The 44,598-nt window shown below is 36.8% G+C and carries 33 protein-coding genes and 1 pseudogene; 14 read left to right on the top strand and 20 right to left on the bottom strand.

Annotated features, from left to right (window positions below; translation table 11 throughout):
• Positions 1 to 559 precede the first annotated feature (559 nt).
• The 7 genes from F6K15_RS00470 to F6K15_RS00440 form a co-directional block, all read right to left on the bottom strand.
• On the bottom strand, positions 560 to 1,597 hold the full coding sequence (locus F6K15_RS00470) for an NADP(H)-dependent aldo-keto reductase (protein ID WP_293055701.1): 1,038 nt from the start codon (positions 1,595 to 1,597) through the stop codon (positions 560 to 562).
• A 322-nt stretch (positions 1,598 to 1,919) separates the two neighbouring features.
• Positions 1,920 to 2,936 (bottom strand): Gfo/Idh/MocA family protein, encoded by a 1,017-nt coding sequence (locus F6K15_RS00465; RefSeq protein ID WP_293055699.1) that lies wholly within the window; start codon positions 2,934 to 2,936, stop codon positions 1,920 to 1,922.
• A 2,243-nt stretch (positions 2,937 to 5,179) separates the two neighbouring features.
• Positions 5,180 to 5,335, bottom strand: coding sequence for a hypothetical protein (locus F6K15_RS00460; RefSeq protein ID WP_293055696.1), 156 nt, complete (start codon positions 5,333 to 5,335; stop codon positions 5,180 to 5,182).
• A 69-nt stretch (positions 5,336 to 5,404) separates the two neighbouring features.
• Complete coding sequence (locus tag F6K15_RS00455; protein WP_293055694.1) at positions 5,405 to 8,152, bottom strand: tetratricopeptide repeat protein; 2,748 nt, start codon at positions 8,150 to 8,152, stop codon at positions 5,405 to 5,407.
• A gap of 998 nt (positions 8,153 to 9,150) precedes the next feature.
• Positions 9,151 to 9,966: a RusA family crossover junction endodeoxyribonuclease gene (locus tag F6K15_RS00450; protein WP_293055692.1), complete on the bottom strand. Its 816-nt coding sequence runs from the start codon at positions 9,964 to 9,966 to the stop codon at positions 9,151 to 9,153.
• Positions 9,967 to 10,337: 371 nt separating this feature from the next.
• Complete coding sequence (locus F6K15_RS00445; protein ID WP_293055689.1) at positions 10,338 to 11,216, bottom strand: hypothetical protein; 879 nt, start codon at positions 11,214 to 11,216, stop codon at positions 10,338 to 10,340.
• Positions 11,217 to 11,591: 375 nt separating this feature from the next.
• Positions 11,592 to 12,194, bottom strand: coding sequence for a DUF1517 domain-containing protein (locus F6K15_RS00440; protein ID WP_293055686.1), 603 nt, complete (start codon positions 12,192 to 12,194; stop codon positions 11,592 to 11,594).
• Positions 12,195 to 12,884: 690 nt separating this feature from the next.
• Here F6K15_RS00440 and F6K15_RS00435 point away from each other — a divergent pair.
• Positions 12,885 to 16,967 (top strand): PAS domain S-box protein, encoded by a 4,083-nt coding sequence (locus tag F6K15_RS00435; RefSeq protein WP_293055684.1) that lies wholly within the window; start codon positions 12,885 to 12,887, stop codon positions 16,965 to 16,967.
• A 358-nt stretch (positions 16,968 to 17,325) separates the two neighbouring features.
• Here the strand turns inward: F6K15_RS00435 and F6K15_RS00430 are convergent, their stop codons facing one another.
• From F6K15_RS00430 to rpmI, 3 genes are all read right to left on the bottom strand, one after another.
• On the bottom strand, positions 17,326 to 17,856 hold the full coding sequence (locus F6K15_RS00430; protein WP_293055681.1) for a tetratricopeptide repeat protein: 531 nt from the start codon (positions 17,854 to 17,856) through the stop codon (positions 17,326 to 17,328).
• Positions 17,857 to 18,139: 283 nt separating this feature from the next.
• Complete coding sequence (gene rplT / locus F6K15_RS00425) at positions 18,140 to 18,496, bottom strand: 50S ribosomal protein L20 (protein WP_293055679.1); 357 nt, start codon at positions 18,494 to 18,496, stop codon at positions 18,140 to 18,142.
• 18 nt (positions 18,497 to 18,514) lie between these two features.
• Positions 18,515 to 18,712: a 50S ribosomal protein L35 gene (gene rpmI / locus F6K15_RS00420; RefSeq protein WP_293055676.1), complete on the bottom strand. Its 198-nt coding sequence runs from the start codon at positions 18,710 to 18,712 to the stop codon at positions 18,515 to 18,517.
• A gap of 334 nt (positions 18,713 to 19,046) precedes the next feature.
• Here rpmI and scpB point away from each other — a divergent pair, with 334 nt between their 5' ends.
• The 4 genes from scpB to queC all read left to right on the top strand — a co-directional run bounded on the left by scpB (position 19,047) and on the right by queC (position 22,017).
• A complete protein-coding gene (gene scpB / locus F6K15_RS00415) occupies positions 19,047 to 19,559 on the top strand; it encodes an SMC-Scp complex subunit ScpB (RefSeq protein ID WP_293055673.1) in 513 nt (170 codons plus the stop codon).
• A gap of 266 nt (positions 19,560 to 19,825) precedes the next feature.
• Entirely contained in the window at positions 19,826 to 20,404 is a 579-nt protein-coding gene (locus F6K15_RS00410; protein WP_293055671.1) for a 5-formyltetrahydrofolate cyclo-ligase, read from the top strand.
• Positions 20,405 to 20,752: 348 nt separating this feature from the next.
• Positions 20,753 to 21,310, top strand: a complete 558-nt coding sequence (locus F6K15_RS00405) for a DUF2808 domain-containing protein (RefSeq protein ID WP_293055668.1) — start codon at positions 20,753 to 20,755, stop codon at positions 21,308 to 21,310.
• A gap of 35 nt (positions 21,311 to 21,345) precedes the next feature.
• Complete coding sequence (queC, locus tag F6K15_RS00400; protein ID WP_293055665.1) at positions 21,346 to 22,017, top strand: 7-cyano-7-deazaguanine synthase QueC; 672 nt, start codon at positions 21,346 to 21,348, stop codon at positions 22,015 to 22,017.
• A 252-nt stretch (positions 22,018 to 22,269) separates the two neighbouring features.
• Here the strand turns inward: queC and F6K15_RS00395 are convergent, their stop codons facing one another.
• The gene (locus F6K15_RS00395; protein ID WP_293055662.1) at positions 22,270 to 22,698 is read right to left on the bottom strand and encodes a helix-turn-helix domain-containing protein; all 429 of its coding nucleotides are present in this window, start codon (positions 22,696 to 22,698) and stop codon (positions 22,270 to 22,272) included.
• Between the two features lie 328 nt (positions 22,699 to 23,026).
• Here F6K15_RS00395 and F6K15_RS00390 point away from each other — a divergent pair, with 328 nt between their 5' ends.
• Positions 23,027 to 23,797 (top strand): DUF1350 family protein, encoded by a 771-nt coding sequence (locus F6K15_RS00390; RefSeq protein WP_293055659.1) that lies wholly within the window; start codon positions 23,027 to 23,029, stop codon positions 23,795 to 23,797.
• Positions 23,798 to 23,929: 132 nt separating this feature from the next.
• Here the strand turns inward: F6K15_RS00390 and F6K15_RS00385 are convergent, their stop codons facing one another.
• Positions 23,930 to 24,424, bottom strand: coding sequence for an ATP-binding protein (locus F6K15_RS00385; protein ID WP_293055656.1), 495 nt, complete (start codon positions 24,422 to 24,424; stop codon positions 23,930 to 23,932).
• A gap of 360 nt (positions 24,425 to 24,784) precedes the next feature.
• On the opposite strand from F6K15_RS00385, the gene F6K15_RS00380 reads away from it, so the two are divergent.
• Positions 24,785 to 25,918: a PP2C family protein-serine/threonine phosphatase gene (locus F6K15_RS00380; protein ID WP_293056131.1), complete on the top strand. Its 1,134-nt coding sequence runs from the start codon at positions 24,785 to 24,787 to the stop codon at positions 25,916 to 25,918.
• 806 nt (positions 25,919 to 26,724) lie between these two features.
• Here the strand turns inward: F6K15_RS00380 and F6K15_RS00375 are convergent.
• Positions 26,725 to 26,853 carry a hypothetical protein gene (locus F6K15_RS00375; protein ID WP_293055653.1) on the bottom strand — a complete coding sequence of 43 codons (129 nt, stop codon included), beginning with the start codon at positions 26,851 to 26,853 and terminating at the stop codon, positions 26,725 to 26,727.
• Between the two features lie 70 nt (positions 26,854 to 26,923).
• On the opposite strand from F6K15_RS00375, the gene F6K15_RS00370 reads away from it, so the two are divergent.
• Positions 26,924 to 27,406 (top strand): hypothetical protein, encoded by a 483-nt coding sequence (locus tag F6K15_RS00370; protein ID WP_293055650.1) that lies wholly within the window; start codon positions 26,924 to 26,926, stop codon positions 27,404 to 27,406.
• A 147-nt stretch (positions 27,407 to 27,553) separates the two neighbouring features.
• Positions 27,554 to 27,994: a hypothetical protein gene (locus F6K15_RS00365; RefSeq protein ID WP_293055647.1), complete on the top strand. Its 441-nt coding sequence runs from the start codon at positions 27,554 to 27,556 to the stop codon at positions 27,992 to 27,994.
• 231 nt (positions 27,995 to 28,225) lie between these two features.
• Here F6K15_RS00365 and F6K15_RS38965 read toward each other — a convergent pair.
• The 5 genes and pseudogenes from F6K15_RS38965 to F6K15_RS00345 all read right to left on the bottom strand — a co-directional run.
• Positions 28,226 to 28,394, bottom strand: a pseudogene (locus F6K15_RS38965) (IS1 family transposase); the annotation flags it as partial.
• A 1,680-nt stretch (positions 28,395 to 30,074) separates the two neighbouring features.
• A complete protein-coding gene (locus tag F6K15_RS00360) occupies positions 30,075 to 34,208 on the bottom strand; it encodes an SdrD B-like domain-containing protein (protein ID WP_293055644.1) in 4,134 nt (1,377 codons plus the stop codon).
• Positions 34,209 to 34,327: 119 nt separating this feature from the next.
• Positions 34,328 to 34,480: a hypothetical protein gene (locus F6K15_RS00355; RefSeq protein ID WP_293055641.1), complete on the bottom strand. Its 153-nt coding sequence runs from the start codon at positions 34,478 to 34,480 to the stop codon at positions 34,328 to 34,330.
• Positions 34,481 to 34,816: 336 nt separating this feature from the next.
• Positions 34,817 to 35,032 (bottom strand): hypothetical protein, encoded by a 216-nt coding sequence (locus tag F6K15_RS00350; protein ID WP_293055638.1) that lies wholly within the window; start codon positions 35,030 to 35,032, stop codon positions 34,817 to 34,819.
• A gap of 1,038 nt (positions 35,033 to 36,070) precedes the next feature.
• The gene (locus F6K15_RS00345; protein WP_293055635.1) at positions 36,071 to 37,267 is read right to left on the bottom strand and encodes a phosphoglycerate kinase; all 1,197 of its coding nucleotides are present in this window, start codon (positions 37,265 to 37,267) and stop codon (positions 36,071 to 36,073) included.
• Between the two features lie 131 nt (positions 37,268 to 37,398).
• Here F6K15_RS00345 and F6K15_RS00340 point away from each other — a divergent pair, with 131 nt between their 5' ends.
• Positions 37,399 to 37,809: a universal stress protein gene (locus tag F6K15_RS00340; RefSeq protein ID WP_293055632.1), complete on the top strand. Its 411-nt coding sequence runs from the start codon at positions 37,399 to 37,401 to the stop codon at positions 37,807 to 37,809.
• A 536-nt stretch (positions 37,810 to 38,345) separates the two neighbouring features.
• Here F6K15_RS00340 and F6K15_RS00335 read toward each other — a convergent pair.
• The gene (locus tag F6K15_RS00335) at positions 38,346 to 40,052 is read right to left on the bottom strand and encodes a SulP family inorganic anion transporter (RefSeq protein ID WP_293055630.1); all 1,707 of its coding nucleotides are present in this window, start codon (positions 40,050 to 40,052) and stop codon (positions 38,346 to 38,348) included.
• A 463-nt stretch (positions 40,053 to 40,515) separates the two neighbouring features.
• Between F6K15_RS00335 and ylqF the strand changes: the two genes are divergently transcribed.
• Complete coding sequence (gene ylqF / locus F6K15_RS00330; RefSeq protein WP_293055628.1) at positions 40,516 to 41,370, top strand: ribosome biogenesis GTPase YlqF; 855 nt, start codon at positions 40,516 to 40,518, stop codon at positions 41,368 to 41,370.
• An 866-nt stretch (positions 41,371 to 42,236) separates the two neighbouring features.
• Here ylqF and F6K15_RS00325 read toward each other — a convergent pair.
• Positions 42,237 to 43,049 carry a SnoaL-like polyketide cyclase gene (locus F6K15_RS00325; protein WP_293055625.1) on the bottom strand — a complete coding sequence of 271 codons (813 nt, stop codon included), beginning with the start codon at positions 43,047 to 43,049 and terminating at the stop codon, positions 42,237 to 42,239.
• A gap of 627 nt (positions 43,050 to 43,676) precedes the next feature.
• Between F6K15_RS00325 and F6K15_RS00320 the strand changes: the two genes are divergently transcribed.
• From F6K15_RS00320 to F6K15_RS00310, 3 genes are all read left to right on the top strand, one after another.
• On the top strand, positions 43,677 to 43,805 hold the full coding sequence (locus F6K15_RS00320) for a hypothetical protein (protein WP_293055622.1): 129 nt from the start codon (positions 43,677 to 43,679) through the stop codon (positions 43,803 to 43,805).
• A gap of 291 nt (positions 43,806 to 44,096) precedes the next feature.
• A complete protein-coding gene (locus F6K15_RS00315) occupies positions 44,097 to 44,240 on the top strand; it encodes a hypothetical protein (protein ID WP_293055620.1) in 144 nt (47 codons plus the stop codon).
• 143 nt (positions 44,241 to 44,383) lie between these two features.
• Positions 44,384 to 44,521, top strand: a complete 138-nt coding sequence (locus F6K15_RS00310) for a hypothetical protein (protein WP_293055617.1) — start codon at positions 44,384 to 44,386, stop codon at positions 44,519 to 44,521.
• Positions 44,522 to 44,598 lie beyond the last annotated feature (77 nt).

Here is a 44,598-nt window from a genome sequence, read left to right as displayed (position 1 = left end):
TCCGGTTCTGCTTCTCGGTACGCTTTGGCTATTTCAGAGTCAACTGGAATGGTAATATTTTCCATAATAAATTAAAGTTAGTTAGTCTATTTGAGAAGTTGATAGAAGATAACAAAAGTCAACTGATGAAGATATTAGTACAGGACTTACGCCAAGACACTATATATAGTTTTTGGTGCGTTACGCTAGCGCTAACACACCCTACTGGACTACTGGACTGTTTCACCTAAAATAGTGCATTAGATTAAATTCAAAAGTCAAAAGTCAAAAGTCAAAAGTAAGAATTTTTAAGTTAAAAGCTAATGCACATTTTTAGATGAAACGATACACTACCATTAGCTATTTCATAAGGAATTATTTTCTCAAAATTTATCAAAACAACATGGGTCTAAAATCTCGCCTTTTAAGGCGCAATATTTTTGGAGAGTTGCTCAAAATCTCTGTTACAAAAATAACTTCTGACTTCTGACTTCTGACTTCTGACTTCGTTAACTCTCCCTATATCTACTAGCTAAAACTTAAACTGAATAATTTTCACTTTACTCTTTACTCTTTTATTCTAAGGTGTAGGATTAGGATATTTAGCATGAACCTCATCAATTTCAGCAATAATTTCCTCAGTCAAATTTATCTCCACACTACTAATATTTTCCTTCAATTGTTCCATAGTTGTTGCCCCAATAATTGTACTAGCTACAAACCATCGGGAACTGACATAAGCTAATGCTAACTGTGCGGGAGTCATATTATTTTTATGAGCAATTTCTACATAACTTTTTATTGCTTCAGTCAAATTTGTTTTACGATAACGTTGCTCAAATCCAGGAAATAAAGATAGACGAGAATTTTCTGGAATTCCATGTAAATATTTACCAGTTAAAATACCAAAAGCTAGAGGACTATAAGCCATTAATCCCACATTATTAAATCGACAAGCTTCGGCTAAGTTTATATTAAAAACACGGTTAACTAAACTAAAAGCATTTTGAATCGAAACTATTTTTGGTAAACCTAATTTTTCTGCTAAATGACAAAATTCACAGACTCCCCAACTTGTCTCATTACTTACTCCTAAATAACGAATTTTTCCAGCCTTAACTAACTCAGAAAATACTTCTAATTGTTCGGCAATAGGTGTTGTATCTCGTTCGTTATTTGGGTCATAATCTGGTGCCCCAAATAGAGGTACATAACGGTCAGGCCAATGTATTTGATAGAGGTCAATATAGTCAGTTTGAAGACGACGCAAACTGTCTTCTATTGCTTGCTGAATATTGGGGCGGTTAACTTGATTATTTCTCCCACGAATCCAAGTAATTTTAGGATTAGGTCCAGCAATTTTGGTAGCAATAATTAATTTATCTCGCTGTTGTTTAACTAACCATTCACCAATATATTCTTCTGTTTTTCCTTGAGTTTCAGCCTTAGTTGGCACTGGATACATTTCTGCTGCATCAATAAAATTAATACCTTCAGCAACAGCATAATTAAGTTGTTGATGAGCTTCTTCAATGGTATTTTGTTGCCCATAAGTCATAGTCCCTAAACAAATTTCTGATACATTTAGGTTACTATCACCAAGTTTGTTATATTTCATCGGTTTGTCTTTTAGAGGTTTTGTCTTTTAGAGGTTGTCTGAGAAGTCCCATTTGCTAAATCAAAGCCCCCGCGCATCCCCCAATTTTGGGGGACTTTTAGAAGCAAATTGACTCTTGTTCCCCCCCAAAGTTGGCTTGCTCGGGGGGCAAAATTCAGTATCAAAAAACTTTTCAGATATCCTCTTAGTAAATTGTCTAATTTCATCCTAGCATTAACAGGAAAAGAACTTACGCATAACCACCATATCTTCTAGGGGCGAATGGCATTCACCCTCTACAATTGGTGTATAGTTTCACATCTTGCGTAAGTCCTGTTAATAACTAAATACAACCATAAATTGCATCTAATAAAGTTTGAGTTTTTTCACTCACTTGACAATAATTTATTGTAGAATTAGTCACACCATTGAACACCACGTCAGCAAAATTTTCAATCATTTTCACCTGAGAACTTTGCTCACTTTTTACCTCAATAAATTTGACATCCCCACGGGTATCCATACCATTTTTGAGATAAAAACCCGCCTTGAGATTAGGATTTTCAAAGGCAAAACTATTCACCCAATCTAACACAAAATCATCTAGGGTAATAATGCCTTTTGTACCAATTAAAGCCAAATCCATTGTTATCGCACCTGAAGTATATCCTGCATCCCAAGTCGAGGTACTGTCATCATCAAAAGCGAGCATACCACAACAACGAACGATCGCCCCAGTTTCGGTGTCTCGTTTAACTTTGACTGAAGTTTGGCTTAAATTAATGTTAGGAGCTAAAAATTCAACTGTTGCCCGCATATTATACCAACCTAAGTCCCCTAAAGCTCCTGTTGGTTCCAATTCGGGATTGAAACGAATATTACTGCGATCGCTAACGGGAAAATAGAAGGCACTTCGTATCGCTTGAACCTTACCAATGTTTTCCTCCATAGTTTGCTTAATGGTTGCAATTCTGGGATGATGGACAAAATGGGTTGCATCCATAAACAAGACTTGATTTTCTCTACAGGCTACGGTAATCTTTTGCAAAGACTCTAACGTTGCAAAGGGTTTATCCACTAAAACGTGCTTTTTCTGTTGCGCAGCTACCACAGCAATTTCTTCTTTTAAGGCAGTAGGAGTCCCAATATAAATTGCATCCACCCCAGACCAAGCAATTAAATCTTGCCAACTGTCAAACCCTTTAACATCTCCGAATTGCTGGCCAAACTCCTGTGCCCGAGAAATGGAACGACTAGCCACTCCCACTAAAGCACAATTTTTGGCATCGACTAATCCTTGGGCAATCACCTTGGCAATTAATCCCGTTCCCACAATACCAAATCGTAATGTATCTGTCATGCAACAGTCTCCTTAGTTAGATGCTAAATTCAGCCACAGTTAATGTAACTTGGGCAATATTGATAAAGTTATACCAATGTGATAAATTTTTGCTACAAATAGTTAGCGGGACTTACACAAAACAGCAGCAAAAAATAGGCTCAAAGATAGATAGCAAGAGGTTTTTATGTCAAAAAGTTATAATTCCTTTATCTCAACGTTGGTTGAAGACCCGCGCTCTCCCGTTTTGCTGGCGCATAACGCACGTTAACGGCTGTCGCCGACATGGAAAGCGGAGCATTCCGTCAGGAAAAGGCGGAGCAAGTGCGGCAGCTATTAGGGGAGCGTCGCATGGGAAAACCAATCAATTTTGCGGTTTTTTCAATAGTGTGTTATACTTAAAATATGGCTGCTGGGCTAGCAGTGTCAGTCTGTGGAGCGACTGTAAGACCGAAAAGAGGCTCGACCTTGGAGGCTGGTGCATTGTTAGCGCAGCTCCTCTGCAAGAGGCAGCAGAAAGGCCTAAGAGCGCGATGGTTAGGAATCCCGCGCTGTCTCGTAGAGCAGCGTCGGGAGGATGTCAATACTGAATAATACCAATTTGATAACTGTTTGCTACAAATAGTTAGGCTATTTCTTAGGAGTCAACCCACCCCTCGCCCCTCCCCCTCCCAGAAGGGGCACTCAGGAGTCAGGATTCGTATGGAAATGACTTCAATACCAGTTTTTAGGTCGGAAATTCTCTTTTTCTCTTGGTGCGCGTTCCCTCTCTTGGTCAGCATTCCCTCTCTTGGTGCGCGTTCCGCAAGCGAGCTGTCGTCGTCGCGGGGTCGCACCGCTTTGTCAAAAGGACATCTTCTCTAAAGTCTTTATATTGCAATTATTATTCGTAACATTCTTTTTCCAAAATGGTTTAATTAAGGTTTAAAGCCTCTCCTTTAAAGGAGAAACAAGCGGTCGTTTTGCTGGCGCACAACTCCGTTAACGCTACGCGACATGTTTGCGGAGCATTCCGTCAGGAAAAAGCGTAGCTTCCCGTAGGGTGGGATGGCGAGGTCTCCTTGCCATATCCAATCGACCAAGAGAGAAAAAATTTTCATGATTAGTCAATCCTATCCGTTTTCAAGGAGAGGTAATTATTAGAGTTGTCGCTAAATAGAAGGAAAAAATCGCTCCAACCTAGACAGAGCAATAATTCCAAGGCTTTTTAGCCACCAAGAGCTACAATCCTTATAGAACAAGGTTTTTGGGGATTTTTGAAGTTATAAAGCGGCAAGTCTATTAATTATTAATGGCTTTGTTGCATGAAAGTATATAGCTGCCGCACTTGCTCCGCATATGTACAACAATAACGTGCGGAAACTGCTGTAACTATTGTCCAATAGATAAATAGTAATCATTGCCAAACAAAGCGTACGCCGATCGCCAGAGTAATCACTATTGTCCAATAGTTAAATAGTAATCATTGCCAAACAAAGCGTACGCCGATCACCAGAGTAATAACTATTGTCCAATAGTTAAATAGTAATCATTGCCAAACAAAGCGTACGCCGATCACCAGAGTAATAACTATTGTCCAATAGTTAAATAGTAATTATTGCCAAACAAAGCGTGCGCTGATCGCCAGAGTAATAACTATTGTCCAATAGTTAAATAGTAATCATTGCCAAACAAAGCTTACGCCGATCGCCAGAGTAATCACTATTGTCCAATAGTTAAATAGTAGACTTGTCGCTTTATAACTTCAAAAATCCCCAAAAACTTTGTTCTATAACGATTGTAGCTATTGGCAGCTAAAAAGCCTTGGAATTATTGCTCTATCTAGGTTGGAGCGATTTTTTCCCTCTATTTAGCGACAAGTCTAATAATAATTGCCAAACAAAGCGTACGCCGATCGCCAGAGTAATAACTATTGTCCAATAAACATCTCCAAAAATACTCAAACGCCTATCCTAACTATCTTTAGTGGAGCGATCGCTACTCATTAAAATAGTTAACTTGTACGGTTTTATGGGTATCAGAAATACTTTGTGTTACTATTCTAAATATCTATTGCACTTTTATTTCTTATTTTTATCTCTACTTTTTATGATTTATACTAATATAAATGAACCAATTCTTAATCGGACTATACCACATATTGTTAAGATTACTTTTTCATAATTATTATCTTTTTATCTTAACCTTTCTCTAGCAACTCCAAATATTTTAATTAATCTTATTACATGGTCTACAAATATTCTCTTTTTAGCTTTTTATTGATTTTATTCTTTGATTTCTGGCAGCATTTCTTTTTTTCTTGGCTTCTTTTTTGGTGTATTTGTTCTCTCTACTCCTTCATCAGCTTTATCTCCTTGAAATTTTTGTTTTTTCTCAAAATTATCCTGTTGTTTTCTTAATATATTTACATCAAAAGCCATTATTAATTATTAATTGTTGAACAAGGGTTATAGCCATTTTTCTGACTTTGATGTAATTCCCTTGCCTATTCAAAATCCATTACCAATCAAAATAAATGGTGCCCAATAATAAGGATGACTAAACTCACTATTAATCATACTAATTTGTGCTTTTTGCACTGCTTCACTTTTAGTTGCACCATTCTTCAAAGCTGCATAAAAATAATTCATAAATTCATGAGTACCCTGGTCATCAACTTGCCATAAAGTTGCCAAAGTTGCTAATGCACCAGCTTCTTGTATTTGATAACCAAAACCGAGAATTTCTACCCCATTTCCTAACTGTTTTCCCACGCCAGTTTGACAAGCGCTCAAAACTACTAATTCTACATTACTTAAATTCCAATCTTTCACATCTCGTAGGCTAGCTCGACTGCCATCTCCAAATAGTATAAAAGATTCTTCTGGATGACCATTTACAAAAGCAGAATGAGTGGCAAAATGTACAATGTTATAGTTATCCATTTGTGATTCCATAGCTTTTTTAGTAAAAGCATTACCTAATAATTTATTGGTTTGAGGAAACATCGTTGCTAATTTTTCTACCTCTACTCCAGCAAAAGGTAATCCTTCAAAATCAAAGTTTTTTTTGCCTACTTGGAAATTATAAATTCCCTCTGTTAAAGCACCTGCTAAAATTAGAGGATTAATCTCTGTTTTTGGAGTTAAATCCATTAAACTAGCAGTGGTAATATTATTGATTTTAAACTTCTCTAATAACCATTTTTCTCCATCATATAGTGCTGCTAAAGGAAGATAACGTAGTTGACCATCGGGTGCATAAACAATAGTTTTAGCATTAATGATTTTGAGGTGAGGTTCTATAGGTTTTATCAACAAATCGTAAAGTTTTGCTCCAGCTTCCATAACTTTTCGATCGGATTGATTATTATTTCCTCTAGATAATGATTGGGCTTTATTTCTATTAATTAATCTGACTCTTAATTCAAGGATAGCTTGGCTAAATTCTTCCTTGGTTACTGAAACGGTGCGATGAATTGGATCGGAATTAGCACTGACTAATATTAATTCTAAGCGGTCTTCTAGAAGTAATGGATATAAGATTACTGTATCTTGCTGTTTATGTTCTTGAAGTTCATACTTTAAGGAAAGCAACAGATCCGAAGTAAGTTTTTGACCATGAGCATTTTCATCTAATTCTGAGACAATTTTTGCCACTTCTTCACTATCAATAAAATTATGAATACTCAGCAATTTTTCTGACGAAACATTCCGTTCCTCAACCTGGTTAGTGCCGACTTCATTCATTAGTTGAGTATACCTTTTCCAGAATTTTTTTTCCAGTTCTAGCAGTGGAATTTCAGTATATTCATCCTCATCAGTTTTTAAGCTTCCTATATATTCAAATATCTCTTGTGCTTTCAATAAATCTAGAATTTGATGTGCTTCTATGGCGCGTTTTTCTTGGAGCAATAAGTCAGCTAAAGTACGATATATTTCTGCAACACTTTCTATATAATACTTCTGCTGTTCTACTGGTAATACTTTTAAATCTTTGCGAATAGTTTCAGTAATATTAACTGATTGTTTATAAAAGATTATTGCTAATTGAGGGTGATTTTTTCTTTCTAATAATTTACCGATATTTGCCAGGGTAATTCTTTCTCCATCCTGATTACCAAGTTGTCTATCAATAATTAAAGTATGAGTCAGAAATTGTAAAGCATCTGGATGTCTATCTGACTCACGATGTACTATACCAATATGATGAAGTGTAGCTGCTTGACCTTCCTTGTCGCCTAATTCTTCTCGAATAATTAATGCTTCCTGATGAGATTCTAATGCCTGAGAATTTTTGCCCTGTTCTCGATAAATTACACCTATATTATCAAGAGTTGTAGCAATACCAACACGGTCTTGATTTTTCCGATGAATTGCCAAAGCTTGTTGATAAAATTCTAAGGCTTTTGGAAACTCTTTTAAGCGACGATAAATAGCGCCAATATTATTTAAAATTGTAGCTTTTGTTGAGGGGTTAGTCTTTAAAACTTCCTGATAAAAATTGATAGCTTGTTCATATTGACCTAACTGAGAATAAACCAACCCCATATTACTTAAAATTGCACTAATATTTGCACTATCTTTTTCCTGTTTAGCAATTTTTAAAGCCTCTTGATAAAACTCCAAAGACTGGGAATATCTACCTTGAGTATCGTAAATAATAGCAATTTCATTTAAAGTTCGACTAATAGCAGTACGATCGCCAAGTTGTTCACGAATTACTAATGCTTGGTTTAATGATTCTAATGCTTGAGGATATTGACTAAGATGATGATAAACTGTACCAATATTGTGTAGAGTAGCAGCAATTAGCTCTTGGTCTCCTAACTGTTGACGAATTTCCAGTGCTTGCTGATAATACTCTAAAGCTTGCTGATACTTCTGCTGTTGCTTGTAAATAGTTGCCATGCTATAGAGAGTACTACTAATATTAAAGCGATAGAACTCCGTTCCGCTATCGCGATCGCCCTGTTGATGACAAATTTCTAATACCTGTTGCCAAGTTTCTAAAGCTGCTTCTAATTCGCCATTTTGAAATTGTTGTGTAGCTCGATCCTCAAGTTGTTGTGCTTCTATTTCTAAATTTTCTTGGGTTAGGCGATCGTGCCAGCGAAACGTAGTTTTATCGCTATATTTTGTAGTCTTTTGTGCAATTGCCTTTGAATGTATATGTATTTTATCTGTTACTAGAAATGGACAAACAATAAGGAAAAATCCAGTACCGATAATTAATCTAAAATGTTTCCAATTTCTCATTTTATATTCTTTGAGTGAATTTATTTATATCCATAAACTCATTATAACTTCAACATTCTCTATAAATAAACGGTAATTTATTCTAGAAGCTACTTTCAATAATTAATAATTAATAATTAACAATTACCTCTCCTTTAAAACGGATAGGATTGACTAATCATGAAAATTTTTTCTTCTCTTAGTCGATGGTCGGCCAGCTCCGAGACCTCGCTATCCCACCCAACGGGGAAGCTACGCTTTTTCCTACGGAATGCTTCCCTACGGGATGCTGCGCAAACGCAAACATGTCGCGCAGGGCGTTGTCAGAGTTGTGCGCCAGCAAAACGACCGCTTGTTTCTCCTTTAAAGTAGAGGCTTTAAACCTTAATTATTCCGTAAATTTATACAATTATACCAATTACCAAAAGTAATGCTATACTTCAGCTATACTTCAACAGTCAAATATTTACCAAGATTCAAAGTCTGTTTTTGACAATTATTAGTCTGTTAGTAATTATTTTTCCTACTTTTCCTCTCCCCACACCTCATACAGGAACCACATTTACCTACCCAATCAGATATAGCATTCTTTTTGAGAAATGGTATTACTATATTTAAGTACCAACTCTTGACTACTAAGTCTAAATTATAGTAAGCATTTCCTGCGGACTGCTGCGCAAACAGCTATTAGCAGTCAGCTATCAGCAAACCCTAATGATTCATTACTTCTGAGGTTTAGGAAGGGGACTTTAACAGTAACTTTTATTCTGTCTCAATTTCTCAATTATTTTTACCTTCCTCAAAATTAATAGCTGAATTGCGCAGTTCCGACCATAGGAGGCTAGCTAATAGCTGATGGCTGAATGCTTACAAATTATAACTAATTTTCGCACATAATATAACTGTACATTTCTTCTAATGGATATAATTTTTTTTCGATAAATATATCAAATCTTATCAAAATTAAATGTTGATTATTGATATATCATATCTTAACTTAAAACCTATTATTCAAAGACTTATTCCACAGGAAGTATTTCAATTTTAATCTGAACTCCTGTTTCCTTAACATTAGGAATATATTCAATAGTCAGCTTAGGAATACAACTCAAGCGGTCGTCCTGTAGTACTCCAGCACCCTTTAAAGTTAAAGCATCAAGACAAGCCCCTGCTAAATTATCTAAATCAGAATTAGTACGATGTTTACCACAAAAACTGATAGAAATAGCTGCTCTTTGAATTGGTAAATTTACTTCTAAATTAAGCTCAGAAACTTGACGGTAAATTTCTACTTCTGCCTGATTTCTCCAAGCACGATATCGAGGTGGTAAATAAGTACCCTTAGTAGTAACTCGTGGGCGTGCTTTTGGAACTACTTTCCCAGGAAGATAAAAGTTAATAATTGTGGCATTTTCAGATTTTTCAGACTCGGGAATAGAAGTCGAAAAATTTTCAGTATTGTTCAATAAAGGAATAATTTGATTAGCTTCTGTATTCACATCTTCTTCAACATTATAATTTGACTCTGAGGAAATAAGTGACATCTGGGGTATATTCTCCATGGCAGATAAATCTACTTTTCTATAAGCATCTAATTGTGTCCGGAAACTAGGCCAACTTTTAGCTATTTGCAGATAAGATTCAGCGCAACTTTCTGAGAAATTGCAATTCTTTTTGAGCCAAGATTGCCATTCAGTGGGAGAAAATAAAGCTTGAGTTTCTAGCAATAATTGCCCTAAAGAATAAGCAAATGCCATAGCATTCATCGGGTCGTCTTGGCATTGTTTATGTTTAAAATTAATTTCTGTTATTAAGTCTTGCCAATTAATTAACATTTGATATTAGGTGAAGAAGTTGACTATAGAGTTATTTTACATTTTTTTATGAGCATAAAATTTAGGGGCAAACAGTTGTTCACCCCTTCTCCAATTAATTAATTGTTGTGGCTATAATTGTAGATAAATCAGGACTTACGCATTACGCATGAGGTACGAAAAACTAGGACTTGAGATTGCTTTCCGTTCCGGACTGCTCCGCAAACCCTTTAAGATTGAGACAAGGGTTTCCTGCCTTGAAAGAGTTTCAGCTAAAAAAGTGTTCCAGTCTTATTCAGAATGACTATAACTTCTGACTTCTGATTTCTGACTTCTGACTTCATTAACGCCTCACCCCCTTTCTAACTTCTGACTTCTGACTTCTGACTTCATTAACGGCGTCGTCTAGAACCAAAACCACCACCGCGACGAGAGGGAGATAACCCACCACTACCAAAACTACGACGTTGTTGGCGAGGTTTTGCTTGCTCGGAGCGACGCAAGTCACTTGCACTAGCACCGCTTCCTGTAGAACGATTGAGATTTTGCTGCTGTTTGCGAGTGTTGTTACTTCTAGTTGAATTAGTTACACCTGTAGCACGCAATGTTTGACGATTTTTCACTGCTGCTGGTGGAGCTTGATAACGTTCTTGATATCGGTTAACAGCTTGGTCGTAGCTATTGCCATACCCACCATAACCAGTCATTACTCCACCAGGTTGATAAACTGGCGGTACATAATATTGAGGTCTGAACAACATATTACTAATTGCTCCACCAACTACCTGACCTGCTATTGCTCCAGCAAAAGGTGTCCAGAAGTTAGACTCCCGACGCACAATTATTGTTTCTTGTCTACCTGTTTGGGGATCGGTTTGAACTTCAGTTACGTTGTGTACATATTCAATTTTAAAGTCTGGTTTGATGTGTAAACTAGCTTGGTTGCCATTAATTTCAGCATAGTTAGTTTTACCTTCCTGAATTTCTTCCTCAGTCAAACTTGCCATTTGCAAATCTGTCGTACTATACATCGGTGGTTTACCTGCTGGAGTATTCAGCAACATTAGAGTATATTCGCCGTTGGCATCATTATAGGTTGCCTGTTGTACGGGATATTCTCCCTGAGTGACTTGATTTTGGTTTTGCCTACTAGGGTTGGAGGAAATATTGGGATTTGAGTTTTGATATGAAGTTGTGTTTGAACTGCCACAGGCAACTGTTGTCCAACACAATGTTAAACACATAAACAATACTGTCAATTTACGCAACATATTTTATGATCGCTCCTAAATAATCTAATTTTGAGTCAGTTTTACTTATTATTCTACCTTGATTTTATTTTTGAGAGGGGAATAACGAACTTAGAAGCCATAAGTCAGAAGTCAGAAGTCAGAAGTCAGAAGTTAACCCACCCCTAACCCTTCCCCTCCTGGGAAGTAGGTGATTTTGAGCAACCCTCCAAAAACCCGATCGCCTTAAAAGGTGGGGTTGCGCGACCCAATTATCTTGATAAACCGAACTATCCTAAGTTTTACCGAGAAATTGTGGTCTAAATCCTCCCCTTTTAAGGGGATAAAAAAAAGAGAATTCCGTATTTTCGTAGCCTCCTTATTGCAGAGGTACTGATAACGGATAACTGAAATAACCTACAGGGGAATCAATTCTGAAAAATTGAGTAATAGTTGTTCATTGTCTAATTCATCCCCTAAACGTGCTGGAGAAAAATGTATTTGAATACCTCGCAGTTTTTCTTGATAATGCAGATTAATTAAAGCTTTTAATGCTAAAGTCATTGCACCCATGCTAGCAAGATCGGCTTCAATATCTGGCACTTCTCCCTCAAAAGCAACTGTGAGCATTACTACTAAATTACCAGTAGGTGATAAAGTTAGAGGTTGGTCATCTACTTCATAATCTTCATTGTCCCCAGAGCTTAGGTAACGAGAAGCCGAGTCTGTAAACAGTTCGTCAAAGAAATCTCCTGCTTCTCCTTCATTCCAAATTACATCTCCCTCATTAGCAGCAGACTGCCAATAGGTATCATATTGTAGGAGACTTTGACAGACTTCAACCAGTTCTTCCCCTGCTACTTCCAAGTTACCTTCTGATGCAACTATCTCCCTCACAGCTCGATTCAAAACACCCAATAGAGGCGTTACCTCTGAACCCGCTAAGTGAATAAATAAACGAGAGACAACAAATCGAGTTTTACCTGTAAATTTCTTGAAACTATCTTGCCAAGAACTCATAATTTACCTTTAAAAAATCAAAAAGTCAAAAGTATAGCGCTACGCGAAAGGCAACAGGCGAATACAAAAGGGTTTCAGCTTCTATTTATGTCCTAACCTTAATGCGTAGCGCTATAATAGAAGTTAATTATATCATGTGTCCCCTCCGGGGGAGCTACCCTATCAGATAATCAGTTATGATTAAGATTTAATAGTCATTAGACATCTCCTCCATGCATAGGGAATAGGCAATGGGCAATAGGGAGAAGTAATTAATAATTTATGGATAAGAATTGATTTGATTAATGTTAGCCAACCATAAACTTGCTTTATCATCTGAGAACTTATATCATGTCCGGTAGCATCGGAGCGTGTATAGAATTAAGTCACAATTGGAAGAAACCCTTTCCTAGGTCATGCTACGCAAACAGCATAGCTGCCCTCTGCTTTGATATGAATGCCTGTGGATGAGTAACCGCCGACGGCCTCAGTAGAATCAGGAAGTAAATATCAAGAAGTAATTCTATGTGACTTATTGTATCAGTTTGATCAAGCAGTTATTGACTCTTTTGTTTGTGAAACTCATCAAAATTTGTACGCTTTAACTATATATAAATACAGATGTCAAAAACAATGATATTAGTTATGATATTAGTGAATGTTTAACTAATCAAAATCATATAATTTCCTAATATTAGCGAATAAATAGTTATGAAATCTGATGTCAACAGTTTGCGCACCTGCCAAAAACAGTTAGTTGATTTACAAAATGAAAATGCTATTCTTCAAGAACGTCTATATCAGTTGGAACAAATATTAGATATTTTACCTGAAAGCTTGATTTGTCAAGATTTGACGAACCAGGAAATATTTTATAGCAATCATGCTTTTCAGCAACAAAGCCATGAAAATCAAACTAAAATTTCAGAACTCAGCAGAATAACAAACGATAAACATCCAGTAGAAAAAACTACTCAAATAAAACTAAATGACAATACAGAAGAACGCTATTTAGCCATCCATCAAATTCCTCTGCGTAATAGTCAAGAAAAAATTAGTTATTTAGTAACATTTTCTCAAGATATCACTGAGTTGAAACAGCTTCAACACTCACAACAGCTATTGTTATCAATTATTGATCGCTTACCTCAAATGATTTTTTGGAAAGACCGAAACAGCGTTTTTTTAGGGTGCAACCATCACGCTGCTCAAATTTGTGGTTTTTCATCACCTACAGAAATTATTGGTAAAAATGACTACGATCTGCCTTCGACAACAGAAGAATCTGATTGGTATCGGGAGTGCGATTTGAGAATTATGGAGACTAATACTCCAGAGTTTAATATTATAGAAACTCTACATCGTCAAGATGGTAGTCAAGCTTGGCTCAATACCAACAAAGTACCACTCCATGACCAAGAAGGAAATGTGACAGGTATAGTAGTATCCATCGAAGATATCACTGAGAAAAAGCACACAGAAGCACAACTACAAGAAGTTACAGCTCGTTGGCAACGTATTGCTGCTAGCACCCCTGGACTTTTTTATCAATATTGTCAATGTCCTACAGACCCCACAGGAAAATTTACCTTCCTGAGTGACGGTTGTTATGATATCTACGAACTCGATCCTGAAGTTGCCCTTCAAAATAATAGTATGTTGTGGGAATTAGTTCACCCCGACGATCTCCCTATCGTCCAGCAGTCTAAAACTCAGGCATTCACACTTGAAGCAGTATGGCAAACAGAATATAGAATTACCACCCCTTCTGGCAAACTAAAGTGGCTACAAGCAACTGCAATGCCATGCAAACAAAAAGATGGAAATGTCTATTGGGATGGCATTATTCTTGACACTACTGAACTAAAGAAAACTGAAGTTGCCTTGCGTCAGAGCAAAGAAAAATTAAGATATTTTTTTGAAAAGTCTCCTCTAGCTGCAATAGAATGGGATGCTGACTTTCGCGTTGTTGACTGGAATCATACGGCAGAAAAAATCTTTGGTTATAGCAAAGCAGAAGTCTTTGGCAAGTCGAACTCAGAATTTAATCTTGTTTCTCCCTCAGCGCAAGATGATGTAGATCTAGTAATTCAAAAGTTACTTGCAGGAACAGGAGGAACATTCAGTATCAATGAAAATATGACTAAAACAGGAAAAATTATTATTTGTGAGTGGCACAATTTTGCGTTTTATGATGATGATCGTCAGCTAATTAGCATTTTCACTATGGCGCATGATGTCACAGAACGCCAAAAAATTCAATCTGAATTAGTCGAACAGCGACAGTTACTCAGAACTATTGTAGATACTTTGCCCCAAGCTATTTTCTGGAAAGACTGCAATAGTATTTACAAAGGTTGTAATAGTACATTTCTTAGAGAAATAAATCACCAACCTTGCTCAGAAATTGTTGGTAATACAGACTATAATTTAGCCTTGAGTGAGGAGGAGGCAAAATTAGAACAACAGAGCGATCGAGAAATTATGTTATCTGGCAAACCACAAATGCACTTAGTTGAGCAAAGACAACTTCCTAATGGCAAGCAAGTTTGGCTAGATACTTGCAAAGTTCCTTTAGTTGATGAAAATGGTAGAATATTCGGTATTCTTGGTACTTATGCAGATATCACTGAACGCAAGCGAGTAGAAGAACAACTCAAACAACAAATGATGGCAATTGAAGCAGCAATTGATGGGATTGCAATTTTAGCTGATGGAGAACATTACTCATACATAAATCATGCTCATCTACAGATTCTTGGGTACGATAACGCAGAAGAGTTACTAGGGAAAAGTTGGCATATTTTATATGAACAGGAAGAATTAGAACGTATCAAGAAAGAGGCTTTTCCTGTAATTGATCGACAAGGTTTTTGGCGTGGAGAGTATGTTGCTAAACGGAAAGATGGTACAAGGTTTGAGCAGGAAATTGCTTTGACGATGACAGATGTGGGACTTATTTATATTTGTAGGGATATTAGCGATCGCAAGCAAGCAGAAGCAAAAATAAAAGAGAGTTACAACCTATTAAATGGAGTAATTAATAGTACGACAGATTTAATTTTTGCCAAAAATTTACAAGGACAATTTCTGCTAGTTAACTCTGCTTTTGCTGAGAGTTTTGATCAATCAGTTGACGATCTTCTTGGCAAGGATGATACAGTTATATTGCCTCTAGAAGTTGTACGAGAAATCAGAAATACCGATCGCCAAACTATTAATAGTGGCACTTCAAAAGATTATGAGGAAGTTGTGCCTATACAAGGCCAACTCAGAACCTTGCTCGCGACAAAAACACCTTTTCAAGATGCTGAAGGCAATATTATTGGTATTGTAGGTATGACAAGAGATATTACTGAACTCAAGCTTACCGAACAACTGTTACGAGAAAAGGTTCAACGAGAACAACTTTTTAACCAAATTATCAGTCAGATACGCCAGTCCTTGGATATTGAAACTATTCTAAATACTACTCTCAATAGAATTCGGGAGTTGATGCAAACAGATCGATGTCTTTTTTCCTGGTATTGCACTGATGCAGAAGAACCTTATTGGTATATTAGTAATGTATCTCAACTTCCAGGTTTGTCCGATATACCAAAGAAATACCCAACTTCGATATTAGGTTCGATCTATCGGAAGGCTTTACATTTAGAAGTTATCAAAGTAGTTGATACTGACTTAGAACCAGATCGAACTTTTCAACAATTGCTCAAATCATTAAAAATTCAATCTTTTCTGTCTGTTCCCTTTCAAAAAACATCAGGTCAAATTGGAGCATTAATATGTAATAATCACACTCAGGCACGTCACTGGAGTGATACAGAAATTAGTTTACTACAAGCTGTAGTGGAACAGTTAGATATTGCCTTGACTCAAGCAGAATTTTATAATCAAAGTCGCAGCAAGACAAGAGAATTAGAAACTACTCTCAAGAAACTGAAGCGGACTCAAGCTCAGATGATTCAAAATGAAAAGATGTCTAGTTTGGGTCAACTTGTAGCAGGAGTAGCTCACGAAATTAATAATCCTGTCAGTTTTATTTATGGCAATCTTTCTCATGCTAAGAAATATACTCAAGATTTATTCAATTTGATTGAGCTATATCAAACCCATTATCCTAACCCACATCCTGAAATTCAGGAAGAAATAGAAGCGATGGAGTTAGAATTCTTGCAGGAAGATTTACCGAAACTTCTTAACTCAATGAAGGTAGGAGCTAATCGTATTGAAAATATCGTCAAATCTTTGAGAAATTTTTCACGCCTTGATGAATCTGGACATAAAAAAACTAACCTCCATGAGGGAATTAATAGTACTCTTACTATTTTAGACAATCGTATTAATAGGCGACATAATTTTCCTGCCATTGAAATAGTTAAAAATTATGGTAATCTTCCACCAGTGGAATGTTATCCAGGAGAGCTTAATCAGGTATTTATTAATATTATTAGTAATGCCATTGATGCTATTGAAGAAAAAGATCCAAAGCGGACTACCGAACAAATTAAATTAGAGCCAAGCTTAATTGAAATTTCTACTAAAATTGTTGGTAAATTTGTACAAATTTGTATTCGGGATAATGGAACTGGTATTCCACCAGAAGTTAAAGAACGTCTTTTCGACCCTTTCTTTACTACTAAGGATGTTGGTAAAGGTACTGGACTAGGATTGTCTATTTGCTATGAAATTGTAGTTGAGAAACATGGCGGTAGCCTAAAATGTAACTCTAATCCTGGTAAAGGTACAGAGTTTGTGATGAAAATTCCGATGAAGCTTATACCGTTTCAATAAATTCAAAATTCAAAAGTCAAAAGTTAGAAGTCAAAAGTTAGAAGTTAGAAGTTAAAAGTTAAAAGTTAAAAGTGATATTTTTAAGTACTGAAAACCTCTGCGGGTTTAATACCCCACCGTCTATACGGTGCTTAAAATTGCTTGGGGTTATACAGCGGTTTTCATTTGGGTAGACCACAGTAGGGACGTTCCATGGAACCTTCCTACAAGGTTTGATGTGTGAAGATGTGGTTCATAAACTTGAAAAGCGCTGTAAGACACGGAGTAGCGTGTCAAAGACTATCCCCATGTAATTTTACCGAATAATTAATTATTAATTATTAATTATTAATTATTAATTGTTGAGCCTCTGCCTTCTTCAAGAAGATGGTATTAAACGTTTTCTCATAGATTCTGCACGTCTTTTTGCAGTATCATTTTTTGGGTCACATTTTAATGCTGACTCATAAGCTTCTAAAGCTTGAGCAGTTAATTTTTTCTTCTCATAAGCATGGCCTAAATTATTGTAAACAGTTACATAATTAGGGTCTATTTTTAATGCTTCTTTATATTGCCTAATAGCAATATCGTATTGCTCTTTAGCAAAGTAGGAAAAACCAAGAGCATTATAAATTTTAGCAAAACTTTCTGAATTTTCTGAGTCTTTTAATTTCAGAGCTTTTTGTAACAATTCAGTTGCTTGAGAATACAATTTTTTTTCTAACAATATACTGCCAAGCTGATAATATTCATCTATTGTTCCCTGTTCTTTTGTCAGTTTACTTTTCAAATTAGAAAGCTGAATTTCAGTTTTCCTTGTCTTAGTAATCTGGCGAATGACAAATATACCTGCTACAGACAATAATATTAGTAGTATTAATAGGTATAAAACTGGTAGAGTGCTATCCATAATTAATATTAATTTTGATCGGTAATAAGGCTAGATTCAAAATCTTAGGAGTGGAGTAGGAAGTAGGAAATAACTGTCTTGAAGAAGGCTCTTCTGCTGTTTGCGCAGCATTCCGCACCGAAAGGCAGAAAGTAAAATTGCATGGGGATAGTCTTCAACAAGCCACTTCGTGTCTTATAACCCCAAACAATTTTAAGCCCTCCCGTTGACGGTGGGGTATTAAACCCGCAAAAGAAAAAATAAAAATTCCCGGTTTCCAACTCCCTAAATTTTCTAGTTGATATTATCCTTTAGCTTGACTTGCTAGTTCAACTACTTTAGCAAAAGTTTCAGGCTCTAAAACTGCTAATTGGGCTAACATCTTACGGTTAATGCCAATATTAGCTTTTTTCATATTACCTATCAGTTGACTATAACTCATGCCCTGTTGACGAGCTGCAGCATTTATCCGAGTAATCCATAAACGACGGAAGTCCCGTTTACGTTTACGGCGATCGCGATAAGCATTGCGTAACGCCTGCATAACTCGCTGATTAGCAACTTTAAATAGTTTAGACTGTCTACCTCTAAATCCTTTAGCTAGTTTAAGAACTTTGTTACGGCGTTTACGAGCAACATTACCTCTTTTGACCCTGGTCATAATTTTTCCCCTAAAGTTTTACAAATATGGAAGCATTAAACGTACATTTTCGTCATTAGTCTCATGGACAAGAGCCATTTTAGACAGACGACTCTTACGAGTGGAGCTTTTATGTTGCAACAGATGACTCTTAAAAGCTTTACGACGCATGATTTTTCCACTGCCTGTGACTTTAAAGCGTCTAGCTGCTGCCTTGCGAGTTTTTAGTTTTGGCATGAATTTGCAGTAATTTTACACACAATATTTTATTATAACACAAAAGTTTGTTAAAATAAAGGACTTACTTTGATTTTTGATATGATGATATCAAATCAGTTGGCTTCTGAGTCAGTAGGGGTAAACAGCCGTTTACCCCTACAATATTGAATCATACCAATGGTATAGGATTTGATATAACAAAAGGCACAGAGCAGAAGGATGATATGAAATTTGGACTTTAAGTTTGACGTAACAGTGACCTTATGATAAAAAAATCGGGCTAGAGTACTTCGCACTTTATTTAGTTTGCGAAGTTTTCCCATGGTAATCACGCTCAGAGTAATGATACTAAATGTTTAGTCTTCCTAGCAAAATTGAGGCAATTTTATACCTCAAGGGACAACCCCTCTCTATTTCTGAAATTGCTGAAATTGCCAAATGCGATCGTGGCCAAGTAAAAGATGCTTTAATCGAATTAATGTCTGAATACGCCCACCGACATACTGCTTTAGAAATTGTAGAAACAGAAAAAGGCTATAGTCTTCAACTCAAAGCAACTTTTGCTGAGTTGATAGAATCTTTGATTCAACCAGAGTTGGGAGTAGGTGCTTTGAGGACTTTAGCAGCGATCGCTCTCAAGGGAGGTATTAGTCAATCAGAATTAGTAGATATTCGTGGTTCGGGAGTTTATCAGCACGTCCCAGAGCTTGTTGCCTTGGGGTTTGTTCGTAAACGTCGTCAAAAGGAATCTCGTTCTTATTGGTTACAAGTCACAGATAAATTTCATCAGTATTTCCAACTAGATCGACTTCCCCAACAATTATCACTTGACCTTCATTCTTTATCTAATGATGAAGAGGAATGAAATTCGGGGTAAGGGAGTGGGGGAGTAGGGGAGTTAGGGAGTAGGGGAGAGCAGGAGTGGAAAAAACTGGGAGTAGGAAAGAAACCGAAATCAAGGCGTTACATAAATGCGCTTGGGATTTTAATAGTTTTGTGGAATGGACATCTTGCCCGTTCCCAAGAGAAAAGAGAATATTCTAGATGTCAAACTTCCTTATTCCAGAGGTACTGATAACTGATAACTGAAATGACCCACCTGAATATTTTAAATGTAATTTTACTAGATTAATGCTCAAAAAAGAATTAAGAAGCTCACTGTTGAAAAAACGTCAGTCTATGTCAGAGAAAGAATGGAGGGAAAAGAGCGATCGCCTTTGCCACCACTTACAAAATTTATCCCTATTTCAAAAATCTCAAACTGTTTTAGCTTACTTTAGTTTTCGTCAAGAAGTAGACCTTAGTTTATTATTTATAAATAATAGAGAAAATCCAACAGTTTCTATTAAAAATTGGGGATTTCCACGGTGTGTAAAAAAAAGTTTATTTTGGCATATTTGGCAACCAGGAAATTCTTTACAAAAAGGCTATTATGGTATTTTAGAACCAGAATCAAACGCACCATTATTACATTCATCAGAAGTAGATTTAATTTTAATTCCTGCTGTTGCTTGCGATATAAATGGTTATCGTTTAGGCTATGGTAGTGGTTTTTATGACCGGATGTTAAGTTCTGAAGAATGGGCATCAAAACCTACTATAGGAATTGTGTTTGAATTTGCTTACTTACAACAATTACCAATAGACCCTTGGGATAGACCTCTAACTGCCGTTTGTACAGAAAATGGTGTCATTTCAGTTATCAGTTAACAGTTATCAGTACTTCCGACTAAAGCTGTTGGTAAAACAGATAATATATAACAGGCAATAGGCATCTCCAGAAAAGAGGGAACAGGGAATAGGGAACAAGAAACAGGAAACAGTGGAGATATTTCTAGGGAAACGGTACGGAAAATAATTTTGTGAGGAACTTATACAACTCTAGCTTATGCTAAATAAAGGGCAAGTTTATTTTCTGGAGATACAGCATATTCCAGGTATCTGAAGTACAGATATTAACAATCAAACATTTATAGTGCGGACACCTTGCCCGCGATAGATGTACCTCACTAAGGTGAAATCCGCTGTATCTATATATTTATCGCTATTCAACCGGACATGATATTAGTTTCTAAATTGAAAATTTTTTCCTTCTTCTTTGTTGTTTGTTACTTCTTGGTAACTCCTACTTTAGCAATTCAGACAAAAGATGGTACAGTTTATTTCGCTCAACCACCTCGCCTAGTTAAGGCAGTCACTACCCGCAGTGAAACCTATGTTTGGAGCGCAACTTATTACTTTACTCTGAGTTTATTGCCTGATGCTGGAGTGCCACTAGAACGATTAACAATTACCAAAACTGAAGGACCTGGCAATATCCGATATAACCAAAAGAAAATTATTGCCTTTGAAGGAACTCATCACAAGAAAGGTCCGCAACTGGCAGTTGAAGAAGTCGTAGTCGATCGGGAAACTAATACTGTGTCAGTAACCTTTGACCCTCCAGTACCCCCAGGCAAAACTTTTACCATAGGTTTGCGTCCAGTACGGACTCCTAAGTATGGAGGTATTTATTTATTTGGAGTGACTGCTTTTCCGGTGGGAGAAAAATCATATGGTCATTTTCTTGGCTATGGTAGACTTCATTTTTACGACAGCTCCAATAGTTATGATTAAAAGATATTACCATTACCAAAAAATATAGAAGAATAGTGAAAGCAGTTATTTTATTGTCAGGAGGATTAGATTCCTCAACAGTTTTGTACCAAGCAAAAGCAGATGGTTGTGAATGTTATGCTATTTCCTTTGACTACCAACAACGTCATCGTCGAGAGTTAGACTCAGCTAAAAAAATTGCTGAAAGTGTGGGTGTAGTGGAACATCATGTTGTCAGTTTTGACCTCAGACTATGGGGAGGGTCGGCATTAACTGATAATCAAATTGATTTACCAAGCGATCGCTCTGTTGAGGAAATGTCGCAAAATATCCCTATTACTTATGTTCCAGCGCGTAATACTATTTTTCTGAGTTTTGCCCTCGCTTATGCTGAAGTTGTCAATGCAAGTCGGGTTTATATTGGGGTGAATGCTTTAGACTATTCGGGTTATCCTGACTGTCGCCCAGACTATATTCAGGCCATGCAAGAAGTTTTTCGCCTGGGAACTAAACAGGGGAGAGAGGGAGAAGCGATCGCTATTGTTTCCCCACTTATTGATATGAAAAAGACCGAAATTATTCAACTGGGGAATAATTTAGGAGTACCTTGGGAAAAAACTTGGTCATGTTATGCAGGTGAAGAAAAACCTTGTGGTATATGTGATTCTTGTCGGTTGCGGTTAGCTGCTTTCCAGGAGTTGGGATTAAAAGATCCATTGTCTGATTGACATACTCCCGACGTTGCTATATTCGCGACAAAGTGGGATTCTTCAGCCAGAGAAGCCCTGACCGCAGTTTTAACAGAGGTGATGTCCTCCCCCTGTGTTGATCACAATCCAACCCACCCCCATCCCCTCCCGGGAGGGGAGCTAGAGGGGTGGGTGAGTTATAGTCCCTATCTAGTTCTTGTCCGCATTTAGGACATGAATGCCTTTCATGTCGCGGAGCGAAACGCTCTGATAAGCTTTTAGGGACTTTACTCAAGCATTCCCAACAATTTGTAGCACTTGAGAGTGCATAGACTTATACTCAGGAAATAGCTTTTTGGTTTGTGCTAAATCTGCTAGTTGAACAGTTTCCCACACAACATAACCATTTATTATATTTGGATGCCTATCACCTTTCTTTGTTACTGGATTACCCGCCGTTTTTTTTTCTACCGTCCCTTGCTTGTATTCTAAACTCTGGGATATGCATGATAAATCCGTTGTACGGACGCCCTTATGCAACGTCCCTACTACTGAAACGTTAAGTGGGCAAGCGTTTACTGGTGTGCGTGTGGCTTCAAACCAATTCAGCCTTTCAGCTAAACGGTAGTTATATTGCTTTCGGGCTAATTCCAACCAATTAGCTATAATTACCATTTGGCTTTTCTGTGGTTTGAGCTTGTACTTATATTTCAGTAGCATGATGTAGTATCGACCTTTATATCTACGTTATCTATCATAACAACTGTTTTTATTTATAGCTGTATAGGAATTTCCCAGAAATCAATTATCTGAGAGTCTTTTAAAATAAAAATTAAAAATAAATATACGGATTAACTAATTTAATCTGTCAAATTTCTACCAATTTCCCTTAAAATTTTATTAATGGCTATTACAATTTTATAAAAAAATAATACTGTTTGGGATTTTTGTGTTTTAATTTCTCTTTTTTAAACAAAAAATAATTCTTCAACTTTATTATCACTAAATATTGTAATTGTCAAGAAAAAAACTTTTATAGTTTTGAATTATGGAATGGCAAGAAAATTCTGGTAATTGGGTACTAATACCTTCTCATCCCAAAGCAGTCGTACATTTTTTGGGAGGAGCGTTTGTTGCAACTGCACCCAATGTAACTTATCGGTGGTTATTGGAAATGCTAGCAAATCAAGGATATGCAGTAATAGCGACTCCTTTTGTCAATACTTTAGATCATTTAGCAATGGCTAAAAATGTTTTCAGTAGTTTTGATAGCTGTCTCGATCTTATTTATGCTCAAAGGATACTGCGAAAAAAAAGTCTACCTATATACGGTATTGGGCATAGCATGGGATGTAAACTACATTTACTGATAGGTAGTTTATTTTCTCTAGAAAGAGCTGGAAATATTTTGATATCCTTTAATAATTCCGCAGCTCGTGATGCAATACCCTTGGTGGAGCAGATATCTCCTGTGATGAAAGTAGAATTTACTCCATCTCCTAAGATCACAAACCGTCTAATTCAAAAGCGTTATCAAATTCGGCGCAATTTATTGATTAAATTTAAAGACGATGATATAGATCAAACTCTTCGTTTGAGTGATTTGTTGAGATTACGTTTTCCCGATATGGTGACAGTTAAAAGATTAAATGGAAACCATTTAACACCTTTGGGCCAAGATATAAATTGGCCTGTAGGGAAAGTATATACTCCTATAGACGCGATCGCTCAATGGCTAAAACAAGAAGTGTATCGAGACCTTAATCAACTTAAACGTGAAATTTTACTTTGGCTGAACCCATTGGCACAAATATCATAGTGCCGCTACGCGGAAGTCAAAAGTCATGCATTTAAAAGTCAATCATTTTTGATTTGTAATTGTTTTAGGATTTTGTCACTGGTAAGTTATTTCCGCCACCCTGCAATAGCTTTACACTTATAAATTTTAGATTTAGCTGTCACTATCAGAGGTTTGATTTTGTTCTTTGGGGTATGGCCAATAACTTTTACTAATGAACAAACAATTCCGATTTTCGGATGTACTACGGGTATAACTAATATGGTCTGCTATGGCATACATAAGTTTTATACCCCGTCCACCAGGTGCAAATATATCTGTTTGAGCTGGTTGTGCTTTTAACCATTCTCCTAAGTCAAAAGGCACACCAAAATCCCAAATTCTAATTTCTATGTGGTCACTGAACATTGTAACTTCAATGTCTATAAGTGTTTCTCTAGATAAATCTCTATGGGCATGGCGTGCTGCATTAGTAAAACCTTCAGCCAAAGCCAGCTCACACTGTAGCCAAACTGTTTTTGGAATAGGTGCTTGATATAATTGCTCAAACCATGACAAAACTTTATCGTTTTCTCCAAGGTCTGAACTAACTTGTAAAAAAGCACTACGTTTCGTAGGTAATTTATCAGATTCTTTGACTTTATTCACACTTACTTTCTTAATTTATTACATAATAATTTTAGGTATATCCTAAGCTATATTGTAAAGTATGTGTATAAAATTTATGTAAATAATTTAAAAATAAGGAAGAGAGTTGATAAAAAAAGGGATTCTATCCCAATGTAAGATTGAAGACCAACAATTTTTAAAAGGCGTGGGAGAATTAAACTCTATATCTGCAAAATGAAGGAAGTAAGAAAAGAAAAAAATATTAGTACTTTACTTATATCCTTCTATCCTTCCTCCTGCTGCTTTTGAACGAAGCGAGTTGAAATGAAAACCCCTGTTGGTCTACTCACTTTTATGTTGGCTTTAGCCGAAATAGTGAATTGTTTAACTGAGTGCATGATGTATAAAATTTTGGTTATTGATGATGATATTGCCATTCAGGAATTGCTCAAAAGGGCTCTCCAGAAACAGGGTTATGAAGTGACAGTAGCAAGTAATGGTGAAGATGGTTTTCAACAGGCACAAAATTTACAACCTGCTTTGATTATCTGTGACTGGATCATGCCAAGACTCACAGGAATAGAAGTATGCCGCCGAGTTAAATCAAGTTCTGAGCTATCTACTACTTTCTTCATTTTATTAACTTCTTTAGCAGCGGTTCCAGATCGAGTTAAAGGTCTGGATGCAGGAGCTGATGACTTTATTTCTAAACCAATAGAAATGAGTGAATTGATCGCCAGGGTCAGAGCAGGATTGCGATTACATCAGCTATCTCAAGACTTACAAACCCAAAAGCGACTACTAGAAGCAGAATTAGCTGAAGCTGCTGATTATGTCCGCTCTCTTCTGCCAGAACCCTTAATAGAACCGGTCAAAGTTGAATCACAGTTCATTCCTTCTCACCAGTTAGGAGGAGACTGCTTTGATTATTATTGGCTAGACGACAATTACTTGGCTGTGTATTTACTGGATGTAGCTGGCCATGGTTTACGGGCGGCACTTCCTTCTGTTTCAGTTTTGAATTTATTAAGATCGAAGGCAATACCGAATATAGATTACCATCAACCTAGTGATGTACTTAGGGCTTTAAATAATACTTACCAGATGACATATCAAAATGATAAATACTTTACAATTTGGTATGGGGTATATAATCGCTCTGAGAATCAACTGGTATATGCAAGTGCAGGTCATCCTCCGGCTGTGTTAATCTTAGGTAATGGTCAGCCTAGTCAGGTGAATAAGTTGAAAACTCCAGGAATGCCTATTGGTATGTTTCCAGATGTGACTTATGTTGATAATTCTTGTGTAGTTGAGAAGTTGAGTTCTCTGTATATCTTTAGTGATGGTGTTTATGAAATTCCTCAACCTGGAGGAAAAATCTGGGGTATAGATAACTTTATCAATCTAATTTTAGAGTACCATAAATACGGTTATTTTCATCTAGATAAGATATTAAACTATGTGCAAGATTTGAATTGTGGTAATGCTTTTAGTGATGATTTTTCTTTACTAAAAGTTATTTTTGGTTAGCTTGCTGATATAAGCTAGGATGCATTTAGGTTTTATGTTCTTTGTTAAGGCTTAAGGGTTTCCTTTGATTGAGAAGTTCTATAGTTTAAATGTTCAACAGCTTATATCAGATGTGTTAAGGAAGTCAGAAGTCAGAAGTCAGAAGTCAGAAGTTATTTTTGTAACGGGGATTTGAGCAACTCTCCAAAAACCTGATCGCCTTAAAAGGCGTGGTTGCGCGACCCATATTATTTTGATCAATTTTTTTTAAAAGTACTTAGGGTGTTTATAGTCCTCTGTTAAGATAATTTTGAGGGGTTGCATTACCCAAAAAACATTACCCAAAAATCACAGTTACAAAAATTTTCAAATTTGACAGACCCCTAGTAGTTAGTAGTTAGGAATATAGGTCTTCATATTATATAGCAGTCGAAGAAAAGGTTAAGACATATCAAAAGCTTAAAACTCAGACAACGCTAGATTTTTCCTTCTTTCTTCTCTCCTAGATAACTAGGGAGTCCTCCTGTAAAATTGCTGTCGGTATGGCGACATATAGTTAGGAGGGAATAGAAGGAAGGAGGAGAGATAAAGAGAATAGGCGGTGGTGCATAGTAATGCTAGAGATAGTGTGGGAAGTTTGGGAACCCACCCCTAGCCCCTCCCCCTCCCAGGAGAGGAATGTGGGAAGTTTGGGCATAAATTAAAAAATATAGATCTTTAAGCATTACGCGAGCAGGATAACCGAAAATATACCTAAGTATAAATTACGAATAATTTTACCTACTTAATTATTGTTCCAAATGGTAATATCAAGTCTTATTAATTAGCTATAATAAAAATGTTTTATCTGATAAATTTATCCCTGTTTCCTGTTGCCTAAAATTTTGATTGTAGGTATTCAAAGATACATGATATAAGTGTCTAAATTCATGGCGATCGCTAGTATATTTAATCACAAGGGACAACTAGAAGGCAGAATATTTGAAAAAAAACATCTACAATTCTATATAAGCAACTATAAATTTGATGAAAGTTAATCTAGATTATAGTAATTTTATATTTTTTATATTGTTGGTAGTGAATGCTTTTTTCTTATTCACTTTCACCCCTTCAATTCAAGTTTTAGCCTTAATTAAACCTGGAGAAATAAATGAGAATTCTATACTATTAACTGAGTCATCACGAGATAATTTGCAGATATGCTCTCAGCAAAATCTGCCTTTAGTTACATCTTTTTATGTAGAAACAGCTAATTTTTTTGCCAATATCTGTCGAAAGCCAAATGGTCAATTAATTTATATTGGTGGTCAAAAAGCTAATCCTGAAAATTATATTAAGATAGCTGCAATAGCTGAAGAGGGAACTGGATATGTTGCTGAAGACGGAAATACTACCTATATTGTAACAGGTGCTACTTTAAGTATTGTAGAAAATGGTAAGACTATCAGTGAAGAACAAGTAACCTATATGTGTAGTCAATTTTCTGAAAAAGTATGTCAAGAGAGATAGTATATCTATTAATTTTTATTTGAAGAAAATTTAATTTGCCTCCCTTGCCAGATATGCTTTTGATTAAATCATAGAAATTTAATTATTAAATTTTACTTCTATGTTGTATCATGGAACCCATTAATTCATTTATCAGAGGACTAAACTGTGAATTTTGTTAAGACTAATCAACAGCTCTTAAAGTTAGGACTATTGACAATAACTACATTCTTTTTATATACATTTTCAGCAAAAGTTCTAGCATATCACAACAATCTAGAAACAGAGCAAGGGACTATATTATTAGCTGAACTTCCCCGGAATGACCGACGTATTTGTCTTCAACGTGGAGACAACTGGTCTGAAGTAAATTATTTTGAATCCAAGAACTATTTTGCTAATATTTGTCGTCAACCAAATGGTCAATTAATGTTAGTTGCAGGCAGAAAATCTAATCCGAATCAAGTTTTAGAGTTACCTGTAGAATTTAATCAAGGATATGCTGCAATTGATGGTAATAAAACTTTCAGAGTGAATGATGGTTCTTTTAGTCTAGCAATCAATGGTCTGGTCGTGAAGAGAGAAGAAATTACTTATCAAGAACAATAAAACGAGGTATTGTTAATTTGCGATTGAAGCAAAAATTAAAAATTAAGATGTTAGAGTAATTATTTCCTCTATTCATTATGGTAAATCAATACAAACAGTATCTAATATATTTCGGTCGTCCTGTATATGTAGTGATAAAATTGTGGTCAGGTGATATAGCTGCTGCTAGTCTCCCCTTCTGATGTAGCGCAGCGAAACGCTTCTTTTAGTTTCTATATCAATTGCTAATCAGAGCCATTGTTTGTGATTTTTATTGTCAATAAAATGACTACATTTCATAACATTGGATGGTGAGTTTACCCAGTTTTTTCTTAGTATATTTAATAGACCGAGAAATTTCAGCATACTTATTATTAACGTAATTCTGGAACCATTTTTTCGACACACCTGTTACACGAATTAAAAAGTGCCAAACTAACTTATCAATTAATTATTTGGCTTAATTACTAAATATAATTTATTTACTATTTTCCACAAATTGTCACAGATAATTTTGACACTGATATTTTTGTTTTTCCGAAGTGAATCATCCCATTTTTAACAATATAATTAGGGTTTGCTTATGGAAAGTCTTTTTGCTGGGGTAGGAGACAGGAGATAGGAGACAGGAGACAGGAGACAACCCACCCCTCGCCCCTCCCCCTCCCAGGAGGGGAGAAATGGCTCGGGAGCGAGGAGGTAGGAGCGGGCGTTTTGTCCCAAGATTGTTCTGCCATAGTCAGCCCAAAATACTAGCTTTTTGAGCAAAATCAACTGAAACAGGTGTACTGCAATTCGACCCTAAAAATGCTCAAACCTTTATATATCAATACTTTTATAATTAATCAGCAGAGCAATAATTACTACCACAACTAGGGCAGATTAGTTGATTATCTGACATTTTATTATAGAGATAGAGATTTTTTCTGATTACTGTTAATAGATAATAGAATACTTTTTGGTTAGAATATTTGGGGTTAATTCCTGATGATTTTATAGCTGATGATATGAAGTGTTTTGCTGCGCGACATGAAAGGCAGAGAGAGGCTAGAGGCAGCTATATTCCCTAGACAATAATTTTGAAATTTTTCAGCAGGAGAAAACTTAACTGGAGAGTACAAAGTTCTTCTAAAAAACGGTGTGCTATCCAGACTGAAAGTTTTACTGGAAAAGGCTTACAGCACCTATTGTTCTGAATGGATAGTTTTTAACCTTGAGTCTCTGAAAGCCTTGGCTAGCAATAGTTATTCCAAGAACTTTACACTGTCTAAAAACGTAATATTTTCAAGATTAATGTTAAAAACTAATCATTTATATTGACTTATCACTACATATACAGGACTATCACTTATCTAGTGTACATACAGCATTAATATCTACATCTCAATCCCAATAAAAAAATTTTCCAGTTTACAAAATTGTACCAAGTGCAGCTTTGTAACACGAACTTTTTATTTTCGCTTATACCAATTAAAAAAAAGAATGCTACAAAAAGGTAGATATTGATCGAATATGCTTAAAAATAGCTGCTCCAGTTAATTTTAGATATAGCGCTGCGCGCAGGCAACAGGCAACAGGCAACAGGGGGAATAAAAAGCTTATCATATAAGACTTTTAGCTATTGGACACCTCCTGCAATTTGTAAATATGCCAGGGCACATTGCTATAGTTATTTCTATCGTTTTTCCCTTTTTTTCAAAATTTTCCCCTTCTTCCTTCTTCCCTCTTCCTTCTTTTGTACGGACACCCTTATGCAACGTCCCTACCATTTGTAACAAACATTTATCAAATTGGTATTACCGAAAAATTAATAATTAATAATTAATAATTAAATAATTCGCGCTTTGAAGCCTCCCCTTTTCAGGGAAAAACAAAGACAATATTCCTTATATTCAATTCCGTAACGGTTTTAACCAGAGGTAATTATCAATTATGCATTATCCATTAATGAAAAGTAGATTTGGTATCAAAAACTCTTATCTAAAAAAAAGAGCCTCACAGACGTAATTTCTGTGAAACTCTTATATCAATTCAACTATTAACTTTACTTAGACTTCTAAATTTGCTATTGCCAATGTCTAGAAAGTCTTATCCAAGAAAATTAGATAGAGAAGTCAGGATTAACATAGTAACTCAAATCATCATCGATGAGACCATTGATATCAACAGTACCTAGATTCTGATAAAAACCACTTTCGACAGTTTCGACCTGCTGCACTTCTAATTCTTTGATCTTGAATCGGTCTTCAGGAGTTGGGTCGGAGGTAGAAGCTGCAATAACAAGTATATTACCACTTACTTCACCATCATTGATATTTGCCCAGCGTGAACTTGAACTGAAGGTATCATTGTCTTCTGTGAATTCAAGACTGTCTAAGAAATTATCACTTAAGATATTGTGGTCAGTGAACGCATCTTCCTTGCTACCTACCCAATAGGTAATATCACTGTCATTTGTTACGGAAGCTAATAATGCCTCATCGACAACAACATCCTCAGAGAATTCAAATAAGACATAGTTGTCTCGGTATACATTGTCAACTTTATGCTTGTTATTGCTTCCATCACCTTCTGAGTTATCGGTGACTCCGAGTCCACCAGAGAAACTACCCAAAAAGCCTTCATCCCAATTTCCGTGTTCATCGCGACTGAAAGCACTGGCGTTGACAGAAAGGTCACCAGCATCAAAGGTACGGATATTGCCATTAGGACCATCTAAACCACTATTGCCTGTGAAATTGAAGGTTTCAGTTGTACCCTCTGTAACTGTGGTCAGGTCTTGAGCTGTTCCTGTTTGTTCGTAAGTCCAGGTTTCACCAGGATCTAAGGTGTTATCGCCATCACCTTGGCTAACGATGTTGGTAATTGTGCCTTCCTGGTCGTCAGTTACGTCAATATCAGATTTATCAAATGGTACATCACCAGTATTGGTTACTTCATAAGTCCAAGTAACTGTCTCGCCAGCAGCAATTTCTGCTGCTTCCTCTAGAGTGTCAGCATTTACGCCGTTGGTGAACTTCTCAATGTCAATACCAGGATTTTGAGGTTCGTCAGGGTTGGTGTAACTACTTTGGTCTTCATCACTTACAGAACCAGCAGTTACAGTTCCGATATTGACGTAATTGCCGATGCTGGTGTCACCCGCTACAGAAATATCCAGTTTTTTCAACTTGAAGTTATCCATACTGTGATCGTCACGGGCAGAAATAACTATGGTATCACCTGTTAACTCATCAGCATTAAAGTTAGCCCAGCGTTTGTAGTCACTACCACCATTACCGCCATCGTTATTTTCCTTGGTGAAGCCACTTAAGATATTGCCGTCCAAAAGTGAAATGTCTCCATCGCGATCGCCAATCCAAACTGAGATATCGCTATCATCGACGATATAATCAAGTAAGGCTCGATCTACGGTGACATTTTGGTCGAACTCAAAGAGGATATAATCGTTGCTACCACCATTATCTACTCGGTGATGGGAACCACTTTCATTACGATTGGTAACACCTAAACCACCACCATAAGCTCCAAGGTAAGCGGTTCTCCAGTCTCCACCGCTCTTGTTACTGCTGAATGCGCTGACATCTACTGATACACCATCTTGAGTAAAGGTACGGACATTTCCGTAATTGCCCGTTGTGGAACTGCTACCTGTTAGATTGAAGGTAATGTCTTGGGAACCGGTGGCAGTGCTTAAGTCTTGAGCAGTTCCTGTCAGTTCATAAATCCAGGTTTCATTAGGATCTAATGTGTCATCTCCATCACCTTGGTTAGAGATGTTGGTAATTGTGCCTTCTTGGTCGTCAGTAACCTCAATCTCAGATATATCAAATGGTACATCACCAGTGTTGGTTACTTCATAAGTCCAAGTAACTGTCTCACCAGCAGCAATTTCTACTGCTTCCTCTATGGTGTCAGCATCTACTCCATTAGTGAACTTCTCAATGTCGATACCAGGGTCTTGAGGATCTGGTTCGCCGTTAACATAGTGACTGGGGTCTTCGTCGGTGACATCATCAGCAACAACTGTACCGATATTTTTATAGATACCGTCACCTATGCTGTCAAAATCTAAGCCTGAAATAGCACCACTACCAGCAAGTTCAACTTCTATCTTGGCAACATCACTGTCATTGATATTTAAAGTTTGGAGACTACCATTTCCAGGAGCAGGAATTGAGGTAGTATCTATTATATTTCCATCAACATCAATAGTGCGAACTTCACCACCCGTTTCCTCAATATCTACAAAGTTAATAGAGTTGAGTTCGATTGGGTTATCCAAGTCAAAGGTAATGACCCCACCACCAGCATTGTCATCAGGATCGGAACTGTCACCATCTTCGGAAATGATTAAGATGTTGCCTTCACTGTCTGTTGCTAAATCTGGGTCTCCACCAGTTGGGTTAGCACTGTCAAAGATCATGGCACCGAATTCAGTAGCGGAAATGGTTACCCCTAGGTTCTGGTACTCGTCATCAATAATTGTGCCAGCAGCTAAAGCATTACCCTCACCATCGGTTTCAAAATCAATAACATTGTTAGTAACGGTAGATAAATCTTGAGCTATTCCTGTCTGCTCATAAATCCAGGTTTCATTAGGAGCTAAGATGTTATCACCATCCCCTTTGTTAATGATGTTAGTAATTATGCCTTCTATGTCGTCAGTGACTACAACTTCACTTTCATCAAAGGGTACATCACCAGTGTTGGTTACTTCATAAGTCCAAGTAACTTCCTCACCAGCAGCGATTTCTGGTGCTTCTTCTGGTGTGTCAGCATCTACAGTGTTGGTAGACTTTTCAATTTCGATACCAGGATTTTGAGGTTCTTCCTCATAACCGAAGTCTTGGTCGAGGTTGTCTTCCCCTGTTCCCAGAGTCACATCAGACATACTGTCATTAACACCATCTGGGTCCACAGTATTTACTACATCATCTGGTAAGGTATCGGTATCTACCATTACTGTGTAGTCACCACTGTTTAACCCATCGAATAAGTATTGACCATTAGCATCTGTGGTTTCGGTGGCATCAAATGTACCATCACTATCAATGTCTAGTTTGACTTCTACTCCTGCTATGCCTTCACCTGCATCTGGTGTACCATTACCATTTTCATCTAGGAAGACAGTGTCTCCGATGCTGCCTGTGGGAGTTGCGACAATTCCTGCATCTACATCTAGATTTTCTTCACCAGGTGCTAGGATGACTACATCTGTCATGCCATTGCTTGGGTCAGCATCAGAGTCTGCTGCATCATCCCCACCTTGGTCTTGATCTGTGAATTCAAATCCTTCCGGTAGGTCAGAGAATGTGACTTTATACTCTTCACCAGGGTTGAGATCCTCGAACTTATACATACCATCTGCATCAGTGGTAGTAGTTACTGTGGTGTCGTCGTTCCCTTGGCCAATTATACCATCTTCTCCACCACCAGTTAAGGTTACTGTTACTCCTTGTACTCCATCTTCTCCATCATCTTGGATACCGTCCCCATCATCATCAAAGAATACTTTGTCTCCTAAAGAAGCCGAAAATTGAGATGATAATTCCACACCAGCAATGATGATTTGATTGTTATCTGGTGGTACGAGGATAACAGCTACTTTTTCTCCTTCCTGGGGGACAAAATCAGCATTATTCTGTGCTTCAGCCACAATTGCAGCCACATTGGCATCACTAATTCCACCAAACATATCAGTGAAATAATTTCTGAAATCGTTACTGAGGTTGGGAGTACCATCTACTAATTCCCAAACTGCTGTTTGGATATCAGCTGCACTAAATCCTTGATTGATAAATGTGTCCTGGTTATTAATTAACCAATTGACCATACCTAAATTCTCAGGATTTTGTACCCCACGAGCTGTTAATTCATCATAGATACTTGTGTCATAGCTGGAGTAGACTGAAGCTGAGAAATCTGTCGGGTCTACCTCATCTGCATCAACACCGAAAGTTGGCAGGTTAACATCTTGATCGTCAGTGTCACCATCACCATTATAATCATATCCAACAAATGTTAATGCTGCGTCAAAATCTAGACAATAACTATCAAAAGAACCATCGAGCAGGTTAGTAGAATCATTGATTTTCAGATCAAAATAGCTGGGATCGCCCAAGGCAATATCCAAGTTTTGACCTTGCGGTCCGCCTTCTGAAATATTTCTTTGGATAGCGGTGACTGTAACCTGCTCAGGCAGGATATTTTTCAAATTGTCAATATTGCTCATAGTTTTTATCTAAGTAAAAAGTAATACCAATTTCATAAACTTAGGCTACACTGCTTATCTTAGTTAATATTATTTAGCTCCCACATTAGGCAGGTTATAGTAGAAATTTTGAATATTTTTCAAGTAAGACAGGGTAAGTATTTCAAGATTTTTGCCATTATAGATTGAGCTGAAAAATCCTTGTCTTTCAACCGATCGCATTCATTCAATTTTTGATGAGGATGTGTAGCGATCGTACTATCAAGTGCAATCACATTTAATTGATTATTCACTCACCATTGATATCCCTAGACTATTCAATGAAAGAGTGATATTAAATCCTGTTTAGCTAGACCACAAACAAGTAAACTACAATCTATAAAATATCAGGCTTTTCTCAATAAGATATGTGGTTTCTAGTCACCGGATTTTACATGAACAAAAAGCCTTTAACAAAATACCCCAATAACATCCGTTAACGTGCGGAATGTAGGTTATATGATTTCATTACTTGAGATATGATGTGTAGCTATCTTTAAGGAGATTGGTATAAAAAAGGATGTGAAGAAAACAGATAATCAAAGGTGACAGCTATATAGCTGCCAACCCCAAATAGGATTTAGGCTTTGTTACTTGCCTTCTTTGTGTGACTCTCCACGTTTTACAGCTAGCAAACTACCTCCAGTGAATGCAATCAGACTAATAACACTCATGGGTTCAGGTACTTCTTGAGGGCCAGGGGGCAGCGTAATATTGGCCAAAGCAGGCATAGAAGAACCAACAACAGTGATAGTGGTAGCAGCAGCGAATAAAGTCTTTTTCAACATGGCTAGATACAACTCCATAAAATTTGCTTGATGTCATCATCTTATTTTACTTTTCTTGGAAACTACAAGAGGAAAAACACGTTTTCACGAAATCTTCATTGAATCTTCATGGAAATCACTTACAGCTTCATCACTTCTTCATAAAAGTCTCAGTAGAAACCCATATTTATAACTATATAGTACTTTTGTATTAGGTCAAAAAAACATTTAGTATCAAACCGTATAGCTACAAAATTGATACATACTCAATACATACTGAGTTTTTTAATCTTTCTTTATTTAATATTTCTTTATATTGCTATTGTTGAAAATTATAAAGTTCAAAACATATCTTCTGATTAATAAAAGTTTACTTAAATCTTGATGAAATCCGAATTTATAGCAGAAGTTAAGAAGTAAGAAGTAATATTACATTCGGTTGAATACTTATAAATAAATTGTGTGAGGAGTCATATCAAATCCGGTAGCATCGGTTTAATTAGATGGTGAGTAGGGGAGTAGGAGAGTAGGGCAGTAGGGGAGTTAGGGAGATACGGAGATGGGGATATCGAGAAATATTTGGTAATGGTTGAAGATGAAACATTTTTTACGTGCCGAATTAAACGGATTTGATATCAGGAGTCCGGAGGGAAGAAAGAAGAAGAAATAGAAAGTTTATTTCCCTTCTGCGTTCCTTCCTACTAAATGTAAGTATTTCCTGCGGAATGCTGCGCAAACAGCTATTAGCTGTCAGCTCTCATGAGGGGGTTTAAATGAAAATAGACTGTCAGCTCTCAGCTGTTATGAGGGGATTTTAATATATAGACTGTTTTAGCCAGCTAGAGAGCGTAAAATTTAATTCTCACTAAATTAGTAAAGCTTTTATCTAGAACTAAAAAAAGGAATAGCTGAAGTCCGCAGTTCCTCCTCCGGAGGCTGGCTGAAGTCCGCAGTTACGAGCATAGGAGGCTAGCTGACGGCTGAAGACTTACTATTTAACTTCTTCGACAATGCAAAATGCTTCCCTATTTTAGATTGTAAAACAGAGAAGCACCTACCAAGTTTGCTTAAAACAATTTATGCTTCGTCTAAAGCAACGATACCAGGTAATTCCTTACCTTCTAACAATTCCAAACTAGCACCACCACCAGTAGAAATGTGACTCATTTTTTCACCCAATGTCAACTGTTCTACAGCAGCAACAGAGTCTCCACCACCAATAATAGTAATAGCATCCTGCTTATCTGCAAGAGTGCGTGCGATCGCCTCAGTTCCCTTCGCAAATTTTTCCATCTCAAACACACCCATCGGACCATTCCAAATCACAGTTTTGCAATCACCCAAAGCATCTTGGAAAACCTTTGCAGAGTCAGGACCGATATCCAAACCCATCCAACCATCAGGAATAGCTTCGACACTAACAGTTTGAGTATTAGCTTCTTTGTCAAACTTGTCAGCTACAACTACATCAGTAGGTAATAACATCTCCACACCTTTCTCTTTTGCCTTAGCTTCCAGAGACTTAGCCAATTCCAACTTATCGTCTTCAACCAAAGAGTTACCCACACTTAAACCACGAGCTTTGTAGAAAGTGAAAATCATGCCACCACCTAATAGCAGCTTATCGCACTTATCCAACAAAGCATCAATCACACCAATTTTACTAGAAACCTTAGAACCACCAATAATAGCAGCTAAAGGTTTTTGAGGATTATCAACTGCACCTTGGAGGAATTTTAATTCCTTTTCAATTAAATAACCACCTACAGAAGGACTCAAATATTTCGTCACACCCTCAGTAGAAGCATGAGCACGGTGAGCAGTTCCAAAAGCATCATTCACATATACATCCGCCACAGAAGCAAGTTGCTTGGCAAACTCTGGGTCATTTTTCTCCTCTCCAGGGTAGAAGCGAACATTCTCCAGCAAAACTACATCACCATCTTGCATCGCTGCCACAGTAGAAGTTACATCCTCACCAATACAGTCGTCACACTTTTTAACTTCCTTACCCAATACTTCAGAGAGTCTTTCTCCCACAAGAGTCAGACGCATATCCTCATTTACTTTTCCCTTCGGACGTCCAAAATGGCTAGTCAAGATAACTTTTGCACCTTTGCCAATTAAATCTTGAATTGTGGGAAGAGCTGCCCGAATCCTAGTATCATCTGTAATACTACCATTATCAACAGGCACATTAAAGTCTGCTCGCATGAGTACCTTTTTGCCAGATAAGTCAGATGCCGATAAATTTGCTACAGTTTTTTTTGTCACAGGATTAATCTCCTAAGTATTTGTTTTATCAATGTCCATTAATGGGGTATGGCCCATTAATGGATAAATTAGATTACCCAATTCGTTCACGATAAACATATTATCGGAGTCCGTGCCTCAAATATACTTCTATGTTTAAAACAGTTCTATTTCCTGTAGACCGTAGCCGAGAAGCTCGCGAAGCTGCGGAAAAAGTGATTAACATTGTCAAGACATATCAAGCTCGCCTGGTAGTAATTTCAGTGCGAGAAGTAGTTTCAGAAGGCCAGGAAGCTTTCCACCCAGAAATGACTTCTGAGCAAACAGTTACCCAACTTTTAGAGGAAGCTAAGGCTCTATTTGCCGAGCAGGGTATTGAAGCTGAAACTGTCCAAAGGGAAGGCCATCCGGCTTTTACTATCTGTGATGTGGCAGATGAGATTAATGCTGACTTAATTGTGATTGGCTGTCGAGGTACTGGTTTAAGTGAGGAAGGAGCTACTGATAGTGTCAGTAACCGGATTATTAATCTTTCTCCTTGTCCAATTTTGGTAGTACCTTGAATAATGAATAATTAATAATGAATAATTAATAATGAAATAAGAACAATAAATAATGAATAATTAATTAAAGATAATGATTATTAACTATTAATTGTTAATTATTTAGGGTTTGCTGAAAAAGTCTTATGCGTGAGGGTAGCAGACAGGAGACAGGAGACAGGATAAATGGGTACTTAGAGGAGGTAGGAGTAAGAATTATAAGAATGATTTTTCTGCCCAACTATGCGCCTAAAATACTAAATTTTTGAAGGTTTTAGGCTGAAAACCAGGCACTTTTTAAAGACCCTAAAAAGGCTAAAACCTTTATCTGTAAATACTTTTAGATTTAATCAGCAAGCCCTATTTAGATGTTTATCTAGTTAAATTAAATTCTGATAATTATTAATTGTTAATTGTTAATTGTTAATTATTCATTATAATTGATAGCTGTTTAATTTGCTATTGGCAATTTCCCTCCCGTTAAATCGCGGATTATAACGGGAGAACCCTTGCTGAGTCAAGTTGGGAAAAATCCGGTTTCTATAATAAAAATAGGATTAAGTGCTGGGAACAGCAGGTTTTTGGATATCTTCATAGTTAGAACTTTGTTTTTGCTTCACTATTTGTAAACCTTCCTTAAGTGCAGTTAGGCGATCGCCCATCCAGTAATTCTCTGGAATTAAGCCAGCAATTCCCAGTTTTTCTAACCGACGTTTTACCTTTCCAGTTGCTCCAACCATAATTATATTTCTTCCAGCATCGATCGCTTCTTGAATAGCATTTTCAATTGCCAAAGAAGAAGTTACCCCTAGAATTGGCACTTCACTCAAATCGACAATCAACACATCATAATTACTAATGGCACTATGTTCTCTGGAAATCGCTTTGGCTACTCCAAAAATCATTGGCCCACTTAAATGAAACAGTAAAACTCGGTCATTTGCCCAATCCAAAATTTGCTTTTCTTCATCAGTCATGACGATTTGATCGTCCGCATCAGTAATCGCTTTTACAGACTGAGATTGCATTTCTTCAAGACGTTCAATGGTTAAAATATTTGCGACAAAAACTCCCACCGCAACCGCTACCATTAAATCCACAAATACCGTGAGGAGGACCACGCTATAAACAATTCCGGCAGCCTTCCAAGAAATTTTGTGAACCCGTTTGAGGAAACCCCAATCAATAATATCAATTCCCACCTTTAAGACAATTCCTGCTAAGACAGCTAGAGGAATTCCGGAAGTTAAAGGTGCCGCCCATAACACAACAATCAACAGGGCTAAAGCGCGACTAATGCCAGATAAAGCGGTGCGTCCTCCCGCTTGAATACTAACTACAGTTGCTGTTGTGGCTCCAGATCCAGCAATTCCACCGCATAAACCTGTAATTAAATTAGCCACCCCTTGACTGATTAATTCTTTATTAGATTTATGTTCAGTTCTGGTCAAACTATCTGACACCAAACAAGTTAATAGACAATCAATAGAACCCACCATACCCAAAACCATAGCATTCACAAACATTAACCGTAAATTTTCAGCGGTAAATGTAGGCATTTGCAGTTGTGGCAAACCGGGGGTAATTTCTCCAATTGTAGCGATCGTCCGAATTTCAATGTTTCCAAAGAAAATCAAAGAAATCGCTGTACCAATTACCAAAGCTATTAGTTGGGGAGGGACTAACTTTTTTAGTTTGGCGGGACAAAAGAATAAAATTCCTAGAGTAATTAATCCTAACAACGTTTCCCATGGATTAATATTGGTAATCAAATTAGGGAAAGCCTTAATCACGCCAATTACTCCACCAGAGGGGGTTTCTTGACCGATAAACGGCGCAATTTGCAAAAAAATCAAAATCACGCCAATTCCTGTCATAAAGCCAGAAATGACGTTATAGGGGAGCATGGTAATATACTTCCCCAACCGCAGGACTCCAAATAGGATTTGAAAGATACCCGCCATCATCACCACGGTAAAGGCCATTGCTAGACCACTTTCAGGATTTACGGCCATTAATTCGGCGATAACAGCGGTGACAATGACAGTCATCGGCCCAGTTGGTTCAGAGATTAGACTAGGGGTGCCACCAAATAAAGCGGCAAAAAATCCGACTAAGATTGCTCCCCACAAACCTGCAGCAGCACCTGCTCCAGAAGCAATTCCGAAAGCTAGTGCCATTGGCAGGGCCACCACTGCAGCAGTCAACCCGCCAAAAATATCTCCTTTTAGGTTTCGGAAATGAATCGTATTGGTAATTTGCATGAAAGATTTCCCTGAATCACAATTAAGATGCTACATCTAAATAGGGTTTGCGCTCAAAAGTCTTTTAGTAGGGGTGGGAGACAGGAGACAACCCACCCCTAACCCCTCCCAGGAGGGAAAAGACAGGAGACAGGAGGAATAATAAAGAAGGTAGTCGGATATATTTGTCCCTTAATTTTTCTGCTCAACTCTTGCACAAAATGCTAGTTTTTTTGAGCTTTCTTGACCGAAAAGCTGGCACTTTTTTTCTCCCATTAAAGGCTGAAATCTTTATATTTCAATGCTTTGATAGTTAATTAGCAAAGCTTCAATAATCCAAATACGATCCTAAATTTATTTGGCCAAAAAATCAGGTCTCAAGCCTCCCCTTAATAATCAAGTTCAATATTTCAAGTCTCTGACTTTAGGCAGAGGTACTGATAACTGATAACTGATAACTGATAACTGATAACTGATAACTGAAATGACTATACAATGGTATCCTGGCCATATTGCGAAGGCCGAACGAAATCTTAAGGAACAACTGAAACGGGTTGATGTGGTTCTGGAAGTTAGAGATGCTCGTATCCCGCTGACTACTAATCATCCCCAGGTGTCTGAGTGGGTAGGAAATAAGGCCCGGGTATTGGTTTTGAACCGCATGGATATGATTTCTTCGGATGTGATGAAGATGTGGCAGGAATGGTTTGAAGCTGAGGGACAAGTGCCTTATTTTACTAATGCTAAGTTGGGTGATGGGGTGAAGGGTGTGGCTAAGGCGGCGCGGGAAGCTGGTCGTGCTGTTAATCAGAGAAGGCGCGATCGCGGGATGTTACCTCGTCCTGTTCGTGCTGTGGTTATTGGTTTTCCTAATGTGGGAAAGTCTGCTTTGATTAATAGGTTGTTGAAGAGGAAGGTTGTTGAGAGTGCTAGACGTGCTGGTGTGACTAAGCAGTTAAGATGGGTACGGATATCTGATGAGATTGAATTGTTGGATGCTCCTGGGGTAATTCCTAGTAGGATTAAAAATCCAGAGGATGCGATTAAGTTGGCTATTTGTGAGGATATTGGGGATGCTGCTTATGATAATCAGCGAATTGTTGCGAGTTTGATTGATTTGTTGATGTCTCTAGAGGTTGATAGTAATGGTTTTGTTTCTGCTTCTTGTTTAGAGTCTCGCTATGAGTTAGAAGCGAGTAATTATACAGGTGAAGGTTATTTACATGAGGTGGCAAATCAACTTTATCAAGGAGATGTTGAGCGTACTGCTAGACGAATTTTGGATGATTTTCGTAAGGGTTTATTAGGGCAAATTCCTTTGGAGTTACCACCAATTTAATTCAAGAAGTAGTTTGAGATTTAATCAGTAAGTCCTATATAGTTTCTTGAAGCTTCACAGGATGAAAATATTTCTGATATTGCTCTGAGGCAGAATTCCTCCATAGGGTGAGGGCTTTTTAACCAGGAAATTTAGTTGAATAAATAGTCATGCGTAGGGGCGAGCAACCCCTTATAGTATTTATGATATCAGAATTTTTGTGAGGATGCAACCAAAAATCCTTTGAACCGCCGATCCTCTAGGAGCTTAATACAATGAAAATATTGGTGGCTTCCCCACTCAGGGGCGATGGATGAAAATATTTGATGAGGGGAAAACAAGTATATAGTTCCTGGAAGCTTCACAAGATGAAAAAAATTCTGGCATTGTTCTGAGGCAGAAGTCCTCAATAGGGCGATCGCGTCTTAACAAGGAAATTTAGTTGAATAAATAGTCATGTGTATGGGCGAAGGACCCCTTATAGTATTTATGATATCAGAATTTTTGGTTGCATCCTCACAAAAATTCTTTGAGCCGCCGATTCTCTAGGAGCTTCATAGAATGAGAATATTGGTGGTTTCCCTACTGAGGAGCGATGGATGAAAAGATTTGATGAGGGGAAAAAGGGGAAAAATTTGATTCTAATCTTAAAAGGTGAGTAAGGAAGTAGGGGAGAGGAAATAGGGGAGTATTTTTCAATCTTTTCGGTGTATTGCCTCTATTCGACTCCCGACTATAACTCAAAAATTTAATCGCGGACAAGAATAGCAAATTGGTTCTATAAACCTCTTGCAAAATTTTTAATTAAACCAATTCAAGATATAGAATCAACAATTTCTACCCTATTCCTTGACTTATGGAATAAGTCTTATAAACCGCATTTAGTATTACTGCATAAAAGCTGCAAAAGGACAGCGACTTACTGGTGAATTAGAGACTTTTGGATTTTTTTTCAACGGCAAAAAGTTTTTGATAAAACCCATAAATTTCTGTTGTAAGGGATTAGAAGTTTGTGTTCCTCCAGATGATTGTTGTTGCTTTTGAGCAATAGCTTTCCCACCGGATGTTAGACTGTCTAAAAATTTTGTATTGTCATAATAGTGTTCCAATGACAAAATCTTTAAATCATCACTAACTTTGACAATACTTATTCCAATAACTTCAATTGTCTCTCCTGTGGAAACATAATCTTTATAACTTCCTAGAAAATGTCCCCAATGTCTCCATTTAACAACAATTGTTGGTGGTGGAGAGTAAACTTCTACGACTTCCCATAAAAAACCTTCGGGAAATGCTGTATGAAAGAGATTTGTGGAAGTCTCAAAACTTTCTTCTGAAGCTTTGTAATGTTGAGTATTACCTATCAATAATTTGTAAGTACCTGAGTTGATTAAATCTTGTAATTGATAATTAGTTCCACCGTTTGTACTCATGCGGAATTTATCTTGAACTACAGTTAACCAGTCTTGAGGATTTGTTTTGAAATTTGCTTCAATATCGAATGTTCTTACTAAGTTTTGTACAATTGATTCAAGAGAGTTTTCTGGGTGGTTATATTTACTTTCTTTGGCTAGATTTTTAGTAGAAGTAGTGTAATTTGGTGCTGCTCCATTACGCCATTTTACATCCTGACTGGATTGTAATACTTTCTCTCTATCTTGAACCCATAATGGTAGATTATCGGTGTTAATTTGAGTCATTATGTACCTCGTTTCATTAATTGATAATGGATAATTGATAATTACCTCTGATTAAAACCGTAACGGAATTGAATATAGGGATTTTTTTTCAAATTGATAATGAAAAATATCACGAAAATCTCAATTATTGATTAATAAAAGCTATTTCTAATTATCAATTGTAAATTATCAAGTTCGCTATTGCTAAAAAGAGGCAATAAAGCTGAATTGATTAATTATCAATTATCCATTGGTTAACTATTAGTTAATTGGTGTTGGTGAATGATTGTATTATTTTTAGTAGGGGAAATTTCCTACGGAATGCTCCGCAAACGCGAATTTCCCGTACAGTAGTTAGTAGTTAATAGTCAGTGGTTAAAACAGTTTTTTCCTGACTATTCATCTGATTCTGATAGAAATTTCATACTTTATGTCACTAATACCAGTTAATACAGAAATAGATTGCCAAAATCATCATTAACTGGAAAATATTTTTAGTGGTCAGTAGTCAGTAGTCAGTGGTTAAAACAGTTTTTTTTTCCTGACTATTCATCTGATTCTGATAGAAATTTCATACTTTATGTCACTAATACAAGTTAATACAGAAATAGATTGGCAAAATCATCATTAACTGGAAAATATTTTTAGTTGTTAGTAGTCAGTAGTCAGTGGTTAAAACAGTTTTTTCTGACTATTCATCTGATTCTGATAGAAATTTCATACTTTATGTCACTAATACAAGTTAATACAGAAATAGATTGGCAAAATAATCATTAACTGGAAAATATTTTTAGTTGTCAGTAGTCAGTGGTTAAAACAGTTTTTTCCTGACTATTCATCTGATTCTGATAGAAATTTCATACTTTATGTCACTAATACAAGTTAATACAGAAATAGATTGGCAAAATAATCATTAACTGGAAAATATTTTTAGTTGTCAGCAGTTAAAACAGTTTTTTTCCTGACTATTCATCTGATTCTGATAGAAATTTCATACTTTATGTCACTAATACAAGTTAATACAGAAATAGATTGGCAAAATAGTCATTAACTGGAAAATATTTTTAGTTGTCAGTAGTTAAAACAGTTTTTTTCCTGACTATTCATCTGATTCTGATAGAAATTTCATACCTGATTTCACCAAGACCAGTTAATACAGAAATTGATTGGCAAAATAATCATTTACTGGAAAATATTTTTAGTTGTCAGTAGTTAAAACAGTTTTTTCCTGACTATTCATCTGATTCTGATAGAAATTTCATACCTGATTTCACCAAGACCAGTTAATACAGAAATTGATTGGCAAAATAATCATTTACTGGAAAATATTTTTAGTTGTCAGTAATCAGTAGTCAGTGGTTAAAACAGTTTTTTTCCTGACTATTCATCTGATTCTGATAGAAATTTCATACCTGATTTCACCAAGACCAGTTAATACAGAAATTGATTGGCAAAATAATCATTTACTGGAAAATATTTTTAGTTGTCAGTAGTTAAAACAGTTTTTTCCTGACTATTCATCTGATTCTGATAGAAATTTCATACCTGATTTCACCAAGACCAGTTAATA

The sequence above is a fragment of the Okeania sp. SIO2B3 genome, from assembly GCF_010672525.1.
GTDB lineage: Bacteria > Cyanobacteriota > Cyanobacteriia > Cyanobacteriales > Microcoleaceae > Okeania.
This window is presented reverse-complemented; position numbering and strand designations above follow the sequence as displayed.

What these genes read in the sequence shown, in the direction of transcription:
- F6K15_RS00340 (WP_293055632.1), top strand. Translation starts at nt 37,399, where the DNA reads ATGTTTAAAACAGTTCTATTTCCTGTAGACCGTAGCCGAGAAGCTCGC.
- F6K15_RS00350 (WP_293055638.1), bottom strand. Translation starts at nt 35,032, where the DNA reads ATGGAGTTGTATCTAGCCATGTTGAAAAAGACTTTATTCGCTGCTGCT.
- scpB (WP_293055673.1), top strand. Translation starts at nt 19,047, where the DNA reads ATGTTTAGTCTTCCTAGCAAAATTGAGGCAATTTTATACCTCAAGGGA.
- rplT (WP_293055679.1), bottom strand. Translation starts at nt 18,496, where the DNA reads ATGACCAGGGTCAAAAGAGGTAATGTTGCTCGTAAACGCCGTAACAAA.
- F6K15_RS00445 (WP_293055689.1), bottom strand. Translation starts at nt 11,216, where the DNA reads ATGTTGCGTAAATTGACAGTATTGTTTATGTGTTTAACATTGTGTTGG.
- F6K15_RS00335 (WP_293055630.1), bottom strand. Translation starts at nt 40,052, where the DNA reads ATGCAAATTACCAATACGATTCATTTCCGAAACCTAAAAGGAGATATT.
- F6K15_RS00405 (WP_293055668.1), top strand. Translation starts at nt 20,753, where the DNA reads ATGATATTAGTTTCTAAATTGAAAATTTTTTCCTTCTTCTTTGTTGTT.
- F6K15_RS00395 (WP_293055662.1), bottom strand. Translation starts at nt 22,698, where the DNA reads ATGCTACTGAAATATAAGTACAAGCTCAAACCACAGAAAAGCCAAATG.
- F6K15_RS00440 (WP_293055686.1), bottom strand. Translation starts at nt 12,194, where the DNA reads ATGAGTTCTTGGCAAGATAGTTTCAAGAAATTTACAGGTAAAACTCGA.
- F6K15_RS00470 (WP_293055701.1), bottom strand. Translation starts at nt 1,597, where the DNA reads ATGAAATATAACAAACTTGGTGATAGTAACCTAAATGTATCAGAAATT.
- F6K15_RS00465 (WP_293055699.1), bottom strand. Translation starts at nt 2,936, where the DNA reads ATGACAGATACATTACGATTTGGTATTGTGGGAACGGGATTAATTGCC.
- rpmI (WP_293055676.1), bottom strand. Translation starts at nt 18,712, where the DNA reads ATGCCAAAACTAAAAACTCGCAAGGCAGCAGCTAGACGCTTTAAAGTC.
- F6K15_RS00430 (WP_293055681.1), bottom strand. Translation starts at nt 17,856, where the DNA reads ATGGATAGCACTCTACCAGTTTTATACCTATTAATACTACTAATATTA.
- F6K15_RS00325 (WP_293055625.1), bottom strand. Translation starts at nt 43,049, where the DNA reads ATGACTCAAATTAACACCGATAATCTACCATTATGGGTTCAAGATAGA.
- F6K15_RS00450 (WP_293055692.1), bottom strand. Translation starts at nt 9,966, where the DNA reads ATGTTAATTAATTGGCAAGACTTAATAACAGAAATTAATTTTAAACAT.
- F6K15_RS00460 (WP_293055696.1), bottom strand. Translation starts at nt 5,335, where the DNA reads ATGGCTTTTGATGTAAATATATTAAGAAAACAACAGGATAATTTTGAG.
- F6K15_RS00435 (WP_293055684.1), top strand. Translation starts at nt 12,885, where the DNA reads ATGAAATCTGATGTCAACAGTTTGCGCACCTGCCAAAAACAGTTAGTT.
- F6K15_RS00370 (WP_293055650.1), top strand. Translation starts at nt 26,924, where the DNA reads ATGAAAGTTAATCTAGATTATAGTAATTTTATATTTTTTATATTGTTG.
- F6K15_RS00455 (WP_293055694.1), bottom strand. Translation starts at nt 8,152, where the DNA reads ATGAGAAATTGGAAACATTTTAGATTAATTATCGGTACTGGATTTTTC.
- F6K15_RS00390 (WP_293055659.1), top strand. Translation starts at nt 23,027, where the DNA reads ATGGAATGGCAAGAAAATTCTGGTAATTGGGTACTAATACCTTCTCAT.
- F6K15_RS00360 (WP_293055644.1), bottom strand. Translation starts at nt 34,208, where the DNA reads ATGAGCAATATTGACAATTTGAAAAATATCCTGCCTGAGCAGGTTACA.
- ylqF (WP_293055628.1), top strand. Translation starts at nt 40,516, where the DNA reads ATGACTATACAATGGTATCCTGGCCATATTGCGAAGGCCGAACGAAAT.
- F6K15_RS00380 (WP_293056131.1), top strand. Translation starts at nt 24,785, where the DNA reads ATGTATAAAATTTTGGTTATTGATGATGATATTGCCATTCAGGAATTG.
- F6K15_RS00410 (WP_293055671.1), top strand. Translation starts at nt 19,826, where the DNA reads ATGCTCAAAAAAGAATTAAGAAGCTCACTGTTGAAAAAACGTCAGTCT.